This is a genomic window from Thermoplasmata archaeon (assembly GCA_036395115.1).
GTDB lineage: Archaea > Thermoplasmatota > Thermoplasmata > RBG-16-68-12 > RBG-16-68-12 > RBG-16-68-12.
This window is the reverse complement of sequence record DASWDU010000036.1, coordinates 1-49,663: the sequence shown is the minus strand read 5'-3', so window position 1 is coordinate 49,663 and position 49,663 is coordinate 1. Positions and strand designations below refer to the sequence as shown.

Sequence of the window (49,663 nt, the reverse complement as noted above, 5' to 3'; positions counted from 1 at the left end):
GAACTTGTCCCGCTCCTCCTTCGCCGCCTTGACCTGGCCGTTCAACTCGTCCCGCAGGATCCGATGCTGGGTCGCCTCGTCGACGAGGGCCCGCACCTGGGCGTTCAGCGCATCCCGCTTCTCGACCCATTCCCGCGTCTTATCGTTCAGCTCGTCGCGCCGCCGGCGGTGCCGTTCCGCTTCTTGGTTCTCGCGCTCCCGCTTCAGCTGCAACTCATCGAGCAACGAAACCCTCTGGCAACGGGCTGTAGGGTCGTTGCCAAGAGGCGGTCCCCATATAAAACTTCGGGCATCGACGTCCGGCGCGGGAAAGACCAGTTGCGATAACGAGGTCGCAAGCTCAAATAGCGTCAGGCCAATCGGAACGCGGTTCCGTGGGCCGCCCTCCCGCTGCGCTCGCATGGTTATCCCTGATGTTCTTCGGCCTTTCGTCGGTCGTCCCCATCGCGGCCGCGTCTCTTGCGGTGCGGCCGCAGGCCTCGAGCTTCACGCTCGCCCTCACTGCCGACCGGTCCTCCGCGGAGCGGAACGAGACGATCGCGTTCGCGCTCTACCTGAACGTCACGGGCGGCGGGCAACTCCAGCTCGCGCGCGTGAACTTCACGGTCGATTCGGATTTCGCGATCGACACCGCGGCGCTCGGGATGCCGCCGGACTGCTCCCTCTTGACGGCGTCCGGGACCTTCGTCGAATGGCAGTGCACGGCGCTCCGCGTGGGCCGGAGCTACGGGTGGTCGATCCCGGCCACGGTCGCGGCGACCGCGACGGCCGGTCGGTACCGGACCGCCTCTGCGGCCGCGTTGGAGGTTGGCGGCGGCTCGGCCACCCCCCGCACTTCGCGGGTCGACGTCTGGATCGTGATCGGCGTGCTCGCCGTGAGCATCGAACCGAAACCGTCGACGTCCGTCCACCCGGGAGAGCTCGCGGAGTTCGGGATCAACGTGACGAACTTCATGGACGCGAACGATACCCAGAACGAGACCCGTTTGACAGCGCACAACGTCACCGTGACCGTGGAGCCCGGTCCCTACCTCGGGGTCAACGCGAGCACCCCGCTCGTCTACCGGAACTACACCCTGACTCCTCGGAGCTCGGTCAGCGTCAACATCACGGCGATCGTCAGCGAGGGTGCGCCGATCGGAACCCAGGTTTGGCTCAACGCGTCTCTCGTGTACGAGGACGCCACGAACCGTTCGATCGGACCAAGGTTCGCGCGGGGCATCCTGACCGTCGCGGCGCCGCCACCGTTCCAGCCGAACTTCACGAACGTCATCGTGATCGTGGCGTTCGGGATCCTCGCGATCGTCATCGCGGTCGGGCTCAGCGCGGGCCTCGGCGAGCGGCGGATCGTCATCGACGAGGTCTTCCTGATGCACCGGAGCGGGATCCTGATCCAACACATGAGCCGAGGCCCCGACTTGCGGAAAGACGACGACCTCGTGGCCTCGATGTTCGTCGCGATCCAGGACTTCGTCCGGGACTCGTTCGACACGAAGGCGACCCTCGACGAGATGTCGTTCGGCGGCCGCCGGGCCGGGGTGCTCCGCGGAGAGCACGTCATCTTGGCCGCGCTCACTTCGAGGGGGAACCCCCGCTACCTGTTCCCGCAGATGAAGGCGGCCGAGCGCGCCCTCGAGCGGGCGCACGGGCCCGCCCTCGTCGACTGGGATGGGCGCTTGACGGGCCTCGATCACGTCGATCCGATCCTCCAGCGGTTCCTCCGCGGGGGTTTCCGCCGGGTCCGGGGGTGGCACGGTGCGTAACCCCGACACGTCGGAGGTCCGGGAACCCGAGCCACCGCGCCGCCGACGGCGCGCAAGGACCGTTGCATCGGCGAGACCGGATTCGCGTCCCAAGGCGATCCCGCACGGGTCGGCGCCGCGCGCGCGACGCGAGGAGCTTCCGGAAGCGAAGTTCAAGAACCCGGACACGGCCGCGCTCGTGCGGCGACGCCTCTCGGAGGACTCGGACGACGTCGACGCGCTGTTCGTCCTTGCGGTGATCCGCGTCCGCGACGGCAAGGTGGAGGAGGGAATCACGATCCTGGACCGCGTCCTGAAGATCGACCCCAGGTATCCGGGGGGGTGGCGGCTCAAGGCGACCCTGCACCGGATGCAAGGCCAGGACGACGCCGAGCGGTCGGCGCAGCGCAAGGCGGATGAGGCGGAGCGATGAGCGCGCCCGGCGTCCTCGCGAAGGTGAAGATCTGCATGGCCGGCGAGGCGGGCGTCGGCAAGACCTCCCTCATCCGACGGTTCGTCCAGGACGCGTTCGACGACCGATACGTCGCCACGCTCGGCACGAAGGTCACGAAGAAGAGCGTCGCGGTCCGGCACCCGTCCGGCGCCGGCGACGTGCCCGTCGACGTGATCATCTGGGACATCATGGGGACCCCGACCTTGCGGGAACTCCTCAAGGAGGCGTACTACCACGGGGCCCGGGGGATCCTCGCCGTGGCCGACGTCACCCGGCGCGGCACCCTCGACGCGCTGGACGCGTGGGCGGCCTCGATCCGCTCCGTGGCGGGCAACATCCCGACGTACGGCGTCGTGAACAAGGAAGACCTGCATCCCCAGGCCGCGATGACGTCCGCGGAGGTCGAGTCGTTCTTCCGCGCGCGGGGATGGGCGTGGTCGTACGCGAGCGCGAGGAGCGGTCGCGGCGTCGAGGAGATCTTCCAAGGGCTTGTCACGCAAGTCCTCGTGGGCCGCGACTGATCATGCGATCCGCCATCGGCGGTGGGCTTCCGCGCCTTCCGTGAAGCAGAAGTGGACCGTGTTGAACTCCGCACGCATCGAGGCGACGTCGGCCGCGACCTTCTCCGCCGGCTCCCCTTTCACGGCGACGCGGGCGAACAGGTCCGCCACCTCCCGCATCTGCGCTTCCGTCATCCCGAGGCGCGTGAGCTCCTGCGTCCCGAGCCGGATGCCGCTCGGCTTCACCGGGGACGTGTCCCACGGCAGGAGGTTCTTGTTCGTGATGATGTTCGCCTTCTCCAGGTCCGCGGCGACCTTCGCGCCGCCGCCGAGCGCCCCGACGTCCAGCGCAATCGCGTGGCTCTCCGTGAATCCGTGTTTCTCGGCAAGGACCTTCACGCCTCTCTCATGGAGCGCCTGCGCGAGGGCCTTCGAGTTCCGGACGATCTGGTCGGCGTAAGCGCGGCCGAACTCGGCGCACTCCGCGAGCGCGATTCCGAGCGCCGCCATCGCATGCAGATGGTGGTTCGACACGACGCCAGGGAAGACGGCCCGCTGAAGCCTCTTGACGAACTTCTCATCGTCGGAGTCGGACAGGAGGATGCCGTGCTGCGGCCCCGGGAGCGTCTTGTGCGTCGATCCCGTGAGCACATCGGCGCCTTCGTGGAGCGGGTCCTGGAACTTGCCGCCGGCGATCAGGCCGAGCACGTGCGCGCCGTCGTACCAGACGTCGCACCCGGCCTCCTGGAACGCGTCCCGGAGGTCCCGCAGAGGCGTCGGGAAGAGAAAGACGCTCTGGCCGAAGGCGGCCACACGCGGGCGGACCTGCTTGATCAGCTTCGCCGTCTCGTCGACGTCGATGTTCATTCGGTCGACATCAAAGGGATAGTTGACGTTGTGCACGCCCCGCATCCCGGCCGCGCCGAACTTCGCGGAGCTGATGTGGGCGCCGTGGCTCAGGGCGACGGACGTCATGATGTCGCCCGGCTCGAGCAAGGCGAAGTACACGGCCATGTTCGCGACCGTGCCGCTGATCAGCCGCGGGTCTGCGTGCCGAACGCGGAAGATTTTCTTCGCGAGGGCGACGACGCGGTCTTCGACTTCGTCGACGAACGTGTTGCCCTGGTAGTACCGTTCGTGCGGCAGGCCCTCCGCGTAGCGGTCTCCGAAATCGGTGAGGAGCATCTCCCGCGCCATCGGGCTGATGATGTTCTCCGACGCGATCAGCGGGAGGCACTTGGAGAACCAGGCGTGGTGGCGGTCCACCTGCTCTTCGATGAATGCGACGTCCTCGTCCATCGTCCCGACCGCGGTGAGAACCGAGCGTCGAGATAAATAAGTTCGGCCGATGGGCCCGGCCCACGTTCAGAAGCAACGCGCCTTGCCCGCGACGATCCGATCCGTGAGTTTGTAGATCTTCGAGAGTTCCTCGTCGATGAGGGCCTCGGCGTCCTTTTGGAGCGAACCGATCTTTGTCCCCTTCTCCGGGATGATCTGCGCGGTGGCCGCCTGCGGCTCGTCGATCGGCTTCCCGATCTGCGAGACGATGCGCACCCAGACCTCCTTCACCTTGCCCGGGTGCTCTCTCACGAGGCGGTCCGCGATGTCGAACGAGAGGATGTTGTACAGCTTGCCGACGTGCGTCACGGGATTCTTTCCGGCGGCAGCCTCCATGGACATCGGTCGGTACGGGGTGATGAGTCCGCTCACCCGATTCCCGCGGCCGACGCTGCCATCGTCCCCGTTCTCCCACGACAGGCCGGTGACCGTCAGGTAGTAGATCCCCGCCTCGGGATTGTCTCCCGTGTTGATGTCGACTTTCACCTCGCGGTCCGTGTACTTGACCGCGTTGTCGAGGACACGTTCGCGAAGCTCCTCGATAACGCCGACGTAAGCATCGCCGTCCGGCACGTGCTTGTCGACGATCGCGGCGGCGATCGTGAGGCGCATGGCGTCCCCGTGGCGGACCCCCATGACCTTGATGTCCTGCCCGACCGCCTTCAGGTCGTCCTTCAGCGGCCCGTTGATGAGCTGTTCCGTCTGCAAGACGACCGTCTCCAGTTCGGAGAACGGCGCGAAGCCGACGCCGAACGACGTGTCGTTCGCGAGCTGCTTCTGCGTGTCGTACAGCCCCCGGAGGTCGATGGAGCCTTGGCCGATCTTGCAGTCGATCGTCACGTCCGCGTCGACGTTGAGGTTCGTGCACGTCTGCGTGAGGTGGTCGTGCGCGGCCTCGATCGCCGTCGTGCGGTACGGGAGTCGCTCGCCGTTGACCATCGTCGTCGCGCGGCCGACGAGGAGGATGTACGCGGGCTCGAGGAACACGCCCCCGCCGAACTTCGGGGCGCTCTGCCCACCGACGACCTCCACTTGGTCCGTGTTGTGATGGAGGATCCGTCCGAACCGCGCGACGTACATCTTGCACAGCGCCCGAGACACGGCTTCCGCGAGCCCGTCGGCGACGCTGTCCGGATGGCCGATCCCTTTCCGCTCGACGATCTCCGTGCCCTGTTGTTCGATCGGCGTGTGAATGAGTTCCTCGACGTAGATGTTGCGTGCCACGGAGAGCCCTCCCGGCTGTGCCGCGTGGATGCCTGGGTGCATATATGGTTTTTTTCGCACGAGTGCGGCCACCGAGCGCCGCATCAATGGAAACGTGACGCGGCGCCCCCCGGACGTTCGATTGGCTAATAATATACGATTGACCCGAAAATTCCGGCAGGAATATGTACCCCCGCACCTTCTCCCGGCCGATGATGCCCGACCTGGAGGAGATCCCGCGCCTCCGCAAGGCCCTGAGCCTCACGCAAACTGCGCTCGCCCGCCTCGCGAACGTCAGCCAGTCGACGATCGTGAAGATCGAGAAGCGGCAGATGAATCCCTCGTACGACGTCGTGCGGCGGATCATGAACTCGCTCGAGGCGGAGCTGAAGAAGCAGGAGAAGAAAGCGCTCGTGGACCAGATCCAGACGCGGAAGGTCCAGTACGTCGAGGCGAGGCTGCCCCTGCAGACGGCGGTCGGCGAGATGCAACATTGGAAGTTCTCTCAGATGCCGGTCATGCACAACGGGCATCCGGTCGGCTCGATCTCGGACAAGGTGATCAACAACCTGATCTTGAGCGGTCGGGACCCGAAAGACCTCGCACGGATCCGCGTCGACGAGGTCATGGAGCCCGCGTTCCCCCAGGTCGACTCGAAAGCCCCGGTCGAGCTCGCCGCGAGCCTGTTGCGCCACTACAACGCGGTCCTCGTGACCACGCGGGGCGAGGTCACGGGCATCGTCACGAAGTCGGACCTGATGAAGCTCCTGTGAGAGGGGCGACCGACCTTGAATCCGGCGCGTTATTCCTACCTAACTAAGTCGTGAGTCGCGTTTGCACCCGGCCGCCTCAACGGGCGCGCAGCCGGCGGCGGAAAAACGTCCCCAGTATGCCTCCGCCGGCGGCCCATCCACCTGCGACCATGCCGAAGACGAGACCCACGAACACCCCGGCGCCAATCTCAGCTGCAACCCGGTCCGCCGAATATCCCGCTGCAATCGAGCTGCTCGAGACGAATGCGACGCTGCCGAGGAAGTAGGCGGTCCAGCCGGCAAGGAAGGCGGCGGCTATCGCGTTTCTTGTTTCTCTCCAGCACCATCCAACCGCGGCGCCGCCAGCGAGCAGCCCCAGAAAGCTGAAGGTCGCTGGGACTGTGGCTTGGAACGCGATTAGAGTCGAAAGAGACAAAACCGTTACGATCCCAACGACAACCGCCATCGGATTCTCGGCCAACAGATGCCTGAGTGCGGTGAGCATGGGTCGCGTAGGAACGCGCGACAGGGCCCAAGTACTTTCCTGCAAGCAGGTTCGCGGACCCGGCTGTTATCGTTAAATAACGATAACGACCTACAACTCACTGGACGTTTCGGTGATCCGGCTATGATGGTGGGCTGCGGATACTGTGTGAAGACAATTCGAAAGGGGCGATACCTGTACTTCTGGCACTACGAGGATCGGGGCGGTCGGAGGGCACAGGTCGAAGAATATGTCGGTCCGTCGAAGGATTCGCGGGCGCGGGAGGAAGTCGCGCGACGGGTCGCGGCGTATGCCAACCGCGCCCAGACCGAGATGGCGCGTTTCGTCCGGCTCGCTCAGGCCGAGATGGCTTCCGGCTCATGGAGGTAAGCTATCGTTATTCCACGATAACAGAACCTGGTGGCGGAGGCTCATCGCCTACTCCTACTCCTACTCCGGGTACGGGACCTCGATCTCCATGAAGTCCTCGGCGACCCGGACGTCCTCAAAGACCTTCTTCGCGTCCTCGAGGATCGTCGTCGGATCCTCGTACCGCGGGCTCAGGTGGGTCAGGACGAGCAGTCCCACGTTCGCCTTCGCGGCGATCTCCGCGGCCTGCCGGGAGGACGAGTGTCCGTACCGGTTCGCCTTCTCCTCGAGCGCGGCATCGGACGTCGCGTCGTGGATCAGGACGTCCGCGTTCCGGGCGACGTCCATCAGGGCGTCGTGCGGCATCGTGTCGCCGGTGTACACGACCTTGCGGCCGCGGCGGGGAGGCCCGAGGACGTCCTCCGGACGGACCGCGCGTCCGCCGACCGAGACCGACTGTCCCTCCTGGAGGCGACTGAACAGCGGCCCGCTCGGCACCCCGAGAGCCTCCGCGCGCTCGAGGCCGAACCGCCCCGGGCGGGGTTTCTCCTCGAGGACGTAGCCGAGGCAAGGCACCGTGTGCACGGCCTCGAACGCCCGCACGACGTACTCCCCGCAATCGACCTCGCCGCCCGGAGGCAGCTCCTTCCCTCGGACCGCGAAGCCCGGCGTGAAGTATCCGAGCGAGAGGAGGTCCGTGACGAGCCGCTCGATCCCCCGCGGCCCGTAGACGTCGAGGGGCGCCTCGCGGCCGTTCATCGACATGCTCTGCACCATCCCCGGCAACCCGAGGAAATGGTCGCCGTGGAAGTGGGAGATGAAGACGCGGGAGACCTGCATGAAGCTCAGCTTGCTCTGCATGAACTGACGTTGCGTGCCTTCGCCGCAGTCGAACAGGATGACCTCGGGACCGCGCTTGATCGCGACCGCACTCACGTTCCGCTTCGGCGTCGGCCACGATCCCGACGTGCCGAGGAAGACGATCTGCATGGGTTCGGGTCCCGAACGGCCGCGGAGTCTTAACGCCTTTTGTACGTCCGCGCCAAGGCTATATCGCGGGAGCGGGATGCCGCGGCGGTCCGCGCATGCACTCGCTCGACGGCCGATCGCTCGACCTCGCCGACGTCGTCGCGGTGGCCCGGCGCGGAGAGCGCGTCCGGCTCGCGCCGGCGGCCGCGCGGCGCGTGGACGCGAGCCGGCAATCCCTCGAGAAGCTCGCGGGGTCCGGCCCGCTGGCGTACGGCATCCGAACGGGGTTCGGCGAGCTCGCGAACGTCGCGATCTCCGAGGCGGACGCGAAGCGGCTCCAACTCAACTTGCTCCGGAGCCACGCGGTCGGTCAGGGCGAGCCGCTCCGGACGGACGAGGTGCGGGCGTCGCTCCTCTTGCGGGCGAACACGCTCTCGATGGGCTATTCCGGCGTGCGGAGGATCGTCGTCACGCGTCTCCTCGACCTCCTGAATCGGGGCGTCCATCCCGTCATCCCGTCCCGCGGATCGCTCGGGGCGAGCGGCGACCTCGCGCCGCTGGCGCACCTCGGCCTTGTGCTCGTCGGCGAAGGCCGCGCGGAATTCGGCGGGCGGACGATGTCCGGCGGGCAGGCGTTGAAGGAAGCGGGCGTGGACCCGCTCGTCCTGCAGACGAAAGAGGGCCTGGCGATCGTCAACGGGACCGCCGTCATGGCGGGGGTCGGGGCGCTGGCGCTCCACGACGGCCTGCGGCTCCTGAAGGATGCGCAGGTCGCTGCCTCCCTCTCGTTCGAGGCGCTCCGCGGCTCGCCGAGACCGTACGACGACCGCCTAATCGCCCTCAAGCCGCAACCCGGCGCGCGCGAGGTCGCGTCGAATCTCCGTCGCCTGCTGCGCGGCAGCGAGATCGTGCCGTCCCACAAGGGGCCGCACAAGGTCCAGGACGCCTACACGCTGCGGTGCATCCCGCAAGTCCTCGGCGCATGCCGCGCCGCGCTCGACCACGCGGCCAAGGCGCTGCGCATCGAGATGAACGCCGCGACGGACAACCCGCTCATCTTCCCGGACGAGAGCGTGAGCGGCGGGAACTTCCACGGCCAGTCGCTGGCGATGGCCTTGGACTACGCCTCGCTGGCGATGGCGGTCCTCGCCGGTTTCTCCGAGCGTCGGATCGCCCGGCTCGTCGACACGCGGCTCAGCGAGCTCCCGCCCTTCCTGACGAGGGAGAGCGGCCTGAACTCCGGCATGATGATCCTCCAGTACGTCGCCGCCGGGTATGCGAGCGACAACAAGGTGCTCGCCCATCCGGCCTCCGCGGACTCGATCCCGACGTCGGCGAACCAGGAGGACTTCGTGCCGATGGGGATGGCGGCGGCCCTGAAGTTCCGGCAGGCGACGGAGAACGCGAGCCACGTCGTCGCGATGGAGTACCTCGCCGCGGCCCAAGGCGTGGAGTTCCTCCGGCCCTTGCGGCCGGGTCTCGGCCCGCGGGCGGCGCACGCCGCGATCCGGCGCGAGATCGCGACCCTCGAGGCCGACCGGTCGATGGCGGACGACGTCGAACGCGTCCTGGCGTGGATGCGGGATGGGGCGCTCGTCGCGGCCGCGGAGGGCGCCGCCGGATCGCTCGCCTGACTACTCCGTCGCTCCCTGGAGCGAGCGGAAGCAAACGGGGCACCGCCCAACGCGGCTCGCGCACAGCTCGTGGAAGTCGCGGCCGCAGCCGCAACGAGTGACCTTGAAGCCCATCTTGATGAGGCCCTTGCAGGTCGGACAGCGGGTCTCGAGGTCCGCGACGAGCCGCTTCGCCTTCTCCGCGCGGATCTCGGAGACGTCGATCTGGGCGATCATCTCCTGCGTGTATTCCTTCTCGTCGAACACCCGGTGTGAGACGATCTGGATCGCGAGGGGCACGCTCCCGGAGGCGGTCATCTTGAGGCGGAACTGCAGGACCTCGGTCGCGTGCGCCCGGACGGCCGGGAGTTCGGTCGCGCCGTCGGTCTCCGCGTCGCCGAGGATCCGTACGCGGACGTCTTTCGCGAGCCCCTTCCCGACGTTCTCCAGGGTGAGCGTCGCCTCGGTCCATTCGTTCCGCGTCGTCGGACCGACCTCGAGCGATCCCCGGATGCTCGGCGCGAACGCTTCCGTCGCGTCCCAGGCGACTCGGTACGCTTCCTCCGCGACCTTGATCGCCTCCGGGAAGTCCGTGTTCCGGAGCTGGACCGCCCGCGCGAGCTTCGCCTCGGCGGCCTTCATGTCGATCCCGAACTTGCGGCCGTTCCGGACCGTCGTCTCCGCCTTGAACGTGAGATCGACGAAGCGCTTCTCGACGACCTTCGCGGACTCGACGCGCTCGAGCGCGGCCTCGACGACGTCCATCGCCCCGTCGAATTCCCCTTGGAGGATTCGCTCGTTCGCCTGGCGGAGCAGCGCCTCCGCATCTCTCGCGTCGGACCCGAGCTTCTTCGCATGGGCGACGTTCTCCGCCGCCTCCTGGAGGGCGTGGTTCAGCTTCGCCGCGAGCGACGTCTGCGCGGCATCGCGGCCCGCGTGGATGCTCGCCGTGGCGGCTGGGAAGTCTTCGGCCTCCAGGTAAGAGCGCGCTTCCGCGAACTTGTTCTGGGCTCGCGTCGGGTCGACCTCCATCTTGCGGCACGTCTCGATCAGCGGTTCGGCCTTCGCGAGTTCGGCCGCGAGGTGGGATCGCAACAGGCCGATCGCCCACTCGATGCTCCCCGAGAACGCGGCCCGGGCGCGCCCGACATTCCCGGACTCGAGCGCCGACTCCCCCTCCTGCAACGACCGCTCGATCTTCGCCCCGTCCGCGCCGGCCGCATACGCGGTCTGGAGCAGCCGCTGGGCGCGGTCCCGGATGCCCTGCGTCTCCTCGACGAGGATCCGGAAGTCCGCGATCGCGTCGGACGCGCGGATCGCGGTGTCGAGCGCCTTGACGAAGTCCGCCTCGTCGTACGTGTTGCGGGCGTCCGCGGCGAGCCCCATGACGTCCTCCGAGGCCTTGCCGAGGGCGCGCAGCTTCCGCTCGACCGTCTCGACGGCCTGCTTCGCCATCGCCTGCTGGAGCGCGACCCGCTCGGCCTCCGCCTCGCTCTGGATCGCGGTCGCGACGGCCTGGCGGTACTTTTTCGCGCGGAAGAACTCACGGGCTCGCTCGAACAGCTTTTCCGCGGACCGCGTGTCGGTGCCTTGCGTCCTCGCCCGCGTGATCCCGTCTTCGAACTGTTTTATGATCGAGGCAATGCCTTGGTCCCGCTCCCTCGTCGCCTCGATCTCCGCCTGCGCCGCGAGGTCGAGGGCCGCTTCGAATTGGCCCATCTTGTGCGCTCGGTCGGCTTTGTCGAGCAGCCTCGCGGTCGACGTTAGGGAGAGGTTCATCGCCTCCGCGTCGGCGACGAGCTCCTTGGTCCGCCGCAAGGCGGTCGCGGCCTCTTCTCCGCGCCGCTTGAGCGTCTCGAGCTGGTCTCGGAGCCCGAGCGTGAGGTCGGCGGCCTGCTCAAACTCGCCCGCATCGAGGCGCTGCCTTGCCTGGATCACGGCGTTGCTCGCCTGGGCCAGGTTCAACCCTTCGACGGAACCGAGGATTCCCTCGGACGCCGCGAGGGAGCCCGACAGGCGCTCCCGGATCAGCGACGTGAACTCGTCCTCGGCCCGCTGCCCGAGCGCGAGCGCCTTGTCGTATTCCTTCGATTTCATCGCTTCCTTCGCCTCGTTGAACAGGTTGCGCAGGTGCGGCGCGTCGATGCCGAGCTTCCCGGCGAGTTCGAGGCGACCGCGGCTCGAGAGGATCTTCTGCGCCGATGAATAGAGGACCGTCAGCTTGTCCGTCTCCGCCCTCGCATCCGATGCGACCTTCAGGGCGCGGTCGTAGTCGAGGCGCTCGAACGCCTTCTTCGCGTCGACGAGCATCTCGACGACCTTCGACACGTCGACGTTGCGCTTCTTCGCGTCCGCCACGAACGCCGCCGCGCTCGCGATCGCGTTGTACGCCTGGCGGTGCAGCACGGTCGCCTTGTTCGCGTCCTCGTTCGCCTCGATCAGGAGGCGGAGTCCTTCGTGGTAGTTCCGCACGCCGAACGCGAGTCGCGCCCGGCGGTGGAGGTCCCCCATCTCGTCGACGTCGATCTTGAGGCCCGATGCGGTCATGATGCGGGCCATCACCAGTCCCTGCAAGGTCTCCGCCGCCGCGCCGAGCGCTTCCGCGGCCCGTCCCCGGACCGCGAGGATCTCCGCGACGCGCCCCCCGAGGAGCAGGCCGTTCAGCTCGCGGTGCATCGCCTCGAGGGCCGTCACGTTGACGCCGAGTTCGACGCTCAGGCGGACGGCGAGGGCGAGGTCGGCGACGAGTTCCTCGGAGCGGCTCCGGGTCCGGCTCTCGACGAACCGCTGGCTCTCCATGACCGCATCGAAGGCCCCGTCGAAATCGCGGGACGCCATCGCAGCGTCGGCGCGGTTCAGCAGCGATTTCAGGTTCGAGCTGTCGTCGCCGAGATGCGGGAGCGAACCGCGGAGCGCCGAGATCCGCTGTGCGGCCTGGTCCGTGAGGACCTGCTCGGTCTTCGCTTGGACGTCGGCCGTGATCTGCAACGCCTTCCGGAACTCGTCGGCTTTCGTGGCGACGATCGCTTCCTGGAGGAGCCTCGACGGCTCGGACAGGTCCGCCCCGTTCTGCTCGCCGAGCGTGAGCACGAATTCCGCGCGTTCGATGGCCTGCATGACCCGCTCGCGCTCCGCGCGGCGGAGTTCGTCAAATGCCTGGTCGACGGCTTTCGCGACCGCGGCCGGGTTCCGGTCCTGGTACGCGTCGCGGGCCGCGCCGGCGAACTCGCGGGCGCGGATCGTCGAGACGCCGAACGCCTCGGCGTCGGCGAAGGCGCGGTGGAGGTCCCTCAGCCGGCCCTCGATCTTCCGGTATCCTTCGAGGATCTCGTCGACCGCTGCGTCGGCCCGCTTCGCGCTGTCGAGGGCCTCCCGGAACGCGTTCCGCTTGATCGCCTCCCGCGCGCGGTTCAGGTCCGCGACAGGGCCTTGCAGGTCGACCCCGATGTTCGTCGCCGCGATGAACTTCTCGCGGGATTGCGCGATGACGCCGACGACCCGTTGGTATTGGGCCTGCTGGAGCGCCTGGAAGCCTTGCTTCGCGAGCTGCGCGCCCTCCCGGTAGTTGCCTTTCTTGATCGCCGCTTCCGCGTTCGCGAAGGACTCCTGGGCCGCCGCCGGATCGACGCCGAGCGAGCGGGCCTCCTGCAGGAAGCGCGAGAAGTCCGCGATCTTCCCGTCGAGCGAACGCTGGAGCGACTTCTCCGATTCCGCGCGGCTCTGCCGCAAGGCGTTGTTCGCCTTCTCGAAGTCGAGGTTCGCGACGTCCCCGCGGGCCCGTTCGACCAAGGCCGCGGGCTTCGTCGTGTCCGCCTCGAGCTCCTGCGCCGTCCGCATGAGGTCCTCGGCGTCGCGGATTTCCTTGTTCACGGCGGACGTCAGGTCCTCCTTGATCGTGTCGAGCCCCTCCTGCGTGAAGTCGAGCGCGCTCCGGAAGTCGTTGTTCTCCATCGCGCTCCTCGCGCGGGAGAGGAGGTCCTCAATCGGGGCGACGTCGCGGCCCATCGTCTTGGCGGAGAGGATGAGCGCCTGGGCCGTCGAGAATGAGGAGGAGAGGTGCTCTTGGAGGATCTTCTCGGAACGCTTCCATGCTTTCTTCGCCAGGTCGATTGCCGTGCCGAGGTCGTCCGACGCGAGCGCCCCTTCCGCCTTGGCGAGTCCGGCCTGCGTCTCCCCGAGGTCCGCGCCGAGGCCTCGGGCGAGGGTCGCGAGGGCCGAGCTCGAGTCGACGATCGCCCGCGCCCGATCCCGGTAGATCCTCTTGCCGCGCTCAAGCGCCTCGTTCGACTTGTCGACCGCAACCTGGTAGTCTTTCGATGCTATCGCGGCGTTCGCCTCGGCCAAGGCCCTCTCCGCGTCTCCGACGTTCGCGTCGATCCGGCGTGCCTGGTCGATCAGCTCCTGCGCCGCCCGGAGCCCGTCCTCGGCCGCCTGGCGGGTGCGGGTGGCTTCCTTGACCTTGTCCTCGAGCTGGCGCCGAAGCTGGCTGTCGCGCAGGTACCCGCTCACGGTCCGAAGCTCCGCTCTCCCGAAGGAAGGCCAAGGCTCTTCCTCGGAGGATTGCGGTGATATTCAGCGAGTGGACGTTATAAACGACTTAGCCCGTGATTATCACTCGTGATTCGGCCCTCGCCCGGAGGAAGGAGCGCCGCCACGGCACGGCTCAGCCGCTCGCCGGAGCCGCGGCCGGAGCCGCTGAGACTGGCGTCGGGGGCGGGAGCGCCTCCGTCGACGGCGCGGACGCGTCGGTCGGCGGCTCGCCCGCGTCCCCTTTCTCCGTGTACGCCACCCCCGCGTTCCGCGCCATCGTCCGCCGGATCTCCTCGCGGTTCGACGACTTGAGCCCGAAGAACTCCGCGAAGTAGCGGGTCGTCGTGAGGGCGAAGGACCGGCCCGACGGCTTGCGCGAAATCAGCCCGAGGTCCTCGAGCGCCTTCGTATGCTCGTACACCTTCGAGCCGATCATGTCGAACAAGTCGCTCTGGAGGAGCGGCTGGTGGTAGGCGATGAGGGCGGCCGTCTTGAGGAGGTCCCGGTCGATCTCCGGCGGGGCGAACGTCCGGGCCCGTTCCGTGTACTCCGAACGGATCTGCATCGTCCACTTGGACCCGATCTGGGCGACCTCGACGGCGCTCTGCCGCGCGGTGTACTCCCGGGCGAGGGCGCGGAGGTGTCCCTTGACGACCTCGACGTCGAGCCGGGTCGTCCGCGCCAGTTCGTCGGCCGTCAGGGCCCGGCCCGCGGAGAAGAGCGCGGCCTCGACGATCGCGCGCTCGCTCACGGGTGGGCCCCCGTCGGCGCGGGGTCGGGTTTCGGCGCGAGCTCCGGGAGCGCCAACAACTCTTCGATCGTCAGGTCGGCCTCGGCCGAGAGGCGCTTCACGAAGATCTCCCCGTACGGGTATTCTTTCTGCCACAGCTTCACCTTCTCGAGGTGGGCCAAGAACAGCAGGGACATGAAGACGGTGACTTCGTCCCACACGCCGCCCGCGGTCAGCCGGCGCAGCGGGACCGGTTCGCCGTCGAACTGGACGAGCCGCTGCCACGTGAAGGCGATGTCTTCCGTGAGATCCTCGCCGTGGACCTTCTGGTGGAAGTTCGGGGCGAAGCGTCGGATCGCCTGCTCGCGCAGGGCGTTCAGCTGCAACTGGATCTCCGCCTCCTGCCTCGCCTCGTCGAACGCATCCATGAGCTCCATCAGGGTCACGGCGCGTCGCCCTTCGCGGCGGATCGCCTCCGTCAGAGGCGTCGCGGTGCCCGCGAGGACGGCCTGGTTGTAGTCGAGATCCGCCGGGTCCCGGAACATGTCGAGGTCCCAGCCGTCCCCCGGCGCCTCCGTCGGGGGCGGCGGCATCGCGTCGAGGAGGACCTTGTCGCTCTGCATCTTCAGGATCGACCACGCGAGGAAGACGAGCTTCCCCGCCGTGACGAAGTTCACGGCGCCGTCCTTGCGCACCTTCTCCAGGAAGAGCTTCGTGAAGGGCACGAGGTTGATCTCCCACGGGTCGAGCTGCTTCTCGAGCGCGAGCTCGAAGGCGGCGACGACGCTCTTCTCGAACGGATCGCGGACCGCGACGTGCAAGCCCTGGTCGATCTCGTTGAGCATGGCCATGTAGCGGTTGATCCTCCGCCCGTCCTCCGACTCGCTGATGAGCGCCTTGTGGAACAGGAGGTGGTTCAGGATCGCCTGGTAGTTGTCGCTCATGCGGAGATCGCCTCCGTGGGCTTCTCGTCCTCGATGTCCGCGAGGTTGACGCGCATGATGACCTCGGACGTCGAGGCGGGGGTCATCGTGATCCCGATCAGGTGGTCCGCTTCCTTCAACGTGACCTTGCGCAGGGAGATCTGCACGAACTGCGCGGTCGAACTGTTCCGCCGGATCATCCGGGCGACCTTCTCCGCGTTCACCGCGTCGAGGTTCTGGTCGATCTCATCGAGCATGTAGAAGGGCGACGGGTCGTACTCCTGGATCGCGAAGATCAGGGCCATCGACACGAGCGACTTCTCGCCGCCGGACAGGGCCTCGAGCCGCAACGGCTTCTTGTGCGCCGGCTTGACTTTCATGACGAGCCCCGCCAGGAACGGATCTTGCGGGTTCTCGAGGAGGAGCTCCGCCTCGCCGCCTTCGCTCAGCTCCGAATACACGCGCCGGAAGTTCTCGTTGATGGACACGAAGACCTTCGCGAGGCCTTCCTTCTTCTTGTCCGTGAGCTGGGTCACGAGGTTGATCAGCTCCTCGCGCTGCCCCTCGAGCCGCTTGAACTCGTCGTTCAGCTCGACGGCCCGGGCCTGCTGGGCGTCGTAGTCCTCGAGGGCGCGCAGGTTGATCGGCCCGAGGGCGGTGATCGCCGCCTCGCACTCGCCGATCGTCGCCTTGAGCTCCTGGAGGGTCGGCAGGCGGCCTTCCTGGACTTCGACCGCCATCTCCTGCATGACGCGCTCCGCGTCCGCGAGTTGCTCCTGCTGGGCCCTCAGCTCCGTCTCCATCTTCAGGAGGAAATCCTCCTTCGTCTCGATCTTGTGCGCGACCTTGTCGAGGTCCCCCTCGCGGTCCGTCTTCTCCTTGTACGCGGCGTCCCGCGCGTCCTGGAGGTCCTTCATCTTCTGGCCCATCTGGGCCTCCATCTTCTCCAGACCCCGGATCTCGTTCTCGAGCTTGCCGAGCGACGCCTGGAACGTCTCGATCCGCGCCTCGTGGTCCTTCCGCTGATCGTCGAGGGCGGCGAGGCGCGTGTCGAGTTCCCCGCGACGCTCGTCGAGGAACGTGGTCTGCGTCGTCATCGCCTCGAGCTTCGAGCGGAGGCCGCTCAGCTCCTCCGCGAGGGTCGCGCGGCGGCCCATCAGCTCCTTCATCCGCGAGGAGATCTGCTGGGGCGTCGCCTCGATGACGGCCTTCTTGCGCTCGTCCCGCTTCGCCTTGAGCGCATCCAGGCCCTTCGTGAACTTCGCGAGGTCCTCTTCGATCCGGGTCGCGGTCTTCCGGGCATCTTCGAAGCGCGCCTTGCGGTCGGCCAGGTCCTTGTCCGTCGACTTGAGCTTCACCTCGAATTCCCTCCGCTTCGCTTCGAGGGTGCTCGTCTTCACCTCGACGGCTCCGGTCTTGCCGCCGAAGTCCTTGATCTGCACCTCCAGGTCCAGGATCGCCTTGCGGACCTCGTCGAGGCGGTTCGCGACGGCCTCCGCTTGCGCCTGCGCCTCGCGCAGCTTCTCTGCGATCTTCTCGAGGTCGTTCGCGGACCCGGCTCCGAACTTGAGCGTCGACCGCTCCATGTCCCCGCCGATCATCGCGCCGGATGCCTCGATCAGCTCGCCCTCGAGGGTCACGAGCCGGACGCCGCCCATCCACTTCCGTGCCTCATCGAGCGTCTGGACGACGAGCGTGTCGCCGAAGACGTAGAAGAACGCGTCCCGGTATTTGTCGTCGAAATGGCACAGGTCGATCGCGAATCCGAGGCACTCCTTCGCGACGAGGATGGCCTTGCCTCGCGGCTTGCCCACGAGCATCTTGTTGAGCGGCAGGAACGTCGCTCGGCCGATCTTGCGCTTCTTGAGGTAGTCGATGCACGTCGCGGCGACGGAATCGTCGTCGACGATGATCGCCTGCATGCGCGCGCCGGCGGCCGTGACGATTGCCGTCTCGTATTGCGGCTCGACGTGCGCGAGCTGCGCGACCGTGCCGTGGATGCCCTTGATCGAACCGGTCTCCCGGGTGTCGAGGATCGCGGAGACCGCGGCGGTGTAACCGCGCTTCAGGTTCTCCGCGACGTCCGCCTCGGCCCGGAGCTGGGCGTATTGCCGCGTCAAGCTGAGGATCGCCGACTGCAGGTCGGCCTGGTCCCGCGCGAGCTTCGCCTCCTCCGTCCGCCGGTCGTGGAACTCCTGCTGCAGCTTCTGAAGCCCTTTCCCGGATTCCCTCGTCGTCGAACGGAGTTCCTTCAGCTGCCACTCCACGTCCTCGAACTCCGTCTGGTACGTCTTGCGGGCGTCCTCGAGCTGCGCGATCTCCGACTCGAGGCGGGCCATTGCCTCCCTCGTCCGGTCGCCCTCGAGGACGATCCCCTTGAGCCTCTCCTCGACCGCGTCGATCTCGTTGTTGAGCGCGATGATCCGCTTCTGGATCCCGAGGACCTTCGCGTCGCCCTTCGAGGCGAGTTCGTCGACCTCGTGCAGGTCCTTGTCGGCCGACTTGATCTGCTCGTCGAGCTCCGCGGTCCGCGTGTCGACGTTCCCGCGTTCCCGCGCGAGCGCGTCCGTCTCCCTCTGGACTTTCGCCCGCTCCTTGGTCGCCTCGGCGGCCTCCGCGCGGATCCCCTTGAGCGTCTCCTTCGACGTCTCGATCCCGTCCGTCGCGCGAGCCCGCTCGATCCGCAGGCCGTCGAGCTTCTCCTTGAGCTGCTTCGCCTCCTCGCCGCCGCGCTCCGCCATCTCGCGCTCGAGTTCGTCGAGCCGGGCGACCGCCGCGTCGAGCTGCGTGCGGAGGTCGGCCTTCTGGGCCTCGAGCTTCGCCTTGTCGGCCTCGTGCTTGCCGATCTGCTCCTTCGTGCCGACGATCTGCCGCTCGATGAGTTCGCGGTTCTTGTACGCCAGCTGGGCCTTCGCCGTCGTGAGGCGGCTGTTCAGCTCCTTGTACTTCAGTGCGCCGTCGCGGTCCGCCTCGAGCTGTTTGATCTGCTTGTCGATCTCCTCGAGGATGATCCGGATCCGCTCGAGGTTCTCCTCCGTCTCGCGGCGCTTGCCCTCCGCCTGGGTGATGTCGTCATCGAACTTCGTGATCCCGGCGATGTTGTCCAAGATGCGGCGGCGGTCGACGGACGACATCGAGACGATCCGCTGGACGTCCCCCTGCTGGACGAGGTTGTATCCTTCCGCCGAGATGCGTGCGTGCGCGAGGAGGGAGTCGAACTCGGACAGAGAGGATTTCCGGTCGTTGATGTAGAAGTACGAGTTGTAGCCGCCCTCAACGGACGGGCTCAGGCCGACGTACCGGGTGAGCTTGACCTCGTCCGCCTCGACGGGGATCTGTCGGTCCGCGTTGTCGAAGAGCAGGCTCACTTGACAGGAGTCCGCGGCGTTCTTGTCATTCCCGCCGTTCCAGATCAGGTCCGTGAGCTTCCCCGCGCGGATCGCCTTCGAGCTCTTCGGTCCGAGGACGAACAGGATGGCGTCGGCGATGTTGCTCTTCCCCGAGCCGTTCGGGCCCGTGATCGACGTGTAGCCCTGCAGGAAGGGGATCGAGATCTTTCGGCCGAATGACTTGAAATTCTCCATCTGGATTTCTTTGAGAAACACGGTCCTCACCTGAGCGGGGGAAGGTCAGCGCTAAGGCGATCTGCTACTATCCATCCCATCCTATATCCTTCTGGCGTCCGACGAGGGTCGGACAGACTCGCGGAAGCAGATGGTGGCTATAAAAGCGTAGCGGGGGACTGCCCGGTCCGGATTGACAAATGGACCCTCGAGCAATTCGAGCCTTGCGGTTTGGGCCCGCCCGCTATGTCCGGCGATCGTTCGCAACTGAGAGAACGGGACGACGATGGGCAACAAGGATTCTCCTTTGAATAGCCATCCCGAAGAAGGTTCAATCCCGTGCAGCCCGGCTGAGCCTCCATGGCCGCATCCCTCGGATTGGGAACATTTATCCGTTCGGTCGTCGCTCGCGACTCGGTAGGGATGCGAGTCCTCATCCGAGGTACGGTTGTCGTTCTTGTATTCCTCTTCGCTCTTGCCAGCGCTGGCCGAGCCGACGCCTCGACCGAGACTTGGACGGATAGCTTCGACGACACGTCTCGAGTTTCCTTCGCGAGCGGTGTGTCAGTGGGAGGCGGTCACGTCCAGCTCGTGGAGCCGGGCGCTGTACGTCAGGGGGTCCAACTCGCGCCGGGCTACGAGGTTTACGCCCCCTCGATTGTTCGGACGAGCACCGGGTACCTGCTATATGTCACGGCGAGCGGCGGGTCCGCCATTCAAGTCACGACCTCGAGCGACGCGAATTCGTGGACGTTCCCTCAGACCGTTATTACACCTGGTTTTACGGGTTCGACTGACTCCTCTCTCGTGGCATACGAAGACACGGTCCAGGTCGGTCCGACCTTCCACATGTGGTATTCGGGCAGACCCGCGGGCGACTTCTATACGATTCACCACGCGACCTCATCAGACGGTCTCAGCTGGGCGCCCGGAGGTGTCGTGCTCACAGCGAGCATGGATGGACTTATCGGAGATGTTGTGGCCCCGAGCGTTCTCTGGGACGGGACTCAGTACACGATGTGGTACGAATACTATGACGGCATCCACACTTGGATTCGCAGGGCGACGTCCCCTGACGGTGCCGCATGGACTCCAACCGGGGCCGTGTTGTCCCCCACCACGAACGGCATCGACGATGAGGGTCCTCGTTTGGCCTCGGTCGTTCGGGTCGGCGCCGAGTTTCTGATGTGGTACACGTGTGCGGGACCTGCCATCTGCCGGGCGCACAGCGCGGACGGCATCGGTTGGGTTCGGGACGGGATTTGGCTTGGCCCGGATCCTAGGTATCTAGGGGAGGACCAAGCTGTTGCAATGGCCGAGCCCTACCCAATCGGCCCCGATTCGTTTCGTGTCTGGTACTCGGCCCGAGGTTCCGTGTCACAGATTTTCTCGGCAATCACAATCTCAGGCTTCCAGACCATCGGGTCGTTGATATCCGTTCGGGTGGAGCTCCCTTCGGGTTTCGAGTGGCAAACGCTTGCCGTGGAGAAGAGCGAGCCGCCCGGCACGTCAATCACCGTTACGATACTAGATCCCCGGACCGGACTCTCCGTAAGCGGGTTTGCTGGTTTGAGCGCGACGACGGTTTCTCTGTCGGCTCTGGATTCCAGATCCCTGAGGGCTCTGATCCTGCAAGCAACGCTGACCGGAGATGGTTCTACCACGCCGATTCTCGATCGCTGGTCGGTAACGTTCGGAACGCCGCCTCCGCCCTCGTGGTTCGACCTCTACAGGCCCGCCCTTCTCGTTCTCGGGCTGATCGCGGGGGCAGCCGGCGCGTTTGGCGTCATTGCATTCCTCGCCACACGGACTCGCAGGCCATCTCAGTGATTGGCGGATGGACGCGGAGGGCCGGTCACGGCCTCCGGCATCTTCGGCGTTCGCCAGATTGGGGGCTCCGTTGACGCCCTGGAGCGACCTCAGCCGGGGCTGGTGCACTCTAAATAGACCGTCCTCCTTCGTCCGCCCGGGATGGCGCAGCGAGCACTCATTTCGGGAGTCACCGGGCAAGACGGCTCGTATCTCGCGGAACTCCTGCTTTCGAAAGACTACGAGGTCTACGGCCTGGTGCGGCGGCTCAGCTCCCCGAACACGCGGAATATCGAGCAGATCATGGATCGGATCCACCTGCTCGACGGGGACATGACCGATCAGTCATCGATCGTCACGGCCTTGAAAGAGGCCGCTCCCGACGAAATCTACAACCTCGCCGCGCAGTCCTTCGTTGCGACGTCCTATCGCCAGCCCGTGTTGACGGCGGACGTCGACGGCCTTGGCGTAGTCCGCATCCTTGAGGCGGCCCGACAGATCGCACCCGACGCCCGCGTCTACCAGGCCTCGACCTCCGAGCTGTTCGGCCAGGTGCAGGAAAGCCCGCAATCGGAGACGACTCCGTTCCATCCGCGGAGCCCGTACGGCGTCGCGAAAGTCTTCGCGTACTGGGCGTGCGTGAACTATCGCGAGTCCTATGGGATGCACGTGTCCAACGGGATCCTGTTCAACCACGAGAGCCCGCGACGTGGCCTCGAGTTCGTCACACGTAAGATCACCCATGGCCTCGCGCAGATCGTCGCCGGTAAGGCGAAGTTCGTCGAGCTGGGCAATCTCGACGCCAAGCGCGACTGGGGCTACGCCCCCGAGTACGTCGAGGCAATGTGGCGGATGCTTCAACAGAAAGATCCGGATGACTACGTGATCGCCACCGGGGAGACGTGGTCGGTCCGTCAGTTCCTGGAATTGGCGGCGAAGGAGGCCGGCCTCCGAGGAGACCCGCTCCAATTCGTCCGTTCGGACCCGAAGAACCTTCGGCCGGCTGAGGTGCACACCCTTTGCGGGAACCCAAGCAAGGCGAAACGGACTCTCGGCTGGACCGCGAACGTCCGCGTGCCCGAGCTCGTCAAGATCATGATAGAGCACGATCTTCGTCTCGCGAAAGCCGGGTAAAGTCACTTCCACGCGAGGACGGACGCGCTCCCGGCGAACCGGTCGATCGGGGCGATCTTCCATAACGCCCCAGAAAGGAGCGTCCCGACCCGACCGAGGCGGAGTCTCGGTTCCCAGATGGGCCGCCAGAAATTCGTCCCGAGGTCCACGCGACGGTATCCGGCCCTGCGTGCTTCGAGCGCGAGGTCGTGAGGGGCGAAGAGGTTGATGTGGTCCGGATCGTCCCTCGCCCCGGGTTGATGGACGTTCGGCGAGACCACAAACAGAAATCCGCCGGGCCGCAAGACGCGGCGAACCTCTCGAAGGATCGAGCGTTCCCGGTCGAGGGGAACGTGTTCGAGCACGTGATGCGCCATCGCGGACCCGAACGACGCCTCGCGGAACGGGAGCGGCAGGGTCAAATCGGCTCGAACGACCGGAAGGCCGCGTCCTCCGCAGGCCCGGATTCCTTCCACTGAGAGCTCGACGCCGACGGAGTCGAGACCGTGGTGGCGGCAACATTCGAGAAATAGGCCCAATCCAGCGCCGATGTCGAGGACGGGGGGAACGGGATGCATGCGTGCGAGCATCGGCTCGAAGAACCGCCAGGTGTGGTCTCGGTAACGCCAGTAGTCATAGTGGCGGTGCCCGATGTCAGGTAGTGGGCGCGGGCTACGTTCCGGCGACATCCGGGCTCACCTGCCCGTAGACCTCGACGACCTGATCAGCACTCCGCGACGCGGAGAAGAATGTCGCGCGCGTCAGACCTCTCCGCGACAAGTCCGACGCAACACGAGGGTCGTCAAGGATGCGCAGAACAGCTTCCGCCCACGCTTCCTCGTCCGCGGGATCAACCAGTTCGCCGCCCGGGCCGACGATCTCTGGCATTACCGAACGGCTCGAAGCGACGAGCGGGCAGCCGCATGACATCGCCTCGAGGCACGGCATCGAGAAGCCCTCAAGGAAGGAGGGGACCATCGTGACGGAGGATGTCTGGTACAGGTCGACGAGCTCGGGTTCTGGGACGAAGTCCCGCCACTGCACGCGATCCGCAATTCCCAGCTCTCGGGCCAGCGCGAGCAGGCGAGGCCTCGATGGCGAGGAAGCGCCCACCTTCACGAGGGTCACGGGGCGAGTTCGGGCGATGCGTGCGACGATGCGGAGGAGTCCCTCGACGTTCTTTCGCGGCAACTCCGTCCCAACGTAGAGGAGTTGTCCCGGAGCCCGCGGGACGTCTCGCGGGCGGTAGGTCGATGGCACTGCAAGATACACGACCTCCGGCTCGTGCTCGAGTCGGACCAAACCCTCCAGCTCTGATCGGAGGCCGCGAGCGGTGACGATGACGCGGTCGGCGAGCGGCAGACGCTTCGCCGTCCACGGGACCGAGAGATCGAAGCAAGTGATGACCGTGGGGCAGCGGCCGCGGCGTTGAAGGAGAAAGGACTGCATGTGCGAGATGATGTGCGTCACCATGCCAGGCTGCTCGAGCAGCCGCAGCTGTTGGCGGTACATCCAATGCGTCGCCCGCGATGGCTGGACGTAGAAAAGCCGGACAAAATGCGTCGGGATCCGTTTTCGGATCTCGTCGTACCAGACCGTAAACCATTTGGCGCGGACGTCGACGCCAGTTGAGCGGCGGCCGAACAAGGGGTATTGGACGGCCAGTGTCATGGAGAGACGAGGTCGGATGGATGCGGCGTAGATGAAGACTTTGCTAGCCCGAATGGGGGTTCGCAGTCGAACCCCCGGCGACCAAGTCTTCGATCGTCGCGCGTAGCGCGAGTTGCCGGTGTCGGAGGGTGAAGCCAGTCACAATCCGATTTCGCGCCGCTTCGGCATTGCCGTGGTTGAAGGCCTGTCGTATCGCAATTGCGGTCGCTGCGGGATCCTCCTCCGGGACGTAGAAGCCTGCGTCTCCAATCAGCGTCCGGATACCCCCCACGCGGGTGCCGACCGGGACGCACCCGCACGACATCGCCTCGCCGAGCGCGCTGCCGAACGCTTCGTACCGCGACAGCTGCGCGTAAACACGCGCGCGCCGGAATCGTTCGCGGAGTTCCTGGTCGGATACGGGTCCGAGCAGGCGGACGTTCGGTGGGCAGCGACCGACCAGTCGGTCCGTTGCGGGTCCCGGTCGGGATCCGACGAGGACGAATGGGAGCTCGGGAACGAGGCGAGCTGCCTCCAAGAACACGTCGAGCCCCTTGCGGAGCACGTTCACCTCGTTCACGATTCCGACGGTCAGCACCTCTGTCTTGGGGCCGCCATCGGGCGAGAACCAATCCGTGTCGAAGCCGAGGGGGACCGTCACGAGGTCCGTGCGGCTTATCCCTCCGTTGCGCTGGAGTTCTCCTTTTAGCGACTCGTCGACGACAAGGACTCGGTCCGCATGGATGACAGCGTATCGGCTCCGCGAGGCGCGACCCGGATCGAGGTAAATGCCGTATCCGAGGTCCTCGCGCTTCGCGGCGTCGGCGCCTCCAACGAAGACGATGCTCTTCCGACCGAGTAGGCGCGCGAGCCGACATGCGACATACGCATGGTCCGCTGCGAACCACGCGAAGACGACGTCGGATCGAGCAATCGCCGCGGCGAGGGGAACGATGCTTCGCTTTCCCTTCCAATGAACGATCCGTAGCGGAAACAATGCCCCGAGGAGTTTCCGGTCGGTCTCGACGAAGCTTGCGTTCGCGCTGAAGACCAAGCTAACACGAGGAACGTTCATCGACGACTCCCGGGCAAGCCATCGATGATGCCGAGAAAAGTCGCCTGTTGCCGCTCCCAGCAGTATCGGGCCAGGTATGCCTCTCGGCCCCGAATCCCGAGCGCGATGAGCTCCGACCGGCGATTCGACCACTCGTGGAGAGCGGTCGTGACATGCTCCACATCTACGGAATCAATCCTCGTGCCGCCACTCGAATCGCGTACGACGGCACTCATCGCCGGGTAGGCTGGGACGAGCACGGGCACGCCGTGCGCCATGTAGTCGAACAATTTGTTCGGCAGCGCCCGCTCGTGGTTCGGTCGGCGGTCGAGCAGGATCGCTCCGAGGTCCATGCTGGCGTAGAAGGCACTCAGTTCACCAAACGATTGATATCCGTAGACTCGAACGCGATTTTGAAGCCCGAGCGTCTCCGCACGCGCTCGCAGGCGTCGCGCTTCCTCCTCCGGGCCGCCAACGAGGAGCCCCTTCACAGGAGTCGGCAGGGTCGACAGGGCCTCGAGGAGGACATCGAGGCCTCGCCCAGCCCCGAACGCGCCTGCGAATCCGACGACGAAGTCCCCCGGAGCGTATCCGAAGCCCGACCTGCTCGCGTCGCGGCCCGCCAACACGACCTCCGAAGAGGGACGGGCGTTGTAGAGGACGGTCGTTGGGGTTCCCCGCTCGCGGAACTTGGCGGCGATCGGATCGCTGACGGTCAGGACGTGGGCCACGGCACGACACAGCCGCCGCTCCTGAACTCTCGCGATCTGCGCCTCCCAGGGGGAGTTCTCTGCGATGAGCTCGGGCCAGTCCTCGTGACTGTCGTAGATGATCGGGACGCCCTTGCGTCGGCCTGCCGAGACGGCTGCGGAGAGGACCTCGAAGTCGTGCGCGACAATCAGATCCGGGGAATCGCTCAGCGCCGCATCGCGCAATCGCGACGACACACGCATGTACGCGAGCGCCCGGCGCACGAACGAGGTCCCGAGCGTCGGCACCGGGCTGTGCACCCGTTTGGTCGGGAACGCGGTCTCCGCGCCGGTGGGCGAGGACGCATCCTTGATCCATGAGACGAACGAGACGTCCCAGTCCGCTCGTTTCAGAGATTCCGCCTCCCGCAACGCCCTCAGCACGGGCTTCGGGACCCACGGGTCCGTCTGGAGAAGGAAGACCGCCTTCCGGGAGCCCACGGAAACCGGACCGGGCCGACCTCACTTGAGGGTATCGAGACGAACCGTTTAAGCGACCGGGAGAAATCACCCGGCGTGCGATCGGCGATCATCGCTACGGTCCTCAACGAGCTTCTCCACGTTCGAGAATTCCTCGCCTCGGTTGAGGCCCAGAGCCGTCACCCGGACGTCGTCGTCATTACGGACGGCGGCTCGACGGACGGCACGCAGGACGTACTGCAGGACTTCGCGTCGTCCACGCACCTCGCGTTCCGCTGGGAGCTCGTACAGGGGAACCGGTCTCGCGGCCGGAATGCGGCGATCCGGCTCGCCGACGCGGACGCGATTGCGGTGACCGACGTCAATGTGCTCGAGCCGCAATGGTTCGAACGGATCGTCGGCCCGCTGGAACGCGGCGAGGCCGACGTCGTGGCGGGCTGGTACGAGCCGATTGCGGACACTGCTCGGGAGCGAGCGATGGGGCTCATGACCTTGTACTCCCTTGAGCAGATCGACACGGATTCGTTCGTCCCGGCATCCCGGAGCATCGCCTTCACACGGGCGGCGTGGGAGCGCGTCCGCGGGTACGAGGAACGACTCGACATGGCGGAGGACACCTATCTCGTCCTCGCGATGCGCCGGGCCGGGCTGCGGTTCGTCTTCGAACCCTCGGCGGTCGTCCGCTGCTGGACGTCGTCGAATGTGCGCGAGGCCTTCCGAACGTACCGCCAGTACGCGTATTCGGACGGCCGCGCGCGGCTCCTGGGCGCGCCGCAGACGCACTACGCCCATCTGTACGGCGCCTACGGAGTGGGCTTCGTCTTGGTGGTCCTCGGGTTCTGGTGGCCGCTCGCTTGGATTCCGCTCATCGCCGGCGCGATGGCGTATGTCGTATATCGAATCCGGAAGGTCTTGCAAGCCCGTCTCTCGGCGCAGATGCCCTATTCGATCGTCGTCGCGCTCGCCGTGGACCTGGCCCAGATGGTTGGCTACGCAGAGGGTCGGGCTCATCCGATTGCGGGGCGACCCGGAGCCTCCGTCGCGGCCGATCCGAGCAGCGATCCGTAGGCACCGAGCAAGCGGGCCTCCATCGCTTCCCACCGATACCCGGACTCGAACGCGGCGCGTCCGCGGGAGCCCATCCGCTCGCATTCGTCCGGCGAGAGCATGAGCCCCTCGAGCGCCCGTTGCAGCGAGGGCCGGTCCCCGTACGGCACGACGACGCCGCAACCGACGGTACGCACGAGGTCCGCGATCGCCGTGCCGCTGGATGTGATCACGGGCTTCGCGCACATCATCGCCTCGAACACCTTATTCGGGGCGGCGTAGCGGTTGTTCGGCACCCCCGGATCGTACAGGGCCGCGACGGCGTGCGCGGCGGCGGTCTGCCTCAGGACTTCCTCGTAGGGGATCGTGCCGAGGAACATACACGCGGGCGACGTCTCCAGGAGCGGGAGCAACGCGGCCTCGTCAGGGCCGTGGCCGGCGACGATGAACTTCGCTCCCGTCGATTCGCACGCGGCGAGGAGGTCGACGAGCCCGCGGTCCTTCGCAATCATGCCGCCGTAGAAGAGAGTGAAGTCGGGCGCCGCCCCGACCTGGGGATGTTGGTCCACGGGGACGTTCATGATCTCGACGATCCGCCTCGGACGCGCGCCGCGGAACTGCGCCTGCCGGCGGAGGTCCGGAACGATGACGAGGTCGGCCCGTTCGATCATCCGACGCTCCGCGCTCGCGAGCCGCTCGCGGAGCTTCGACGGCACCTCGGCGGTGATCATGTCGGCATAGAAGTCGAAGACGTCATACACAAGCATCGCCCCCGTGAAGCGCGCCGCCGCGCGGGCCGCCCAAGCCGTATCAAGGTCGACGCCGTGGACGACGTCCGGCCGGAGGCGGCAAGTCTTGCGTAGGGCGAACCATTGCCACCGCGGCAGTCTTACCGCGAGTCCGGGCGTCCCCTCCGGGGCGGCCAGCCGGTATCGATGGATCCGAATACCGTCGTCGACCTCCTCGGCCGCGTGGGAACACGTGCGGTCCCAGAGGACCGCGTGGACCTCATAGCCCGCGCGCGCCAAAGTTCCCGCTTCCTTCGCGAGACGGGGCTCGATTCCTGCCGGGCTTTTGGATCGTAGGAAGACGACGCGGGCCCCCATCGCGTCATCCCAACGCTTCATCCACGATGGAGGCGATCTTGCGGGAGGTCGTCCCGTCGCCGTACGGATTCGGCCATTCGCGCCTTCGGTCGAGCTGCTGCCGCACGGCATCTCGGACGCGCTCGGGCTCCGTCCCCGCCAGCGCGTTGGAGCCGATTTCGAGGGTTTCGGGCCGTTCTGTGTTGGCGCGCAACGTCACGCACGGCACCCGGAAGAAGCAGCTCTCCTCCTGCAGTCCGCCGGAGTCCGTCATCACGAGCGCCGCTTCCTTTTCGAGGAGGAGCATGTCGAGGTAGCCCGTCGGTTCGATTTGGCGCAAGGCCTTCATCGACGCGGCGCGCTTCTCGAGTCCGAATTCCCGCAACCGCTTCGCGGTGCGCGGATGGATCGGAAATACGATCGGACGATCCGCCTCGGTTGCGGCGGCATCGAAGGCATCGAGCGCCACCGCAAGCCGCTCTCTCGAATCGACGTTCTCTTGGCGGTGGAACGTCAGGACGAGGTACCCTCGCGGCTCGAGGCCGAGTCGTGTCAGGATGTCGGATCGCTTCTCCGCGATCGGCGCGTTCTCGACGAGCGCGTCGATGACGCTGTTCCCGACGACATGGACCCCGTCGCGCACGTTCTCGCGCTCGAGGTTCTGCCGCGATACCGGGGTCGGCGCGAAGAGATGGTTCGACAGGTGGTCCGCGACGGTTCGGTTGATTTCCTCCGGCATCGAACGGTCGAACGACCGGATGCCCGCCTCGACGTGGGCAAGACGGCGGCCCTGCTTGTTCGCGAGGAGCGCACCTGCAAGGGTCGTGTTCGTATCGCCGTGAACGATGACGAGGTCCGCGTCTTCCGTGACGCCGGCGATCTGCCGCATCGTCGTCGCGACCTGGAGGTGGGGCGGTTGGTCCTTCAACTCGAACTGGCGGTCCGGCTCCCGCAACTTCATGTCGCGAAAGAAGACCCGGTCCATCATCAGGTCGTAGTGCTGGCCCGAGTGGACGAGGATGTGCTCGTGCGACAGGCCGTCCAACGCCTTGACCACCGGGGCCATCTTGATGATCTCCGGCCGAGTTCCGATGATCGTGACGATGCGGCCCATGGTCAGGACGCGCGAGTATTCGAGAGACGATATTAAAGGTCGCCTCGGGACCGCGCAATCCCGAAACCATCTTATCGAGACGGAGGTTACGACGGACGTTGCGCATCTCCGTCGTCACGACCGTCCGGAACGAGGCGCGGAACATCTCCGCTCTGCTGGACAGCTTGGTGACGCAGGAGCCGCCGTTCGAGATCCTCGTGGTCGACTCGGACAGCACGGACGCGACGCGGGACATCGTCCGCGGGTACGAGAAGAACTACGACACGGTGCGGCTGTTCGGCCAGGGAGGCACCCGCGGTACGGGGCGCAACCTCGGGATCGCGAAGGCCCGCGGCGAGGCGGTCGCTTTCATCGACGGCGACGCGATCGCCAACCCGTTCTGGCTCAAGGAGATCCGCGAGGGCTTGCGCTCCCACGACGTCGTCGCAGGGCGGACGATCCAAATCGGGTACCGGCCGTTCGAAGAACTCGAGCGGGTCGAGCTGATCGTCGGCGGGACGGACGTCACGTATCCGTCCTCGAATCTCGCGTACCGCAAGTCCGTCCTCGTCGAGATCGGCGGGTTCGACGAGTGGTTCGTGACCGCCGAGGATATCGACCTCAACTTGCGGGCGGTCCGGTCGGGCCACCCGATCGGATTCCGCGCGAACGCGGTCGTGTACCACCGCACGCGCGATTCGATGTTCGACTTCCTCCGCCAGGCGCTGTGGAACGGCGCGGGTCGCAAGCAGCTCACGCTGAAGCACGGCGCCCTCTGGCGTCACTACCGTCCGTTCGAGATGATGCGGCGCGAGGCGACGTTCTGGTCGCTGCTCCGCCTGGGTGCGGCCCTGCTCGGATACGTCGGGTACAAGGCGTTCGGAAAGCCCCTTCCCACTTGAGCGGAAACCCTTATCCGGAATTCCCAGCATGGCGCGCCGATGCCCGAGGTTTCCGTCGTCATCCCGACGATGAACGAGGAAGCCTCGATCGGCGCGGTCCTCCAAGAGGTCCGGGCGGCCCTCAAAGGATGGGACTTCGAGATCCTGACCGTCGACACGGAGTCGCGGGACCGGACGAACGAGATCGCGAGGTCGAACGGCGCGCGGGTCGTCGGACAGCCGCTCCGAGGGTACGGCCGGGCGTACAAGACGGGCTTCGCGGAGGCCCGCGGGACGTTCGTCGCGGCGCTCGACGCGGACCTGACGTATCCCGCGGATCGGTTCCCGCACTTCCTCGCCCTCCTCAAGGAGGGTCGCGCGGACTTCGTGTCCGCGGACCGGATGACCCGTCTCCCGGACGGCGCGATGACCGGCATGCACCGCGTCGGGAACGCGATCCTCAACGTGGCGTTCCGCGTGCTGTATCGTCACCCGCTTCGCGACTCCCAGTCCGGGATGTGGGCGTTCCGGCGAGAGATCCTGCCTCACCTGGGGGTCGTCCACGACGGGATGGCGTTCTCGGAGGAGCTCAAGGTCGAGGTGATCCGCCGCGGGTTCCGCCTCGTCGAGGTGCCGATCGACTACCGGCCCCGGGTCGGCTCAAAGAAGATCCGAAGCGTGAATGACGCGACCCGCAACTTCGTCTGGCTCGTCCGGAAGCGGTTCGGGTGGATGCCCGGGTCCGGCTGATCACTCTTCGAGGACGTCGCGGAGCTTCTCCCACTCGCGCACGAAGCGCCGCGGATCGAAGCTCCCGTCCACGTAGCGGCTCAGGGCCTTGTGGAACCCCGGGTCGAGCTCGGAGCACAGCAGCTCGGACGCTTCCCAGTGCTCCATCGACTTCCAGGGCCATGCGCCTTCCAGGTCGATGAAGTGCGCCCCGCGGTCGTCCCACGCCACCCGGATCGTCCCGAACTCGATTGCGAGCTCGTACACGAGCCGTCCCAGGAGGATCGACTCCTCGGGCGCCATCGAGAGTTCGTCCCCCTTCCGCAGCCTCCGGGGGTGCTGGATGCGAATCGCCGTGAGGCCCTCCGCCGCGGCGAGGGAGGCGTTCGTCTTGTCGAGCGTGAGGAAGAAGATCCCCTTCCGGAAGTCGATGCCGCGGAGGAACGCCTTGAACTGGTCGCGGATCATCGAGTCCGCGTTCAGGATCGTCAGGCCGTCGGGCGAGAGGTGCAGCTGCTCCGGGTTCGTCGCTCCGACGACGAGGACGCTGAGGCCCTGGAACCCTTCCGTCCGTTTGAGCGTCGTGATCTCCTGCAAGGCGCGGTACCCGCGACGGCCCGCGTGGGAGAGGCGGTTCCCCTTCCGCATGTTGGCGGAGTTCTCGAGTTCCTTCATCACGACGCCGGGGATGACGAGGAGGATCCAGTTCACGCTCTCCCGGTACGGCCGCGGATGGATGCGGGAGAACTCGTCCAGAAGATGCTCCCCGAGGATGCACGCGTACAGCACGTTCGTGTCGATGCCGACGATGATGTCCTCGTATTCCGCGAGGCGTCGCGCGATCGCGCTGAGCCCGATCGGCTCGACGATGCCCGCGCTCAGCAGGGACGAGTTCAGCCAGTCCAGGTAATCGGGATTGCTCTCGAGCACCTTGAGCCGGTAGTCCGTCGGCGACCCGACGATGTCGACGATCGGGTACTCCTCCTTCGAACCGGGGCCGAGCGACTTGACCGTCATGCGGTCGACGCGGCCTTTGATCGCCCCGAGGGCGAGCTGCATCGTCGGGAACTCCGCGATCTGGCCCATCTCGAGGAGCTCCCGGAACGTCACCCTAGCCCTCCGCGAGGAGCCGGTCGACCATCCACTTCACGTTGAATCGCTTGATGTCCTCGTACGTCTGCCCGAGGTTCACGAAGACGACGGGCTTGCCGATCGTCCGCGCCATCGAGAGCGCCGCGCCGCCTTTCGCGTCCGCGTCGAGCTTCGTCAGGACGATGCCGTCCAGGCCGACGGCCTCGTGGAACTGCTTCGCCTGCTCGATCGCGTCGTTGCCTGCGAGGGCGTCCCCGATGTACAGGACCAAGTTCGGGTTCGTCACCCGCTTGATCTTCTTCATCTGGTCCATCAGGTTCTGGTTCGTCTGCATGCGGCCCGCCGTGTCGATGAGGACGACGTCCTTCGAGCGCGCCCGCGCGTGCTCGACCGCGTCGAACGCGACGGCCGCGGGGTCGGCGCCGGCCTTGTGCTTGATGAGCTTGAAGCCGACCGCCTCGGCGTGCTTCTCGAGCTGCTCGATCGCCCCCGCGCGGAACGTGTCCGCGGCAGCCACGACGCAGGTGTAGCCCTTCTTCTGGATGTGGTACGCGAGCTTGGCGATCGTCGTCGTCTTCCCCGTGCCGTTCACCCCGACGAACATGACGACGAACGGCCGTGGGCCTCGCTCGATGAGGCCGAAGAAGTCGATCGGCGGGACGCTCAGCACGTGCGTGAGGGCGTCGCGCAACGCGGCCCCCACGGCGTCCGCGAGGGACGCGTCCCGCGCGACCCGCTTGCCCGCCAGGTCGTCGGCGAGGCGGTCCACGATCTCCTTGGCCACGGGGAACGCCACGTCCGATTCCAGGAGGGCGATCTCCAGGTCGTAGAGGACCTCTTCGAGTTTCTCCTCGTTGATCTTGCGGCCGGCGTCGCCGATTGCGGCGGGCGCGGCCTCGGCGTCCGCCTTCTCCTGCACGCCCGCGAGCCGCTCCCGGAGCCCCTTGAACATCTAGCTCCGCTCGCCCGACCCGGCCTGCCCCTGCAGGCGCTCGTACAGGTCTTGCACCGCCTCGCCCTGGGCCTCCGCGCGCCGCTGCAGCTCCGCGAGGCGCTGGCCGACCGCGTTCGCCGCGTCCGTGATCGACCGGATGCGCCCGTCGAGCCGCTCGATTTGCGTCGCGATGTCGTCGTAGACCACGAGGTCCGAGCCGATCGAGACGAACGCCTTCGTGACGTCCCTCGACTCGGCGACGAGGAACGAGTTCGCGCCGACGGGCACGAGCACCTCCGCGCCCTTGCCCGCGTCCTCGTAGCGGGAGAGGGTCTCCCGCGCGCGCATGTGCTCCTCGAGCGAGATTCGGATGATCGACTGCTGCTGGCCGAGCGCCTCGATCTGCTCGCGGAACTGGTCGAGCACCGCCATCCCACGACGCAGGTCCGCCTCGGAGCCGCTCACGGGCCCCCCTCGACGGCGTACCGGACCGCGGGGTCCGTCAGCCCGTCGGCCGGGACCTCCTCGACCGTCTGGATCGCGATGTACTTCCGCGGCACGCCGTGCTGGCTCCCGAGGACCGACAGGAGCTTCTCTCGGGCGGCCGCCTCGTCCGCGGCGGCGATCTCCTTCGCGTACGCCTGCCATGCACGCCCCATGCGGAAGCGGCCGCTGATCCGAAACGCCTTCATGGAACGGCGTGGCAAGGGACCCGGCTACTTTAAAACTTGGGGAGGGAAACGGCGAAGGAGCCGATTGCCCGAGGCTGCCGGGCGAGGCCGGCGGTTTAGCGGGCTTGCCCGCAACGGGTGCAAACCCACTTGTCCGCTTCTCGTCGGAAGGGGGTCAGCCCGCCGCAATACGAGCACTCGTCGATTCGGCAGACGAGAAATCCCCAGAGGCATCCGGCGGCGAATCCGGCGAACATGGCCGCACCCGCCGCCAAGTACCCCGTGGTCCCCCAGGCAGCGCCCCCGACGAGGACGAGGACAAGCGCCGCCATTCCGAGAATCCGGAATCCCCTGTTCCCGAACCGTCGCATCTGCTCGAACTGATGGGGCGTCTTCGGCACGTCTTCCCAAACGATCCACAGGGCGAGCGCCGTCACGAGGTACCCATAGAAAACGATTCGGACGGGATCTGGCGTGGACCACAGCCCGGGCACGATCAGGGAGAACAGGGCGAAGAAGAGGAACAGCACCGCGGCCACGAAATATCCCGGATTGCGAGGTCCGAAAATCTGCCGGAAGGACCGGATTCCTCGGCGTTGCGCCCACGAAAGCGGGAGGACCGCTCGCGCCGCCCTCGGCTGACCCCGCATCTCCCTCCGGGCCATTTCGTGATAGAGTTTGCGGCGTTCCTCGCGCTGTGCGCTCGTTTCGGCGGGCGAGGTTGCTGCCTCGCCGAGCGACACATCGGTCCGGGCCCGCTTGCCCTCCAGGCGGCGATCGGTCGGGATGCCTCGCTCGCGGGCCATCCTCAGGATAGCGTCCGCTGCCTCGAGGAAGTCCGACTCCGGGATTGTGTAGTAAACGTTGTTGATGGAGATTCTACGGGTGGGAGGTCTCGCTAGGATACGGAGGACCAGGCCACTCTGGTTTTCGACGGACTCCCGGTTGAAGCGGACCTTCCGGACGCGGGTCCACGACAGGTTCCGGATCGGGACAGAACCTCCGAACAAGCGGATCCCCATGTTGCCGACGAGGAGGAAGCGCGTGACGCGGTACCGGCGGATTCCCAGATACGTCAGGAGCGACAGCACGGAAAAGAACGTGATCGGAACTGCGGCCTGCTCGTTTAGATGGCCCGTGAGGAGCGACCCCGTCGGGATGATGACGACCGCCGCGAGCAAGATAAAGAAAATCGTCCAGAGGGCCGCGTACGTCATGCCCGGGCGAAGCGGAAGGAGGACCGACGCTTCCGCTGCGGCGGTTTCGAAGGGCTCGGACGCGGAGATCGCCTCGCTGGGACCGAATGGCGTTCGCTCGTTGCGATGTCATTCGGCCGTTTCTTGTGGTGCATCGGCTTAGGCCGTTAAGCTATGTCCAAGGCCCCCAGGGGCGCCTGCCCGCCGGGCTGCTGGATCCCGTCGAGTCAGCGCGATGTCTTCGGGGTTTCGAGCGCCGCCTTGAAATGCGCGACGAGGTCTTCCGCGATTTTCCGCGTGACGCCGCGCACGGCCATGAGGTCTTTCGCGCTCGCCCTCGCGAAGTCCTCCGCGGTCTTGAAGCCCGCGTCGACGAGCGCCTTCGCCCGCGCCGCCCCGACGCCTTTGATCGTGCGCAGCTCATCGGACACGTCGGCCGGGGCGGTCCGCGCCGCCTCGAGCTCGAGGATGTGCCGCTGGATTCCTTCGTCGCCGGGGCTGAGCTTGAGCGCCTCCGTGAACATCCACATCGCGTCGTCATGGCGGCCCATCTTCGCCAGGACCTCGCCCTGCGCGGCCCACGCCTCCGAGTCGCCGGGGTAGAGATGGGTGAGGCGGTCGAACGTGTCGAGCGCGCCTTGGAGGTCGCCTTCCTGGACCAAGATGGTCCCCCGGTTCAACAGGGCGGACGCGTTCGTCGCCTGCACCCCGAGGACGAGGTCGAGGCAGTTCAGCGCTTCCTGCGGCTTGCCGCTTCGCCGGTAGGCGACCGCCTTGCCGATCAGCGCGTTCCCGTTCGTCGGATCGACCTCGAGGATGTTGTCGAACAGGGTCAATGCCGCCGGATAGTTCCCGCTCGCACTCGCGATCAGGGCGCGGCTCAGGAGTCCCGGCACGTCCACGCGGACCTCCTCGATCTTCTGGTGGACGATCCCGTTCCCCGGATCGATCGCCGCCGCGCTTTCGTAAGCCGCGAGAGCTTCCGGTCGGCGTCCGAGCGCCGCGAGCGCATCGCCTTTCATCTCGAGCGCGGGGGCGTCGCTCGGCCATGAGCGGAGCAGGCCGTCGACGGCCTCGAGGCACTCCCGCCATTGGCGGTCGGCTGCCGAGAGGCGTGCGAGGCCTCGCAGGGCGTCGACGTGGCCGGGATCGTTCGACAGGACGTCTCGATACGCCTCGACGGCCTCGGGGCGGCGGTCGAGCCGCGCCAGCGCGGCCGCGCGTCCGACGGCGGCGGGGACGTACGCTGGATCGAGCCTCAACGCCTCTTCGTACCTCGCGAGCGCCGTCTCGTACGCGGTCGCGCCCATCGCCGAGGCGCCCTTCGCGACGAGGCCGGCCGGCGTCTCGGGTTCCCGGACCGGAGGGCGGGGCGCGGGCGTTGGCGGCTCGACCCTTGCCGCAGGCGCTGCGATGTCCGGGGGCTCGGGCGGCGGAGGGAGCGGGGAAAGGGGAGGCGGGGGCGGCGGAGCCGTCGCGACCTCGAACGCCATCTCGGGGGGTTCGGGCATCGGCGCCACCGCCTCGGGGTCGTACACCCGTTCGCCGGAATCGACGTGGCGCGCGGCGGACAGGCTCGAGGCCTTCGACCGCTCGCGGATCGGCCGGAGGCCGCCCCACCAGCCGAGCTGCGCCGCGCCGTACAGGAAGAGGAGGAAGGGCACGGTCGAGAAGAAGGTCGGCACGACGCCCTTCTGCAGGACGTACGTCAGGTACGTCACGCCGTTCGCCTGATTCCGGAAGACGAGCGACCAGTTCGCGAGGGAAGCCCACATCGTCGGCTCGATGTCGAACGGCACGCGATCCGTCGCCGTCAGCGTCGCCGACTTGAGCGTCACGTTGTTCCGCCGCACCTCGACGTACACCGAGCCGTTCGTCACGGTGACGATCGCGCGCGTCGCGAACGAGACGCCGAGCGCATCCGGGCTCGTAAACGCGATCGTCTCGGTGGCGAACCGGTCGAGCGACACGACCTGCGGCGGATCCGAGAACAGGGCCCCGGCGACGGACGGCGTTACGGCCAGGAGGAGGACGACCGCAATCCCGACCGAGAATCCGGCCGCGCGGGACGCCCGGGCCATCGAGGACTTCGCCATGAGGTAGCGCTGGTTGTCGCGCACGACGTTGTGGATCTCGAGGTTCCTCAGGTACAGCCCGAGCATCGAGGCGACGAGGCCCATGATCAGGGAGACCTCGATGATGCCGTTGATCGGCAGGAAGAACGGCTTGAGGCTCGCGCCCTCGCTACCGAGCCGTGCGCCGATCAGGACGAGGGTGAGGGCGAGCAGGCCGCCGAACGCCGCCTTGCGGATGCGGCGGATGCGCAAGAGACGGTCCGTCCCTTGGAGCCGGTCTTGGTACGCCAGCATGGATGGCTCGGCCTCTCTCGTACCGAGTCCCTGCGGGGCGGGATAGGGTTTTCGGCCCCATTCTCGGCCGGTATACTTGCTCGCGCCGGAGGTCAGGCGTCGGGCGCGACGGTCGCGAGACCCCGGGCCGCGAGGAAGACGGCCAGGTACTGCGGGACGTCGCTCGCTCCGGATTCCAAGGCGAACGTTTCGTCTCGAAGGTCCAGATTGACCTTGGTCTTGAGGAGGACGCGGACGCGGCCGTCCGTCCACGCCGCCGGCACGGCGTCGCGGAGCGGGCGGAAATCGTCGATCGCGTCGCGGGTCAGCGGGACCACTTCCAGCCCCGTCTTGCCGTGCAGCGAGGACGGCATGCGGATGAGCCGCTTGATGTCCGAGGTCACGGGCTCGTCCGTCTCGCCGCGCTGGACGATGCCCTCGAGGGGTACGCCCGCGCGTTCATCGAGTCGGATCTGTTGAACGTCGACGACGAGCCGCACCAAGAGGTCTCTCGCCCGGTCCGGCAGCGCCTCGAGCTGGCCTTCGCGCACGCGATCGACAGCCCGGATGGGGCGAGGGCTCGTCGCTCGGATCTTGAAGAGGCTCTCGTAGAGGGACTCCGCGGCCGCGCGATCGACCCCTTCGAAGGAGGTCATGAAGCCGACCGCGCCCTCCCGTCCCATCGTCTCAAGCCGGACGAGGAGCTCATCGATGCCCCGCGCGATCTTTCCCGGCCATCCCGGCTCGCCGCGCCGAGGCCCGACGACCCGCTTCTTGACGCGCGTGTGGCCTTTGAATTCACTCGAATCGAATGCGGATTCGCGGAACGCGGCTTGCGCGTCGAGCCCTTTCGCGGTGATCCAGTCCACGATCTCCCGCCGCTCGTGGGATCCGAGGCCCCATACGCGCTCGTCGAAGACGTGGATGTGGTACCCCCGGCCGCCCGAGAACACGAGCCGCATCGCTTTCTCGTCGAAGCCGAAATCCGAGACGAGGAAATCGTCGTAGAGGTGGAGGATCTTCAGGCGGATCGCCTCGAGCATCTCCGGGTACGTCATCTTCGAGGCGTTCGGCAGGTGGTCCGCATCGAGGTCGAAGATCAGGTCGGCGCCGAGCCAGCCCTTGTCCTCCATCGTCGGCGCGGCCGGGTTCTCGTAGTACGCGGACGAGTAGTACGCGTGGGCGGGCACGTGGCCCGTCAGGAACGTCCGCAGATCGTCTGGGTGCAAGAACCCCTTGTGGCGCTGCACGATCCCCGGGGTCCAGAACATGAAACCGAACTCGCGCTTCGCATAGCGGTCCGGGAGGGTCGGCTTCGTCGATTCGTAGTAGCGGCGAAAGTGAACCTTGAGGAAGGCCGTCGTCGCTTCCTTCGCGGGGTCCAGCACCGCCATTCGAAGGTCGCGATAGGCAGGGCCCCCTTAAGCGTTCGCGGCAGGCCCGCGAACCGTGAGGCGCGTGGCCTAACATGTTAGGCCCAATCCCGGAAATACCCCGCAGGCATGCGTGGGCCCGTGTGGCGTCGGATCGTCGCGTGGTCCGAGATGGCGGTCCTGTTCGCCCTCCTGTACGTCGGCGTTCCCTGGGCCGGCCTCCAGGTGGATCGGTGGCTCCGTGTCGCGCCCTGGCCCTCGCCGATCCCGTGGATCGGCCTCGGGCTCTTCGCGGTCGGCGTCGCGGGCCTCGCGTGGTGCTTCGCCCTCTTCGCCCGCGTCGGCCGTGGCACGCCGAACCCGACGGCGCCACCCGCGGTCCTCGTGACGGTCGGGCCGTACGCGTGGACGCGGAATCCGATTGCGATGTCGCACGCCGCCGCGCTTATCGGCCTGTCCGTCCTCGTGGGCTCCGTGTCCGCGGTGGCGATTGTCGTGGCGCTCGCCGTGCCGGTCCACCTCGCGATGCTCCGCGAAGAGGCGACCCTCGAGGCCCGGTTCGGCGACGCCTACCGGGCGTACGCGGCCCGCGTCCCACGTTGGCTCCCGCGGCCGCCCCGACGTCATAGGTGAACGGTCACGCTCGCGCTTGCGTTCGGGCCGGGCGGGGCGGACCGCAGGTCCTGCAGGTGCACGACGTCGACCGCGACGCCGGCGAGATGGCGGCGCAACCCCTCGATGTGGCCCTCGCCCACGACCGCGACGACGTCGCCCTTCGCGTCCGCGACCTGCCGCAGCGTCGAGGCCATGAGCGCGTCCCTCTCGTCGATCAGGATGCGCTTCGCCGTCGGCAGCTCCCGGGCGAACTCCTCGATGAAACCCCGCTCGTCCGCGTAGAACCGCTGGAGCTCCGCCTCGACCCTCTCCTTTCGGGTGAAGAGGCCGCCGATCGCGGACACGAGGAGGCGCACGCGCTCCCCGAACGACATCTCCCGCCACACGCGTCCGAGCACGGCACGGGAGTCCTGGTCGATGAGCGCGACCTCGCTGCCGACCTCCTGCGCCGCCTTCGCGGCCGCGACCATCTCGTCCCCGACCTCGACGCCGTACTGCCGTGCGATCCGGATCTGGAATTGAGCGAGCAGCGCGAGCGGCGACAGGCCCCGGGCTCGGGGCTCGCGGCCCATGAGCGCTTGGTAGCGAGCCGGATCGAGCTCGAGCGCGACCACGCGCGGGCGGCGCGCGAGGACCTCCGCGCGGATCGCCCGGCCGATGTCGAAGACGTGGCCGACACCGAGGAGCGTGATCATCGGGACGTGACCATCCCGGCCTCGACGATAACGCTTTGCCTCGCGCGGGCGCGCCGGGTACGGATGTGAAGCCAGAGGCCGTCCGCATGGGGAAAGGCGATGGCCGCGGGCGATCCGTTCGATGTGACCTTCATACGCCGTTCTACGGTAGCGATCCTCCCCCACCCGTCATGCGTTCGATGAGATCCTCGGCGAGTCGGACCACCCGATCGTAGTCCCTCGCCCGGAACGCCTTCGCGCATTCCTTAGTCGTCGCCCGCGCCGGGCGGACGTCAACGCCGCGCTCCTTCGCGCGCTTGACAGCCTTGAGCGCTCGCGACATCGCTTCGAGGGCGGATAGTTGCAACGGGTCGTGCCAGGAGACCAGTTCAAGCCGCTCCCATTCGCAGTGGAGGGAACCGCGTGGGAACCTTTGAGCCTTGCTCGACCGAAGTCCACCAGCAGTCCCCGACTACCGCGACGTCCGCTCGCGCACGACCCGCCCGTACATCCGCACGATCTCGTCCGCGCGGACACGGCCATCGCGGACCGTCCTCATGCGGGTTCGGATGTGGTGCACGACCGCCCGGACCTTTCCGAGGTCGACGATCTCCCCGATCTCGAACTCTTCGTCGGCCGCCGCGAGGACCTCGTGCGGCACCGTGCGGTTCCCCTTGTTCACGCTGAACTTCACGCGGACCTGGTCGATCCGCTTCGCCCAGAGCGTCGCGACCTCCTTCGCTTTCGCGCCGTCGACGCGCCGGCCGCCGACTTCGATCGCGGTGATCGCGATGCGCGAGTCGCCGAGGTCGAGCTCCTCCCCCACGCGGACGTCCTCCTCGGGGGAGAACTCGAGCGACGTCTTCTCGGATTGGTCGAGCCACGACACGACGAGCGGCACGTCGATCGGCTTCGGCTCCCGCGTCACCACGGACGAAACGAAGTCGCACGCGGAGCACTTGACGACGCCCTCGAAGACGATCTCGTCGCCCCCTCCGATCTTGCCGCGCAACACGCGATGCGGGGCGGTCTCGCCGCACTGTCCGCACGTCAGGACGAGGGCGCTCGGGGCCGCCATCGTCCGAGTCGAACGCGGGGTCGTGGAAAAGGGTTTGTGGCGCCCATGGCCCGCATGGCCTGCCGACGCATGGGACCTTGGACTAACTTGTTAGCCCACGACCCGCACATCTGGAGGAGGCGATTCATGGCCTAGCATGTTAGGCCACAATGGTCGTCCCCGATCCAAGTACCGAGATCCGATCCCACGCACCGCCTTGCGGCCCGGCAAACCGACGTCAGCCTTATGCCGCGTCTCGGCGTGGCGGGCGGCATGGGCTCGAACATGCGGTACACGCCCCTCGGCCGCACGGGCGTCCATGTCTCCCTGCTGAGCCTCGGCGCGATGACGTTCGGAGAGCGGAACGCCTGGAAGCTTGGCGGCCTCGCGCAAGACGCCGTCGACAAGATCGTCGCGCGGGCGATCGACGCCGGCGTGAACCTGTTCGACACCGCCGACGTGTACGACGAGGGGGAGTCGGAGACGACGCTCGGCCGCGCGCTGAAGCCTTGGCGAGACCAAGTCGTGCTCGCGACGAAGGTGCGCGGGCGCACGGGACCCGGGGTCAACGAGATCGGGCTGTCACGCCACCACATCCGCAACGCCGTCCGGAAGAGCCTCGAGCGCCTCGGGACGACGTGGATCGACCTCTACCAGTTCCACGGATGGGACCCGGAGGTCCCGCTCGACGAGAGCATCGAGGCGATGCAGGACCTCGTCGACGACGGCGTCGTGATCTATCCGGGGCTCTCGAACTTCGCCGCATGGCAGATCGCGACGGTCCAAGCGCGGTGCGAGGAACGCGGGTACGCGCGGTACGAAACCGCGCAGATGAGCTACAGCCTCCTCAACCGGGACATCGAGCACGAGGTCCTCCCCTTCCTGAGGTTCAGCGGGACGAGCCTGCTCGTATGGAGCCCGTTGCACGGCGGCGTCCTCTCGGGGAAGTACGCGAAAGGCGAGGCGCCCTCCCCCGGCAGTCGGATGGGGGACCGCGGGTTCACCTTCCCGCCGTTCGACGAGGCAACGGGGTGGGATGTCGTCGAGAAGGTCCGCGCCGTCGCGAAGGAGCAAGGGTGCACGCCCGCGCAGGTCGCCCTTGCGTGGCTCGCCGAACGCAAGCATATCGTCCTCGTGGGCGCGCGGTCGATCGAGCAGCTGGACGAGGACCTCGGCGCAATCGACGTCCATCTGACCGCGAAGCAGCTCGAGGAGCTCGAAGCCCTCACGAAGCCGAAAGCGACGTACCCGAGATGGATGATCGAGCGGCAGGGCGGGGGCCGCGCCTTCCCCTTAGTCCGTCCGGATTGAGCCCGACGTCGCGTCGGCTGCCGGTGCCGAGGCGGGCTCTGGGCTAACAAGTTAGGCCAACGATCCCGACCTCGACAAGGTGTTGAAGTCCCTCCGGGAAACCGTTCGTAACGCTTCGGCATGTGCCGCGCGTCCCTTCCCGCCGCGAGGCCTTCGGGCTAACATGTTAGGCCAACGGCGCGGAGGGCCGACGGAACCGTTCGAGCATCGGATGAGCAATCGCTACGGGCGCCGTGGCGACGCGCACACGCAGACGGGTGAGCTTCCCCGCAAGTTCCTCCGCATCCCGCGGAGGAAGGATCAGCACGCTCTGCCCGATCCACACGACTCCGGGCCTGTGGATGAACCCCGGCTCGTCGCGCACCCGTCCGTGGCGGTCGGTCCGTCTCCGCCCGAAGATCAAGCGGCACACCTGCACCGCTGCAGGCCGCGAGGTCCCGGTGGCGTCGTACGAAAGCAAGATCCTCTCTCCTTGGTAGCCATCGATCACGCTGTCACCGGATATATATATGTGTATGGCCATATAATAATGTTTCGCAGGGGTGGGTGAATGCGCTCGTCAGCGCGTGGGCTAACATGTTAGGCCAAACCGAGGAGGCTTCGTCGGAGGGGAGTCGGCGGGCCGGTCAAAGGCTACGCCGCCACCCGCAAGGGCTCGCGAGTCGCCCGAACCGCAGCCGAAGGGTCCCGCCGCACTGCGGGCAGCGTGCGCTCGCGACGAGCTTCTCGATCCACGCGTTGCGCGTCTCCGGGAGGTCCGCGCGGGCGGCCTCCTCCAGGATCGCCCGCAGCTCCGGCGTCGTCGCTAGGTCCCGGAGGCCGTCGATCCGCGTCGGCTTCGCCGCTCGCCTTCGGCCCGGCATGGGCAGGCGCATCACGGCGGGCGCGGCGGCGAACCCGAAGGCGATCCCGGCCGCGTGGGCCTGCCACGCGATGCCCGACGGGCCGAAGAAGCCGAGCAGCAGCTCGAGGACGAGGAAGATCACCACGAGCTGCGCGACGGGGATCGCGGGGACGCCCGGGATCGGGAGGAACAGCGTGACGCGGTCCCGCGGGTACAGCCGCCCGTACGCCCCGAAGACCGCCGAAATGCCCGCGGACGCGCCGACGAGGACGATCGGGTGGCCCAGGTTGACGACCAGGAAGGCGAACGCCCCGAACGCTCCGCCCGCGAAGTACAGGATCGCCCACCTTGGACTCCCGACGCGCTCCTCGAACGTCGGCGAGAGGAACACGAGGCCGAGGAGGTTCAGGAACACATGGGTCTCCGATGCGTGCACGAACTGGAATGTGACCCAGGACCACGGCGCGGGGGCTTGCCCCGGCGCGGAAACGAGGCCCAGCGTGTCCACGATGCCGAAGCCGGACGCGACTTCGAGCGCGTACACCACCAGGATCGCCACGGCGTACGTGAGGGACAAGAGCGCCCTGCGGACGAACGCGTACGCGGTCGCGAGGACGACGATCCCGAGGGCGACGACCGACGAGACGTCCACGGCCCTTCGGGAAGGCGCACGGCCTTAAGCGGATGAGGGAGCCGGCACGCCGGCCTGGAGGAGCCGCGACGGATCGCATGGGGGCGTCGAACCGCATCGGCTATCGCCCCCGAAAATGAGAGGCAAACCCATATGCCGGCATAGCTCGTCGAGCAAAGGAATGCGTCTCCACAGCCGGCGGCATCGAGAGGCACTGCTGTTCGCCGCCCTCCTCATCGCGTCGACGCTCGTCCTCTCGCCCGCCGAGGCGGGGACGTACGGGGTCACGGAGGAACAGGTGATCGTCGGCACGACCTCCGGGCCGTCCGCCACGGGAGCCGCCGACGGACAGTCCGAGACCCTCACGGAGTCGCTCACGACGACGCAGGTGCCGTCGACCCCTGTGAGCCAGACGCTCCTCCTCGCCGAACCGGTGAGCGGGACGTTCCCCGCCGGGATCGCGTCGCTCGACGGCTCCGAGATCCTTTACACCGAGGTCGGCACGGGGACCCCCGCGACGAACACGGTCACCCGCAACCCGGCGACCGTGGGAACGTGCACGTTCCAGTGGGGCAACCTCGGGATCCAACCGGACACGTACACCGCGACGGGCAACGGGGGCGACGCCTGCGTTTACCTCGACTACGGGCTCTCGGTCCCTGCCGGGTCGACGATCGCGAGCATCGAGCTCGGGTACATGGCGTACTCGAACAACGGCCAGTTCTACCTCTCCTTGTCGTGGAACGACGGCGGGAGCTGGTGTCCGAGCGTATCGTCGGGCCCGCTCCCGAAGACCGACCCGCCCTCCTACACGTTCACGAACTTCACCGCCTGCCGCGCCTGGTCGTACTCGGACGCGAACCGCGTCGCGGCCCGGTTCACGGCGACCGCCGGGGGGTCCGTCCAACTGGACGCCAACGCGATCCGCGTCGTCTACACGTACTCGTCCTCCTACGAGCTCGACGTGCGCTACCTGTGGACCTCGGTCCCGGCGGGTGCCCCGCAGACGCTCACCCTCGCCGGTCGAATCCTGGGCGACAACATCTCCGTCGAGGTGCTCACGCCGCCTGCCGCGTGGAACGCCCGCGGGACAGTCAACGGGACGAGCCGCCAGACCCTCGCCTACGACCTCACGCCGGCGGAGTACAACAGCGGCTCCCCTGCCGTGCGGTTCGTCGACGCCGCCGGCTCGAGTCCGAGCCCGACCTCCCTGTGGCTCGACTACGCGGCGGTCGTGACGACGGTCACGGGCTACCGGCTCGCGGTCGTGCAGAACCTCACGGGGATCTCCGGCGGCTCCCCCGTCCTCGAAATCCGCGGCGCGATCTCCGCAGGGCCGGAGAACGCGAACGTCGAGGTGTGGAACTTCACGTCGGCCTCGTGGGACGTCCGACTCGGAGCGCCGTTCGGCGCCTCGGACGCGTACCACAACGCGACCTTGTTTCCGGACGAACGGAGCGGCGGGACCGTCCGGGTCCGCTACGTCGACGCCGGCGCCGACGACGCGGTCCAGGCGACCCTCCGGCTCGACCTCGTCGCCGTGTCCACCGTCCCGGATGGCGGGGCTCCGTGGGCGCTCGCGTGGGGCCTCGGGCTCCTCCTCGCGATCGTCGCGGGCGGCTTCGCGTTCGCGTTCTGGATCCGCGGGAGGCGCGGCCGTGACGAGCCCGCGCCGCCGAAAGGACCTCGCGCCCCGCTGGAAATCCGGCCGGGCCACGCCTACCTCGTCGAGGAGCCGCACCCCGAGGCGTCCCTGCACCTCCTCCAGGACTTGGACGGCGGGACACGCCCAATCCTCGCGATCAGCCGTGTCGACCTGCGCTTCGACGGCGCCGCCCGCGAGGCGTCGACGATCCGGTCGTACCGGCTCGTGGACCGGGGGAGCCTCCGGGGGGACGGGCTCCTCACGCCTTCCCTGGAGCGGACCGTCCTACTCATCGAGGAATTCTTGGGGGCCGAGGCGCGCGGCGCCGTATTCCTCGAGGGGCTCGAATTCCTGAGCGACAACAACAACTTCGGGAGCGTCCTTCGCTTGGTGCGGCTCCTCGTCGATCGGGTCGCCCGGACGGATCACATGCTCCTCGTGTCCGTGGCCCCGGGGATTATCCCGGTCGAGGATCTCCGCCGTCTCAAGAAGGAGATGGAAGTCGTGATGCCGCTGCCGTGACGCGTCGTGTTCGGCGCAGCCGCCTCCGTTATCAGGTCCGATTGCAGATGGACAAGCCTTATGCCTCCAGAGGACGAGGCATCCGCAAATGTCGTCCGCGTTGCCCACGTACGTCCGTGGGCTAGACGCCGCGCTCGGCGGGGGCATCCCGAGGAAGCACACGGTGCTCGTCCTCGGCGGGCCCGGGACGATGAAGACCGCGCTCACCTACAGCATCCTGTACCACAACCAGCGGCGCGGCATCCCGTGCCTCTACGTCTCGCTCGAGGAGGCGACGGAGAGCATCACGGAGGCCATGGCGGCGATGGGGATGCCAGAGGAGGTCCAGGGGAATTCCCGCGGCCCCGACATCTTGGACCTCGGCCGGCTCCGCTTGGAGGTCGACAAGGCGGGCTCTTCGGGGAACTGGCTCACCATCCTCCGGAAGCTGTTGCGCGAAGGGGTCGATGGCAACCGGTACGAGGCGCTCGTCTTGGATTCCCTCGAGGCGCTCCTCGCCTTCGTCAACCCGTCGAAGCCGCGCGAGGAGGTCTTCCAGCTGTTCGGGTTCCTCCGGGACCTCGGCACGACGAACTTCGTGATCTCCGAGGTGCCGCTCGCGGGCCCCTCCCCGAACAACTACGGGGTCGAGTTCCTTTCCGACGGCATCCTCCGACTCACCCGTTTCGAAATCCACGAGACCGAGGTGCAGCGGCGCCTCCAGATTGTGAAGATGCGGAAGGTCAACCACGAGACCGGCGTGTACTCGCTCAATTTCGAGGACGGCCGATTCTTCCTCGCGAAGGCGATCGTGGAGGCGGAGTAACCCGAGACCGGAAGCGCCGCCGGGAGGCGCACCGGAGCGGATGTCTCGGTCGCCCGACCCCATCACACGAACTTGTCGAGGATCCGGGCGATCTTCTCCGCGGCGTGGCCGTCCCCGAACGACTTCGACTTCGTGCCGGCCGGATTGAACTTCTCGATCGCGTCGAGGATGTCCTCCGGCTCCGTGCCGACGAGGGCGTTCCACCCGTCCTCGACCGTCTCGATCCACTCCGTCTCGTCGCGGAGCGTGACGCACGGGACGCCGAAGAAGTATGCCTCCTTCTGCACCCCGCCGGAATCCGTGACGACCTTCCACGCGCCCATCACCAGCGCGATGAAGTCGAGGTAGTCGACCGGGTCGATCGCCTTCACGCGGGCGCGGAGCGTGTCCCACAGCCCGAACGCTTCCAGGTTCTTGCGCGTCCTGGGATGGACCGGGAAGACGATCGGCCGGCGCGAGCGCGCGAAGGCGCGCACGATGCCCGTGAGCACCGCGCGGTCGTCCACGTTGCCCGGCCGGTGCAGCGTCGCGAGGACGTACTCGCCCCGCGTCACGCCGAACCGCGCCGCGACGTCGCGCGACCGGGCGGCCTGCGCGCTCTGCAACGCGATGTCGTACATGACGTCCCCGACCATGTGCACGCCCCGCTCGATCCCCTCGCGCTCGAGGTTGTCGACGGCCGTCTGCGTCGGGCAGAACAGGAGGACGGACAGCTGGTCCGCGACGATCCGGTTGATTTCCTCCGGCATCGCTCGATTGTACGAGCGCAGCCCCGCCTCGACGTGGCCGAGGGGCAGGCCCCTCTTCGACGCGACGATCGCGCCGGCGAGGGTCGAGTTCGTGTCGCCGTACACGAGGACGAACTCGGGCCGCTCCTTCTCGAGCACGCCATCGAGGGCGCGGATCATCTCGGCCGTCTGCCACGCCGGGCTCCCGCCTCCGATGCCGAGGTTGTAGTCGGGCCGCGGGATGTCGAGGACTTCGAAGAAGACCTCGGACATGTTGTCGTCGTGGTGCTGGCCCGTGTGGACGAGGATCTCCTCGTTGTGCTGACGCACTTCGCGGCTCACCGGCGCGGCCTTGATGAACTGCGGTCGCGCGCCGACGACGCTCGCGATCTTCACGGACCGAGGGAGCGGGCGACGACATATAACCGTTCTCGTCTCTTGTCGCGACTCTTGTCGCGAGGTTGGGTTCTGCAACGTCTGGGTCGACACCATGACGTCACCCCGCTCCGCTCGGCTCCTCCCGTGCTGCAGCGCACAAGATTGAAACTTTTATCCGGCTGGGTCGCATGCGCGCGCCCGTGAAGGTCGCCGTGGTGGGCCTCGGCTACGTCGGCGTGCCGCTCGCGGCGGCGGTCGCCGCGACCCGCGCGTCCGTCGTCGGGATCGACATCGACCCGGAGAAAGTCGAGGCGGTGAACGCGGGACGCAGCCCGCTCCGCGGCCGCGAGCCGGGCCTCGCGGACCTCTTGAAGGTCCAAGTCGCGAAGGGACGCCTGCGCGCGTCCCTCGAGCCCGCGGACGCGGCCGATGCCGACGTCGTCGCGGTGTGCGTCGAGACACCGATCGACCCCGCGACCCACGACCCGGAGTACAAGGCGCTCCGGGGAGCGCTCGCAGCCGTCGGCCGCCACCTGAAAGACGGCGCCCTCGTGACGATCGAATCGACCCTCGCCCCGGGCACGATGGTGAAGGTCGTCCGGCCCGCGCTCGAGCGCGCGTCACGCCGGAAGGCGGGCCGGGACTTCCACGTCGTCCACTGCCCCGAGCGGCTCACGGCGGGCAAGCTCCTCGAGAACCTGACGACGCTCCATCGCGTCCTCGGGGCGGACGAGCCGGTCGCGCTGCGCAAAGGCCTCGCGTTCTACCGCCGCTTCGTGAAGGCCGAGATCCATCCGACGGACTGGACGACCGCGGAGGTCGTCAAGACCGCGGAGAACGCGTACTGGGACGTGCAGATCGCCTTCGCGAACGAGGTCGCCCTGATCTCGGAGGAACTCGGCGTGGACGCGTACGAGGTGCGGGAGCTTGTCAACACGTGCCCGTTCCGGATGATGCTCGTGCCCGGCGCCGGCGTCGGTGGACACTGCATCCCGAAGGACCCGTGGCTCCTCGTCGGGCCCGCGGTGCAGACGAAGCCCGAGCTCATCCCGACGGCGCGCGCGGTCAACGACTTCATGCCGCTCCGGATGGCGCGTCTCGTCGAGGAGGCGCTCGGCGCGTCCGGCCGAAAGCTGAAGGGCGCGCGGGTCGCGGTCCTCGGCTTCGCGTACCGGGAGGACACGGAGGACGCGCGGAACACGCCGGCGAAGGAGATCGTGCAGGGGCTGCGACGCCGCGGCGCGGAGGTGGTGATCCACGATCCGTTCGCCCGATCGGAACGCGGCTACACGATCGTCCGCGACGTCGAAGCGGCGACCCGAGGCGTCGATTGCCTCGCGATCGTAACGGCCCACGACGCGTACCGCAGGCTCGACCTCGCGAGGCTCCGGCGCGCGATGCGCCGCCACGTGATCGTCGACGGACGGAACGTGTTCGACGGCCCGGAGGTCGTCAAGGCGGGCTTCGTCTACCGGGCGATCGGCAAGGGCGAGTTCTGAGGCCGGCGAGGGTCGCCTCAGAGGAGCTCCACGACCTTCCCCTTCCGATGGCTCTCCGTCGCGGCTTCCGCGACGCGCAGCGTCTCCACGGCGTCGTCCCCCGTCACGAGAGGCGGGCGTTTGTCCCGCACGGCTGCGAGGAAGTCCTCCAGTTCCCGCTTCAGCGGCTCCTCCTTCCTCACGTGGATCCGCTGGGAGTGGTGCTCGAGCGGAAGTTCGTACAGGTTGAACGGATCCAGGGGTCCCAAGGTGCTCGCGCTCACCGTGATCGACTGCTCCGTGTAGTCGACCTCGACGAAGGTCCGAAGGCACGTCAGGCTGAGCCGGCGGACCTTCATCGGCGTGAGCCAGTTCACCTCGACGAAACCGCTCACCCCGTTCGCGAACTTGAGCAGGATGTTCGCGTGGTCCTCGAACTTCTCGTGCATCTTCCGACCGCCGAGGGCGAAGACGCTCTCGATCGGCACGCCGACGAGGTACCGCATGATGTCGATGTCGTGCACGCCGAGGTCCATCACGACGCCGATGTCCCGCACCCGT

Annotated in this window: 45 protein-coding genes; 16 read left to right on the top strand and 29 right to left on the bottom strand. The window is 67.2% G+C overall.

Features of this window, described 5'->3' with window-relative positions; genetic code table 11:
• Positions 1 to 225, bottom strand: a 225-nt coding sequence (locus VF992_08960) for a phosphoserine phosphatase (protein HEX9341281.1), incomplete at its 3' end; no start/stop codon positions are given.
• A 149-nt stretch (positions 226 to 374) separates the two neighbouring features.
• On the opposite strand from VF992_08960, the gene VF992_08955 reads away from it, so the two are divergent.
• The 3 genes from VF992_08955 to VF992_08945 are packed head-to-tail and all read left to right on the top strand — an operon-like array spanning position 375 to position 2,717.
• Positions 375 to 1,763 (top strand): hypothetical protein, encoded by a 1,389-nt coding sequence (locus VF992_08955; protein ID HEX9341280.1) that lies wholly within the window; start codon positions 375 to 377, stop codon positions 1,761 to 1,763.
• Complete coding sequence (locus VF992_08950) at positions 1,756 to 2,175, top strand: hypothetical protein (protein ID HEX9341279.1); 420 nt, start codon at positions 1,756 to 1,758, stop codon at positions 2,173 to 2,175. Before VF992_08955 ends, VF992_08950 begins: the two co-directional genes overlap by 8 nt.
• Complete coding sequence (locus VF992_08945; GenBank protein HEX9341278.1) at positions 2,172 to 2,717, top strand: Rab family GTPase; 546 nt, start codon at positions 2,172 to 2,174, stop codon at positions 2,715 to 2,717. Before VF992_08950 ends, VF992_08945 begins: the two co-directional genes overlap by 4 nt.
• Here VF992_08945 and glyA read toward each other — a convergent pair whose 3' ends face one another.
• Together glyA and VF992_08935 are read right to left on the bottom strand one after the other, a co-directional pair.
• Entirely contained in the window at positions 2,718 to 3,995 is a 1,278-nt protein-coding gene (glyA, locus tag VF992_08940) for a serine hydroxymethyltransferase (protein HEX9341277.1), read from the bottom strand.
• A 66-nt stretch (positions 3,996 to 4,061) separates the two neighbouring features.
• Entirely contained in the window at positions 4,062 to 5,258 is a 1,197-nt protein-coding gene (locus tag VF992_08935; GenBank protein HEX9341276.1) for a methionine adenosyltransferase, read from the bottom strand.
• A gap of 191 nt (positions 5,259 to 5,449) precedes the next feature.
• On the opposite strand from VF992_08935, the gene VF992_08930 reads away from it, so the two are divergent.
• Positions 5,450 to 6,010, top strand: coding sequence for a CBS domain-containing protein (locus VF992_08930; protein ID HEX9341275.1), 561 nt, complete (start codon positions 5,450 to 5,452; stop codon positions 6,008 to 6,010).
• Between the two features lie 76 nt (positions 6,011 to 6,086).
• Here VF992_08930 and VF992_08925 read toward each other — a convergent pair whose 3' ends face one another.
• Positions 6,087 to 6,494 carry a hypothetical protein gene (locus VF992_08925; GenBank protein HEX9341274.1) on the bottom strand — a complete coding sequence of 136 codons (408 nt, stop codon included), beginning with the start codon at positions 6,492 to 6,494 and terminating at the stop codon, positions 6,087 to 6,089.
• A gap of 147 nt (positions 6,495 to 6,641) precedes the next feature.
• Here VF992_08925 and VF992_08920 point away from each other — a divergent pair, with 147 nt between their 5' ends.
• A complete protein-coding gene (locus VF992_08920; protein HEX9341273.1) occupies positions 6,642 to 6,863 on the top strand; it encodes a hypothetical protein in 222 nt (73 codons plus the stop codon).
• A gap of 60 nt (positions 6,864 to 6,923) precedes the next feature.
• On the opposite strand, the gene rnz is transcribed toward VF992_08920, so the two are convergent.
• Positions 6,924 to 7,832, bottom strand: a complete 909-nt coding sequence (gene rnz / locus VF992_08915; GenBank protein HEX9341272.1) for a ribonuclease Z — start codon at positions 7,830 to 7,832, stop codon at positions 6,924 to 6,926.
• Between the two features lie 95 nt (positions 7,833 to 7,927).
• Between rnz and hutH the strand changes: the two genes are divergently transcribed.
• The gene (gene hutH, locus VF992_08910) at positions 7,928 to 9,445 is read left to right on the top strand and encodes a histidine ammonia-lyase (protein HEX9341271.1); all 1,518 of its coding nucleotides are present in this window, start codon (positions 7,928 to 7,930) and stop codon (positions 9,443 to 9,445) included.
• Here the strand turns inward: hutH and VF992_08905 are convergent, their stop codons facing one another.
• From VF992_08905 to smc, 4 genes are all read right to left on the bottom strand, one after another.
• On the bottom strand, positions 9,446 to 13,933 hold the full coding sequence (locus VF992_08905; GenBank protein ID HEX9341270.1) for a hypothetical protein: 4,488 nt from the start codon (positions 13,931 to 13,933) through the stop codon (positions 9,446 to 9,448).
• 154 nt (positions 13,934 to 14,087) lie between these two features.
• On the bottom strand, positions 14,088 to 14,705 hold the full coding sequence (locus VF992_08900; protein ID HEX9341269.1) for an SMC-Scp complex subunit ScpB: 618 nt from the start codon (positions 14,703 to 14,705) through the stop codon (positions 14,088 to 14,090).
• Positions 14,702 to 15,628: a hypothetical protein gene (locus tag VF992_08895; protein HEX9341268.1), complete on the bottom strand. Its 927-nt coding sequence runs from the start codon at positions 15,626 to 15,628 to the stop codon at positions 14,702 to 14,704. The genes VF992_08900 and VF992_08895 overlap by 4 nt, the downstream gene beginning before the upstream one ends.
• Entirely contained in the window at positions 15,625 to 19,221 is a 3,597-nt protein-coding gene (smc, locus tag VF992_08890) for a chromosome segregation protein SMC (GenBank protein ID HEX9341267.1), read from the bottom strand. The genes VF992_08895 and smc overlap by 4 nt, the downstream gene beginning before the upstream one ends.
• A gap of 372 nt (positions 19,222 to 19,593) precedes the next feature.
• Between smc and VF992_08885 the strand changes: the two genes are divergently transcribed.
• Both VF992_08885 and gmd read left to right on the top strand, forming a co-directional pair.
• Complete coding sequence (locus tag VF992_08885; protein ID HEX9341266.1) at positions 19,594 to 21,000, top strand: hypothetical protein; 1,407 nt, start codon at positions 19,594 to 19,596, stop codon at positions 20,998 to 21,000.
• Positions 21,001 to 21,141: 141 nt separating this feature from the next.
• Positions 21,142 to 22,113 (top strand): GDP-mannose 4,6-dehydratase, encoded by a 972-nt coding sequence (gmd, locus tag VF992_08880; GenBank protein HEX9341265.1) that lies wholly within the window; start codon positions 21,142 to 21,144, stop codon positions 22,111 to 22,113.
• Between the two features lie 2 nt (positions 22,114 to 22,115).
• On the opposite strand, the gene VF992_08875 is transcribed toward gmd, so the two are convergent.
• The 4 genes from VF992_08875 to VF992_08860 all read right to left on the bottom strand — a co-directional run bounded on the left by VF992_08875 (position 22,116) and on the right by VF992_08860 (position 25,986).
• Positions 22,116 to 22,670, bottom strand: coding sequence for a class I SAM-dependent methyltransferase (locus VF992_08875; protein ID HEX9341264.1), 555 nt, complete (start codon positions 22,668 to 22,670; stop codon positions 22,116 to 22,118).
• 94 nt (positions 22,671 to 22,764) lie between these two features.
• Positions 22,765 to 23,763, bottom strand: a complete 999-nt coding sequence (locus tag VF992_08870) for a glycosyltransferase family 1 protein (GenBank protein HEX9341263.1) — start codon at positions 23,761 to 23,763, stop codon at positions 22,765 to 22,767.
• A 43-nt stretch (positions 23,764 to 23,806) separates the two neighbouring features.
• Positions 23,807 to 24,817, bottom strand: a complete 1,011-nt coding sequence (locus tag VF992_08865; protein ID HEX9341262.1) for a glycosyltransferase family 4 protein — start codon at positions 24,815 to 24,817, stop codon at positions 23,807 to 23,809.
• Positions 24,814 to 25,986 carry a glycosyltransferase family 4 protein gene (locus VF992_08860; GenBank protein ID HEX9341261.1) on the bottom strand — a complete coding sequence of 391 codons (1,173 nt, stop codon included), beginning with the start codon at positions 25,984 to 25,986 and terminating at the stop codon, positions 24,814 to 24,816. Before VF992_08860 ends, VF992_08865 begins: the two co-directional genes overlap by 4 nt.
• 75 nt (positions 25,987 to 26,061) lie before the next feature.
• Here VF992_08860 and VF992_08855 point away from each other — a divergent pair, with 75 nt between their 5' ends.
• Entirely contained in the window at positions 26,062 to 27,033 is a 972-nt protein-coding gene (locus VF992_08855) for a glycosyltransferase (protein HEX9341260.1), read from the top strand.
• Here VF992_08855 and VF992_08850 read toward each other — a convergent pair.
• The gene (locus tag VF992_08850) at positions 26,973 to 28,139 is read right to left on the bottom strand and encodes a glycosyltransferase family 4 protein (GenBank protein ID HEX9341259.1); all 1,167 of its coding nucleotides are present in this window, start codon (positions 28,137 to 28,139) and stop codon (positions 26,973 to 26,975) included. The two genes, VF992_08855 and VF992_08850, sit on opposite strands and share 61 nt — an antisense overlap.
• Positions 28,123 to 29,211 carry a UDP-N-acetylglucosamine 2-epimerase (non-hydrolyzing) gene (gene wecB / locus VF992_08845; protein ID HEX9341258.1) on the bottom strand — a complete coding sequence of 363 codons (1,089 nt, stop codon included), beginning with the start codon at positions 29,209 to 29,211 and terminating at the stop codon, positions 28,123 to 28,125. The genes VF992_08850 and wecB (VF992_08845) overlap by 17 nt, the downstream gene beginning before the upstream one ends.
• A 98-nt stretch (positions 29,212 to 29,309) precedes the next feature.
• On the opposite strand from wecB (VF992_08845), the gene VF992_08840 reads away from it, so the two are divergent.
• Both VF992_08840 and VF992_08835 read left to right on the top strand, forming a co-directional pair.
• On the top strand, positions 29,310 to 30,092 hold the full coding sequence (locus VF992_08840; protein HEX9341257.1) for a glycosyltransferase: 783 nt from the start codon (positions 29,310 to 29,312) through the stop codon (positions 30,090 to 30,092).
• Between the two features lie 39 nt (positions 30,093 to 30,131).
• Complete coding sequence (locus VF992_08835; protein ID HEX9341256.1) at positions 30,132 to 30,821, top strand: glycosyltransferase family 2 protein; 690 nt, start codon at positions 30,132 to 30,134, stop codon at positions 30,819 to 30,821.
• Here VF992_08835 and VF992_08830 read toward each other — a convergent pair whose 3' ends face one another.
• From VF992_08830 to VF992_08800, 7 genes are all read right to left on the bottom strand, one after another.
• Entirely contained in the window at positions 30,822 to 31,910 is a 1,089-nt protein-coding gene (locus VF992_08830; protein HEX9341255.1) for a PIN domain-containing protein, read from the bottom strand.
• A 1-nt stretch (position 31,911) separates the two neighbouring features.
• A complete protein-coding gene (gene ftsY, locus VF992_08825) occupies positions 31,912 to 32,844 on the bottom strand; it encodes a signal recognition particle-docking protein FtsY (GenBank protein HEX9341254.1) in 933 nt (310 codons plus the stop codon).
• Positions 32,845 to 33,291, bottom strand: a complete 447-nt coding sequence (gene pfdA / locus VF992_08820) for a prefoldin subunit alpha (GenBank protein ID HEX9341253.1) — start codon at positions 33,289 to 33,291, stop codon at positions 32,845 to 32,847.
• A complete protein-coding gene (gene rpl18a / locus VF992_08815) occupies positions 33,288 to 33,518 on the bottom strand; it encodes a 50S ribosomal protein L18Ae (protein HEX9341252.1) in 231 nt (76 codons plus the stop codon). Before rpl18a ends, pfdA begins: the two co-directional genes overlap by 4 nt.
• Before the next feature lie 95 nt (positions 33,519 to 33,613).
• Entirely contained in the window at positions 33,614 to 34,714 is a 1,101-nt protein-coding gene (locus VF992_08810) for a hypothetical protein (protein ID HEX9341251.1), read from the bottom strand.
• A gap of 206 nt (positions 34,715 to 34,920) precedes the next feature.
• A complete protein-coding gene (locus tag VF992_08805; protein HEX9341250.1) occupies positions 34,921 to 37,062 on the bottom strand; it encodes a tetratricopeptide repeat protein in 2,142 nt (713 codons plus the stop codon).
• A gap of 92 nt (positions 37,063 to 37,154) precedes the next feature.
• Positions 37,155 to 38,435, bottom strand: a complete 1,281-nt coding sequence (locus tag VF992_08800; protein HEX9341249.1) for a DNA primase small subunit PriS — start codon at positions 38,433 to 38,435, stop codon at positions 37,155 to 37,157.
• Between the two features lie 108 nt (positions 38,436 to 38,543).
• Between VF992_08800 and VF992_08795 the strand changes: the two genes are divergently transcribed.
• Positions 38,544 to 39,047, top strand: coding sequence for an isoprenylcysteine carboxylmethyltransferase family protein (locus tag VF992_08795; GenBank protein ID HEX9341248.1), 504 nt, complete (start codon positions 38,544 to 38,546; stop codon positions 39,045 to 39,047).
• Here the strand turns inward: VF992_08795 and VF992_08790 are convergent.
• The 3 genes from VF992_08790 to VF992_08780 form a co-directional block, all read right to left on the bottom strand.
• Positions 39,038 to 39,724: a TraB/GumN family protein gene (locus VF992_08790; protein HEX9341247.1), complete on the bottom strand. Its 687-nt coding sequence runs from the start codon at positions 39,722 to 39,724 to the stop codon at positions 39,038 to 39,040. The two genes, VF992_08795 and VF992_08790, sit on opposite strands and share 10 nt — an antisense overlap.
• Before the next feature lie 142 nt (positions 39,725 to 39,866).
• Positions 39,867 to 40,046, bottom strand: coding sequence for a hypothetical protein (locus VF992_08785; protein HEX9341246.1), 180 nt, complete (start codon positions 40,044 to 40,046; stop codon positions 39,867 to 39,869).
• Positions 40,047 to 40,175: 129 nt separating this feature from the next.
• Positions 40,176 to 40,781 carry an HVO_0476 family zinc finger protein gene (locus VF992_08780; GenBank protein ID HEX9341245.1) on the bottom strand — a complete coding sequence of 202 codons (606 nt, stop codon included), beginning with the start codon at positions 40,779 to 40,781 and terminating at the stop codon, positions 40,176 to 40,178.
• 252 nt (positions 40,782 to 41,033) lie between these two features.
• On the opposite strand from VF992_08780, the gene VF992_08775 reads away from it, so the two are divergent.
• The gene (locus tag VF992_08775; GenBank protein HEX9341244.1) at positions 41,034 to 42,071 is read left to right on the top strand and encodes an aldo/keto reductase; all 1,038 of its coding nucleotides are present in this window, start codon (positions 41,034 to 41,036) and stop codon (positions 42,069 to 42,071) included.
• A gap of 166 nt (positions 42,072 to 42,237) precedes the next feature.
• Here the strand turns inward: VF992_08775 and VF992_08770 are convergent, their stop codons facing one another.
• Both VF992_08770 and VF992_08765 read right to left on the bottom strand, forming a co-directional pair.
• On the bottom strand, positions 42,238 to 42,561 hold the full coding sequence (locus VF992_08770; GenBank protein HEX9341243.1) for a hypothetical protein: 324 nt from the start codon (positions 42,559 to 42,561) through the stop codon (positions 42,238 to 42,240).
• A gap of 136 nt (positions 42,562 to 42,697) precedes the next feature.
• Positions 42,698 to 43,567: a rhomboid family intramembrane serine protease gene (locus tag VF992_08765; protein HEX9341242.1), complete on the bottom strand. Its 870-nt coding sequence runs from the start codon at positions 43,565 to 43,567 to the stop codon at positions 42,698 to 42,700.
• Positions 43,568 to 43,727: 160 nt separating this feature from the next.
• Here VF992_08765 and VF992_08760 point away from each other — a divergent pair, with 160 nt between their 5' ends.
• Both VF992_08760 and VF992_08755 read left to right on the top strand, forming a co-directional pair.
• A complete protein-coding gene (locus VF992_08760) occupies positions 43,728 to 45,713 on the top strand; it encodes a DUF835 domain-containing protein (GenBank protein HEX9341241.1) in 1,986 nt (661 codons plus the stop codon).
• An 88-nt stretch (positions 45,714 to 45,801) separates the two neighbouring features.
• Entirely contained in the window at positions 45,802 to 46,518 is a 717-nt protein-coding gene (locus tag VF992_08755; GenBank protein HEX9341240.1) for an ATPase domain-containing protein, read from the top strand.
• A 62-nt stretch (positions 46,519 to 46,580) separates the two neighbouring features.
• On the opposite strand, the gene wecB (VF992_08750) is transcribed toward VF992_08755, so the two are convergent.
• On the bottom strand, positions 46,581 to 47,642 hold the full coding sequence (wecB, locus tag VF992_08750) for a UDP-N-acetylglucosamine 2-epimerase (non-hydrolyzing) (GenBank protein HEX9341239.1): 1,062 nt from the start codon (positions 47,640 to 47,642) through the stop codon (positions 46,581 to 46,583).
• A 182-nt stretch (positions 47,643 to 47,824) separates the two neighbouring features.
• Between wecB (VF992_08750) and VF992_08745 the strand changes: the two genes are divergently transcribed.
• Positions 47,825 to 49,123 carry a nucleotide sugar dehydrogenase gene (locus VF992_08745; protein HEX9341238.1) on the top strand — a complete coding sequence of 433 codons (1,299 nt, stop codon included), beginning with the start codon at positions 47,825 to 47,827 and terminating at the stop codon, positions 49,121 to 49,123.
• A gap of 17 nt (positions 49,124 to 49,140) precedes the next feature.
• Here the strand turns inward: VF992_08745 and VF992_08740 are convergent.
• Positions 49,141 to 49,663, bottom strand: a 523-nt coding sequence (locus VF992_08740) for a Gfo/Idh/MocA family oxidoreductase (GenBank protein ID HEX9341237.1), incomplete at its 5' end; no start/stop codon positions are given.

What these genes read in the sequence shown, in the direction of transcription:
- VF992_08895 (HEX9341268.1), bottom strand. Translation starts at nt 15,628, where the DNA reads ATGAGCGACAACTACCAGGCGATCCTGAACCACCTCCTGTTCCACAAG.
- VF992_08865 (HEX9341262.1), bottom strand. Translation starts at nt 24,817, where the DNA reads ATGAACGTTCCTCGTGTTAGCTTGGTCTTCAGCGCGAACGCAAGCTTC.
- VF992_08785 (HEX9341246.1), bottom strand. Translation starts at nt 40,046, where the DNA reads ATGTCGCGAGCGCTCAAGGCTGTCAAGCGCGCGAAGGAGCGCGGCGTT.
- rnz (HEX9341272.1), bottom strand. Translation starts at nt 7,832, where the DNA reads ATGCAGATCGTCTTCCTCGGCACGTCGGGATCGTGGCCGACGCCGAAG.
- VF992_08925 (HEX9341274.1), bottom strand. Translation starts at nt 6,494, where the DNA reads ATGCTCACCGCACTCAGGCATCTGTTGGCCGAGAATCCGATGGCGGTT.
- VF992_08850 (HEX9341259.1), bottom strand. Translation starts at nt 28,139, where the DNA reads ATGAAGCGTTGGGATGACGCGATGGGGGCCCGCGTCGTCTTCCTACGA.
- VF992_08775 (HEX9341244.1), top strand. Translation starts at nt 41,034, where the DNA reads ATGGGCTCGAACATGCGGTACACGCCCCTCGGCCGCACGGGCGTCCAT.
- rpl18a (HEX9341252.1), bottom strand. Translation starts at nt 33,518, where the DNA reads ATGAAGGCGTTTCGGATCAGCGGCCGCTTCCGCATGGGGCGTGCATGG.
- hutH (HEX9341271.1), top strand. Translation starts at nt 7,928, where the DNA reads ATGCACTCGCTCGACGGCCGATCGCTCGACCTCGCCGACGTCGTCGCG.
- VF992_08870 (HEX9341263.1), bottom strand. Translation starts at nt 23,763, where the DNA reads ATGACACTGGCCGTCCAATACCCCTTGTTCGGCCGCCGCTCAACTGGC.
- VF992_08810 (HEX9341251.1), bottom strand. Translation starts at nt 34,714, where the DNA reads ATGACGTACGCGGCCCTCTGGACGATTTTCTTTATCTTGCTCGCGGCG.
- VF992_08885 (HEX9341266.1), top strand. Translation starts at nt 19,594, where the DNA reads ATGCGAGTCCTCATCCGAGGTACGGTTGTCGTTCTTGTATTCCTCTTC.
- VF992_08780 (HEX9341245.1), bottom strand. Translation starts at nt 40,781, where the DNA reads ATGGCGGCCCCGAGCGCCCTCGTCCTGACGTGCGGACAGTGCGGCGAG.
- ftsY (HEX9341254.1), bottom strand. Translation starts at nt 32,844, where the DNA reads ATGTTCAAGGGGCTCCGGGAGCGGCTCGCGGGCGTGCAGGAGAAGGCG.
- VF992_08875 (HEX9341264.1), bottom strand. Translation starts at nt 22,670, where the DNA reads ATGCATCCCGTTCCCCCCGTCCTCGACATCGGCGCTGGATTGGGCCTA.
- wecB (HEX9341258.1), bottom strand. Translation starts at nt 29,211, where the DNA reads ATGGGCCGCATCGTCACGATCATCGGAACTCGGCCGGAGATCATCAAG.
- VF992_08795 (HEX9341248.1), top strand. Translation starts at nt 38,544, where the DNA reads ATGCGTGGGCCCGTGTGGCGTCGGATCGTCGCGTGGTCCGAGATGGCG.
- VF992_08835 (HEX9341256.1), top strand. Translation starts at nt 30,132, where the DNA reads ATGCCCGAGGTTTCCGTCGTCATCCCGACGATGAACGAGGAAGCCTCG.
- VF992_08760 (HEX9341241.1), top strand. Translation starts at nt 43,728, where the DNA reads ATGCGTCTCCACAGCCGGCGGCATCGAGAGGCACTGCTGTTCGCCGCC.
- gmd (HEX9341265.1), top strand. Translation starts at nt 21,142, where the DNA reads ATGGCGCAGCGAGCACTCATTTCGGGAGTCACCGGGCAAGACGGCTCG.
- VF992_08755 (HEX9341240.1), top strand. Translation starts at nt 45,802, where the DNA reads ATGTCGTCCGCGTTGCCCACGTACGTCCGTGGGCTAGACGCCGCGCTC.
- VF992_08930 (HEX9341275.1), top strand. Translation starts at nt 5,450, where the DNA reads ATGATGCCCGACCTGGAGGAGATCCCGCGCCTCCGCAAGGCCCTGAGC.
- VF992_08800 (HEX9341249.1), bottom strand. Translation starts at nt 38,435, where the DNA reads ATGGCGGTGCTGGACCCCGCGAAGGAAGCGACGACGGCCTTCCTCAAG.
- glyA (HEX9341277.1), bottom strand. Translation starts at nt 3,995, where the DNA reads ATGGACGAGGACGTCGCATTCATCGAAGAGCAGGTGGACCGCCACCAC.
- VF992_08805 (HEX9341250.1), bottom strand. Translation starts at nt 37,062, where the DNA reads ATGCTGGCGTACCAAGACCGGCTCCAAGGGACGGACCGTCTCTTGCGC.
- VF992_08945 (HEX9341278.1), top strand. Translation starts at nt 2,172, where the DNA reads ATGAGCGCGCCCGGCGTCCTCGCGAAGGTGAAGATCTGCATGGCCGGC.
- VF992_08790 (HEX9341247.1), bottom strand. Translation starts at nt 39,724, where the DNA reads ATGATCACGCTCCTCGGTGTCGGCCACGTCTTCGACATCGGCCGGGCG.